General features: G+C 66.9%; 38 protein-coding genes, 1 tRNA gene and 2 pseudogenes. 13 read left to right on the forward strand and 28 right to left on the reverse strand.

The annotated features are described in order from the left end of the window. From ACOJVU_RS09080 to ACOJVU_RS09095, 4 genes and pseudogenes are all read right to left on the reverse strand, one after another. Window positions 1-1,069, reverse strand: a pseudogene (locus ACOJVU_RS09080) (mercuric reductase); the annotation flags it as partial. Beyond that, window positions 1,066-1,548, reverse strand: a complete 483-nt coding sequence (locus ACOJVU_RS09085; protein ID WP_421529470.1) for a DUF4126 domain-containing protein — start codon at window positions 1,546-1,548, stop codon at window positions 1,066-1,068. The gene ACOJVU_RS09085 and the pseudogene ACOJVU_RS09080, both read right to left, overlap by 4 nt. Window positions 1,549-1,663: 115 nt before the next feature. Beyond that, complete coding sequence (gene hisG / locus ACOJVU_RS09090) at window positions 1,664-2,518, reverse strand: ATP phosphoribosyltransferase (protein WP_421529471.1); 855 nt, start codon at window positions 2,516-2,518, stop codon at window positions 1,664-1,666. Between the two features lie 2 nt (window positions 2,519-2,520). Then, the gene (locus ACOJVU_RS09095) at window positions 2,521-2,802 is read right to left on the reverse strand and encodes a phosphoribosyl-ATP diphosphatase (RefSeq protein ID WP_421529472.1); all 282 of its coding nucleotides are present in this window, start codon (window positions 2,800-2,802) and stop codon (window positions 2,521-2,523) included. A 73-nt stretch (window positions 2,803-2,875) separates the two neighbouring features. Between ACOJVU_RS09095 and ACOJVU_RS09100 the strand changes: the two genes are divergently transcribed. Beyond that, window positions 2,876-3,676 carry an enoyl-CoA hydratase/isomerase family protein gene (locus ACOJVU_RS09100; RefSeq protein ID WP_421529473.1) on the forward strand — a complete coding sequence of 267 codons (801 nt, stop codon included), beginning with the start codon at window positions 2,876-2,878 and terminating at the stop codon, window positions 3,674-3,676. Between the two features lie 115 nt (window positions 3,677-3,791). Here ACOJVU_RS09100 and metH read toward each other — a convergent pair whose 3' ends face one another. Next, window positions 3,792-7,577 carry a methionine synthase gene (metH, locus tag ACOJVU_RS09105; protein WP_421529474.1) on the reverse strand — a complete coding sequence of 1,262 codons (3,786 nt, stop codon included), beginning with the start codon at window positions 7,575-7,577 and terminating at the stop codon, window positions 3,792-3,794. 559 nt (window positions 7,578-8,136) lie between these two features. Between metH and ACOJVU_RS09110 the strand changes: the two genes are divergently transcribed. The 3 genes from ACOJVU_RS09110 to ACOJVU_RS09120 all read left to right on the forward strand — a co-directional run bounded on the left by ACOJVU_RS09110 (window position 8,137) and on the right by ACOJVU_RS09120 (window position 10,852). Next, window positions 8,137-9,012: a PAC2 family protein gene (locus ACOJVU_RS09110; RefSeq protein WP_421529475.1), complete on the forward strand. Its 876-nt coding sequence runs from the start codon at window positions 8,137-8,139 to the stop codon at window positions 9,010-9,012. Between the two features lie 114 nt (window positions 9,013-9,126). Further along, window positions 9,127-10,635, forward strand: a complete 1,509-nt coding sequence (locus ACOJVU_RS09115; protein WP_421529476.1) for an amino acid permease — start codon at window positions 9,127-9,129, stop codon at window positions 10,633-10,635. A 76-nt stretch (window positions 10,636-10,711) separates the two neighbouring features. Further along, window positions 10,712-10,852 (forward strand): hypothetical protein, encoded by a 141-nt coding sequence (locus ACOJVU_RS09120; protein ID WP_421529477.1) that lies wholly within the window; start codon window positions 10,712-10,714, stop codon window positions 10,850-10,852. 32 nt (window positions 10,853-10,884) lie between these two features. On the opposite strand, the gene ACOJVU_RS09125 is transcribed toward ACOJVU_RS09120, so the two are convergent. The 7 genes from ACOJVU_RS09125 to ACOJVU_RS09155 form a co-directional block, all read right to left on the reverse strand. Next, window positions 10,885-11,769 carry an SDR family oxidoreductase gene (locus ACOJVU_RS09125; RefSeq protein ID WP_421529478.1) on the reverse strand — a complete coding sequence of 295 codons (885 nt, stop codon included), beginning with the start codon at window positions 11,767-11,769 and terminating at the stop codon, window positions 10,885-10,887. Between the two features lie 25 nt (window positions 11,770-11,794). After that, entirely contained in the window at window positions 11,795-13,036 is a 1,242-nt protein-coding gene (mshC, locus tag ACOJVU_RS09130; RefSeq protein ID WP_421529479.1) for a cysteine--1-D-myo-inosityl 2-amino-2-deoxy-alpha-D-glucopyranoside ligase, read from the reverse strand. Window positions 13,037-13,059: 23 nt separating this feature from the next. Further along, the gene (locus ACOJVU_RS09135; protein ID WP_421529502.1) at window positions 13,060-13,827 is read right to left on the reverse strand and encodes a 3'(2'),5'-bisphosphate nucleotidase CysQ; all 768 of its coding nucleotides are present in this window, start codon (window positions 13,825-13,827) and stop codon (window positions 13,060-13,062) included. Window positions 13,828-13,881: 54 nt separating this feature from the next. After that, window positions 13,882-14,712: an SCO1664 family protein gene (locus tag ACOJVU_RS09140; protein WP_421529480.1), complete on the reverse strand. Its 831-nt coding sequence runs from the start codon at window positions 14,710-14,712 to the stop codon at window positions 13,882-13,884. Next, complete coding sequence (locus ACOJVU_RS09145) at window positions 14,696-15,283, reverse strand: DUF3090 domain-containing protein (RefSeq protein WP_421529481.1); 588 nt, start codon at window positions 15,281-15,283, stop codon at window positions 14,696-14,698. The genes ACOJVU_RS09140 and ACOJVU_RS09145 overlap by 17 nt, the downstream gene beginning before the upstream one ends. A 73-nt stretch (window positions 15,284-15,356) precedes the next feature. Beyond that, window positions 15,357-16,094 (reverse strand): histidine phosphatase family protein, encoded by a 738-nt coding sequence (locus tag ACOJVU_RS09150; protein WP_421529482.1) that lies wholly within the window; start codon window positions 16,092-16,094, stop codon window positions 15,357-15,359. 105 nt (window positions 16,095-16,199) lie between these two features. Then, a complete protein-coding gene (locus ACOJVU_RS09155) occupies window positions 16,200-16,502 on the reverse strand; it encodes a hypothetical protein (RefSeq protein WP_421529483.1) in 303 nt (100 codons plus the stop codon). Between the two features lie 182 nt (window positions 16,503-16,684). Here ACOJVU_RS09155 and ACOJVU_RS09160 point away from each other — a divergent pair, with 182 nt between their 5' ends. From ACOJVU_RS09160 to ACOJVU_RS09170, 3 genes are read left to right on the forward strand one after another with little or no spacing between them, the layout of a single operon-like run. Beyond that, complete coding sequence (locus ACOJVU_RS09160; RefSeq protein ID WP_421529484.1) at window positions 16,685-17,701, forward strand: YncE family protein; 1,017 nt, start codon at window positions 16,685-16,687, stop codon at window positions 17,699-17,701. Continuing rightward, window positions 17,698-17,967 (forward strand): DUF5703 family protein, encoded by a 270-nt coding sequence (locus ACOJVU_RS09165; RefSeq protein WP_421529485.1) that lies wholly within the window; start codon window positions 17,698-17,700, stop codon window positions 17,965-17,967. Before ACOJVU_RS09160 ends, ACOJVU_RS09165 begins: the two co-directional genes overlap by 4 nt. Window positions 17,968-17,999: 32 nt before the next feature. Continuing rightward, complete coding sequence (locus ACOJVU_RS09170; protein WP_421529503.1) at window positions 18,000-19,097, forward strand: quinone-dependent dihydroorotate dehydrogenase; 1,098 nt, start codon at window positions 18,000-18,002, stop codon at window positions 19,095-19,097. On the opposite strand, the gene ACOJVU_RS09175 is transcribed toward ACOJVU_RS09170, so the two are convergent. The 3 genes from ACOJVU_RS09175 to ACOJVU_RS09185 are packed head-to-tail and all read right to left on the reverse strand — an operon-like array spanning window position 19,044 to window position 22,650. Beyond that, window positions 19,044-20,027 carry an SDR family oxidoreductase gene (locus ACOJVU_RS09175; RefSeq protein ID WP_421529486.1) on the reverse strand — a complete coding sequence of 328 codons (984 nt, stop codon included), beginning with the start codon at window positions 20,025-20,027 and terminating at the stop codon, window positions 19,044-19,046. The genes ACOJVU_RS09170 and ACOJVU_RS09175 overlap by 54 nt on opposite strands. Before the next feature lie 53 nt (window positions 20,028-20,080). Next, on the reverse strand, window positions 20,081-20,899 hold the full coding sequence (locus ACOJVU_RS09180; RefSeq protein WP_421529487.1) for an HAD-IIB family hydrolase: 819 nt from the start codon (window positions 20,897-20,899) through the stop codon (window positions 20,081-20,083). A 5-nt stretch (window positions 20,900-20,904) separates the two neighbouring features. Continuing rightward, entirely contained in the window at window positions 20,905-22,650 is a 1,746-nt protein-coding gene (locus ACOJVU_RS09185) for a helix-turn-helix domain-containing protein (protein ID WP_421529488.1), read from the reverse strand. A gap of 457 nt (window positions 22,651-23,107) precedes the next feature. On the opposite strand from ACOJVU_RS09185, the gene ACOJVU_RS09190 reads away from it, so the two are divergent. Then, window positions 23,108-23,458, forward strand: a complete 351-nt coding sequence (locus tag ACOJVU_RS09190; protein ID WP_421529489.1) for a hypothetical protein — start codon at window positions 23,108-23,110, stop codon at window positions 23,456-23,458. Between the two features lie 492 nt (window positions 23,459-23,950). Here the strand turns inward: ACOJVU_RS09190 and ACOJVU_RS09195 are convergent, their stop codons facing one another. The 10 genes from ACOJVU_RS09195 to ACOJVU_RS09240 all read right to left on the reverse strand — a co-directional run bounded on the left by ACOJVU_RS09195 (window position 23,951) and on the right by ACOJVU_RS09240 (window position 34,519). After that, window positions 23,951-25,822: a phosphoenolpyruvate carboxykinase (GTP) gene (locus ACOJVU_RS09195; RefSeq protein WP_421529490.1), complete on the reverse strand. Its 1,872-nt coding sequence runs from the start codon at window positions 25,820-25,822 to the stop codon at window positions 23,951-23,953. Next, window positions 25,819-26,448, reverse strand: coding sequence for a hypothetical protein (locus ACOJVU_RS09200; protein WP_421529491.1), 630 nt, complete (start codon window positions 26,446-26,448; stop codon window positions 25,819-25,821). The genes ACOJVU_RS09195 and ACOJVU_RS09200 overlap by 4 nt, the downstream gene beginning before the upstream one ends. 245 nt (window positions 26,449-26,693) lie before the next feature. After that, a complete protein-coding gene (locus ACOJVU_RS09205) occupies window positions 26,694-27,020 on the reverse strand; it encodes an ArsR/SmtB family transcription factor (RefSeq protein ID WP_421529504.1) in 327 nt (108 codons plus the stop codon). 115 nt (window positions 27,021-27,135) lie between these two features. After that, the gene (locus tag ACOJVU_RS09210) at window positions 27,136-28,614 is read right to left on the reverse strand and encodes an NADH-quinone oxidoreductase subunit C (protein WP_421529492.1); all 1,479 of its coding nucleotides are present in this window, start codon (window positions 28,612-28,614) and stop codon (window positions 27,136-27,138) included. Continuing rightward, window positions 28,611-30,083: a proton-conducting transporter membrane subunit gene (locus tag ACOJVU_RS09215; RefSeq protein WP_421529493.1), complete on the reverse strand. Its 1,473-nt coding sequence runs from the start codon at window positions 30,081-30,083 to the stop codon at window positions 28,611-28,613. The genes ACOJVU_RS09210 and ACOJVU_RS09215 overlap by 4 nt, the downstream gene beginning before the upstream one ends. Further along, window positions 30,083-30,736 carry a hypothetical protein gene (locus ACOJVU_RS09220; protein ID WP_343709111.1) on the reverse strand — a complete coding sequence of 218 codons (654 nt, stop codon included), beginning with the start codon at window positions 30,734-30,736 and terminating at the stop codon, window positions 30,083-30,085. The genes ACOJVU_RS09215 and ACOJVU_RS09220 overlap by 1 nt, the downstream gene beginning before the upstream one ends. 10 nt (window positions 30,737-30,746) lie before the next feature. After that, a complete protein-coding gene (locus ACOJVU_RS09225) occupies window positions 30,747-31,706 on the reverse strand; it encodes a respiratory chain complex I subunit 1 family protein (RefSeq protein WP_421529494.1) in 960 nt (319 codons plus the stop codon). Continuing rightward, a complete protein-coding gene (locus ACOJVU_RS09230) occupies window positions 31,703-33,601 on the reverse strand; it encodes a proton-conducting transporter membrane subunit (protein ID WP_421529505.1) in 1,899 nt (632 codons plus the stop codon). The genes ACOJVU_RS09225 and ACOJVU_RS09230 overlap by 4 nt, the downstream gene beginning before the upstream one ends. A gap of 77 nt (window positions 33,602-33,678) precedes the next feature. Beyond that, complete coding sequence (locus tag ACOJVU_RS09235) at window positions 33,679-34,158, reverse strand: NADH-quinone oxidoreductase subunit B family protein (protein ID WP_421529495.1); 480 nt, start codon at window positions 34,156-34,158, stop codon at window positions 33,679-33,681. Window positions 34,159-34,171: 13 nt separating this feature from the next. Further along, a complete protein-coding gene (locus ACOJVU_RS09240; RefSeq protein WP_421529496.1) occupies window positions 34,172-34,519 on the reverse strand; it encodes a lsr2/espR transcriptional regulator in 348 nt (115 codons plus the stop codon). A 287-nt stretch (window positions 34,520-34,806) separates the two neighbouring features. Here ACOJVU_RS09240 and ACOJVU_RS09245 point away from each other — a divergent pair. Continuing rightward, window positions 34,807-35,969, forward strand: a pseudogene (locus tag ACOJVU_RS09245) (steroid 3-ketoacyl-CoA thiolase). A 143-nt stretch (window positions 35,970-36,112) separates the two neighbouring features. Here the strand turns inward: ACOJVU_RS09245 and ACOJVU_RS09250 are convergent. Then, on the reverse strand, window positions 36,113-37,264 hold the full coding sequence (locus ACOJVU_RS09250) for an acetyl-CoA C-acetyltransferase (protein WP_421529497.1): 1,152 nt from the start codon (window positions 37,262-37,264) through the stop codon (window positions 36,113-36,115). A 281-nt stretch (window positions 37,265-37,545) separates the two neighbouring features. Here ACOJVU_RS09250 and ACOJVU_RS09255 point away from each other — a divergent pair, with 281 nt between their 5' ends. The 3 genes from ACOJVU_RS09255 to ACOJVU_RS09265 all read left to right on the forward strand — a co-directional run bounded on the left by ACOJVU_RS09255 (window position 37,546) and on the right by ACOJVU_RS09265 (window position 39,464). Next, entirely contained in the window at window positions 37,546-37,938 is a 393-nt protein-coding gene (locus tag ACOJVU_RS09255) for a DUF5313 domain-containing protein (RefSeq protein ID WP_343709115.1), read from the forward strand. 198 nt (window positions 37,939-38,136) lie between these two features. Continuing rightward, complete coding sequence (locus ACOJVU_RS09260; RefSeq protein ID WP_421529498.1) at window positions 38,137-39,282, forward strand: thiolase family protein; 1,146 nt, start codon at window positions 38,137-38,139, stop codon at window positions 39,280-39,282. Window positions 39,283-39,302: 20 nt separating this feature from the next. Further along, window positions 39,303-39,464, forward strand: coding sequence for a hypothetical protein (locus ACOJVU_RS09265; RefSeq protein ID WP_421529499.1), 162 nt, complete (start codon window positions 39,303-39,305; stop codon window positions 39,462-39,464). Between the two features lie 343 nt (window positions 39,465-39,807). On the opposite strand, the gene ACOJVU_RS09270 is transcribed toward ACOJVU_RS09265, so the two are convergent. Next, on the reverse strand, window positions 39,808-40,335 hold the full coding sequence (locus ACOJVU_RS09270; RefSeq protein ID WP_421529500.1) for a YbhB/YbcL family Raf kinase inhibitor-like protein: 528 nt from the start codon (window positions 40,333-40,335) through the stop codon (window positions 39,808-39,810). A gap of 32 nt (window positions 40,336-40,367) precedes the next feature. Then, window positions 40,368-41,723, reverse strand: coding sequence for a M20/M25/M40 family metallo-hydrolase (locus ACOJVU_RS09275; RefSeq protein WP_421529501.1), 1,356 nt, complete (start codon window positions 41,721-41,723; stop codon window positions 40,368-40,370). Window positions 41,724-41,831: 108 nt separating this feature from the next. Between ACOJVU_RS09275 and ACOJVU_RS09280 the strand changes: the two genes are divergently transcribed. Continuing rightward, a tRNA-Leu gene (locus tag ACOJVU_RS09280) sits at window positions 41,832-41,917 on the forward strand. The last annotated feature ends 79 nt before the right edge of the window (window positions 41,918-41,996 follow it).

Below are 41,996 nucleotides of genomic sequence, written 5' to 3' on the forward strand. Positions count from 1 at the left end.
ACGGTCATGCCGGCCCGCCCCAGCGGCGGGTCGATGTAGAGCGCGTAGGCGGTGATGCGGTCGCTGACGTGCCGCGTATCACCGTCGAGCAGGTTGGCGGCCACGATCTCGAAGTCGTTGTACGAGGTGTGGGTGAACGCACCCCGGCCGTTGCAATCGCCCATCGCCCAGATGTGATCGACGCTCGTCTTGAGCCCGTCGTCGACGACGATGTAGCCGCGGCCGTCGGTCTGCACACCCGCCGCCGGTAGACCCAGGTCGTCGGTGTTGGGCCGTCGCCCCACCACCAGCAGCAGATGGCTGCCTGCGACCGGCGCGACACCGAGGCCAGGTGTGAGCTCGAACCCGTTGGTGTTGTTGGTGATTCGCACGTCGTCAGCGCCAAGGACGACGTGGATCCCTTCGTTCTCCAAGATGTCCTTGATGGCTCCCGACACATCGTCGTCTTCGCGGGACGCAAGCCTGCGACCCCGCTCGACGACGGTGACCCGGGACCCGAACCTCCGGTACATCTGCGCGAACTCCAGCGCGATGTAGCTGCCGCCCACAATGACCAGATGCGTTGGCAGCATGTCCAATTCGAGGATCGACAGGTTGGTCAGGTAGTCGACGCCGCCGAGTCCAGGAATGTCGGGCACCACCGCACGGCCACCGACGTTGAGGAAGATCCGCTCGGCGCTCAGCAGGTTGTCCCCGACCCGCAGGGTGTGCGGGTCCCCGAAACGCGCATGGCCGCGAACGACGGTGCATCCGTCCATACCGGCCAACCAACTTTCGACACCCTCTCGGTCCTTGAGCATGATCTCGTCTTTGCGCGCCTTGACTCTCGCCATGTCCACGCTGATCGGCCCGATTCCGATGTCGTAGTCCGCGCCGCGCCGGGCCAGATACGCGGCGTGGGCGCTGGCCACCAGGGTTTTGGTGGGAATGCATCCGGTGTTGACGCAGGTGCCTCCGATGAGCTTGCGTTCGACGACGGCGACGCGCTGCCCGGCGGCCGTCAGCCGGCCGGCCAGCGGCGGTCCCGCTGGCCGGCACCGACGATGATCGCATCGAAACGATTTGTCACAGGCCGGCCGTCAGCGCCAGGATCGCGAACCCACCCAGGATCGCGACCGCGTCCTCGAGCAACGCGATCGGCAGGTCCTGCCCGCCGCGGGCTTCCACCAGCCGCCGGCGCGCCTGATAGCCGCCCATGGTGCCCAACACCGCGCCGATCACACCGCAACCCAGCGCGGAAAAGGTGAAATGCCACGCAGCGCCGAGCACCGCGCCGGCGAATGCCCCCATCGTGATCCGTGCGGCGAACGGCGGTGGCGCGGTACGCGGCGGCGCCTTCGGGAGCTTGTCGGTGCCGAGTTCGGCGATCGCCAGGACGGTGACGATCGCGACCGTGATCCCATTGCCCATCCAGGATGCCCAGGTTTCCTGTAAGTCGATCCACCCGAGCATGGCGGCCCACGCGACGACAGCGGGGGCCGTCAGGGTACGCAGCCCGGCGACGACGCCGATCAACAAGGCCATCAGCAAAACAAGCGCATGTAACACGCAGGTCCTCCCGGCAACGAGCGGTCCGGCGACCGTCGGGGTAACAGCCCATGGAGACGACGCGGATGACGGCCTTAGGCGGACGTTAACACAGCCGTGCGCGTCGCACCCACTGTCAGAACCGGCAAAACCTGATGTCCGAAGCGAGAATCGCCTTCGCGCCGATCGCGGCGAGCTCGTCCATGACCTCGTTGACGCCCCGTCGGGGCACCAGTGCGCGGATGGCGACCCAGTCCGGGTCGGCGAGCGGCGCGATCGTCGGCGACTCCAGCCCCGGCGTGATCGCGGTAGCCCGGTCCAGCACCGAGCGCGGGCAGTCGTAGTCGAGCATCAGGTACTGCTGGCCGAAAACCACACCCTGGATCCGCGCCACCAGCTGGTCGCGCGCAGCCCTGGCCTGCTCGGCCTCGTAGTCCATGCTCTCGATCAGCACGGCCTCCGAATCGCACAGCGGCTCGCCGAAGGCGACGAGGTGATGCAGGCTCAGTGTCCGTCCGGACCCCACCACGTCGGCGATCGCGTCGGCGACCCCGAGTTGCACCGAGATCTCCACCGCACCGTCGAGCCCGATGACGGTCGCCTCAATACCCCGCTCGGCCAAGTCTTTCCGGACCAGGTTCGGGTAGGCGGTCGCGATGCGTTTGCCGGCCAGGTCGGCCGTCGTCCACTTGTGCCCGGCCGGGCCGGCGTAGCGGAAGCTGGACGACCCGAAGCCGAGCGCCAGGCACTCGCGCACCGCCGCGCCCGAATCGCACACCAGATCGCGTCCGGTGATCCCGAAATCGAGTTCTCCCGAACCGACATAGATCGCAATGTCTTTAGGGCGCAGGAAGAAGAACTCGACTTGGTTGACTGGGTCGAGGACTGTCAAGTCCTTGGGATCGGTTCGGCGACGGTAGCCGGCCTCCGCGAGGATTTCGGAGGCCGGCTCGCTCAGCGAGCCCTTGTTGGGAACCGCGACCCGCAACATGCTCACAGCTTCCGGTAGATGTCGTCGAGGGACAGTCCGCGCGCGATCATCAGCACCTGCGTCCAGTAGAGCAATTGGCTGATCTCCTCGGCGAGCGCGTCGTCGGCTTCGTGCTCGGCGGCCAGCCACACCTCGCCGGCCTCCTCGAGGATCTTCTTGCCCAGCCGATGCACCCCGCCGTCCAGCGCGGCGACCGTGGCGCTGCCGGCGGGTCGGGTGCGGGCGCGGTCGCCCAGTTCGGCGAACAGATCCTCGAAGGTCTTCACGGCCAGCGATTGTGTCATGCGGGGGAAGACACAGTCACGGCGGTTTCGCCCCGCGTCGCCAAGACCGGCCGCTCGCGGCATACGGTAGGGCATGGATTTCTCCGAGATCGTCGTCACCGTTGCGGGACCCCGGGGCGACATCACCTTGAACCGCCCGGAGAAGCTGAACCCTCTGAGCACGACGACGCTCAACGAATTGGTCTTGGCCGCGCGATATCTCGATACCCTGCCCACCGTCAAGGTGGTCGTCGTGGCCGGCAACGGACGGGCCTTCAGCGCCGGCGCGGACCTCGCGTCGTTCGCGACGCGGCGCGATCGCGGCGGCCCGGCAACTGTGGGCGCGACGCGCGAGGCGGCCGACGCCGGACGGCGGATGGCCGATGCGATCGAGGCAATGAATGCGGTGACGGTCGCGCGCCTGCACGGCCACTGCGTCGGGGGTGGCGTCGTTCTGGCGGGGGCCTGCGACCTGCGTGTCGCGGCCGACGACACCCGCTTCGTGATTCCGGAAGTCGACCTGGGCATTCCGCTGGCCTGGGGTGGTGTCCCCCGGTTGGTGCGCGAAATCGGTCCCGCCAGGACGAAGGAACTTGTCATGACCTGCCGCCCGTTCGACGCGACCGAAGCGCTTGCTGTGGGCTTCGTGAACCGGATGGTGCCCGCGGCCGGGCTCAGCGCCGCCGTCGACGAACTCGTCGGCCGGCTGGCCGCGAAGTCCGCGCTGACGCTGACCGCCACCAAACGCCACGCCAACGCGGTGACCGAGTCGATGGTCGGGACAACGCGGGCCTGGAATGACGCCGATTCGCTGGTCACCGCGCTGCGCGACCCCGAATCGCGGGCGGCGGGAACGGCTTACCTGAAGCGCTTGGGCCGGGACTACACGGGTTGAGCGCGAACGAGGCCGACCTAATTCACCGAACCTGTAGATCTGTAGCGAAAGCGCGAGTGGTGATCTGCAGAATTACAGGCTCGGCGGCGCCGCCAGCCAGTCCCCGCCGAGCCGTTCAGTCCTCCGGGTTGTAGCCGAGGTTGGGGCCGAGCCAGCGCTCGGCTTCGGCCAGCGTCCATCCCTTGCGCTTCGCGTAGTCGGCTACCTGGTCCTGGGCCATCCGGCCCACCACGAAGTACTGCGACTGGGGGTGCGAGAAATACCAGCCGCTGACGGCAGCACCGGGCCACATCGCCATCGACTCGGTCAATTCGATACCGGTCCGCTCCTTGACGTCCATCAACTTCCAGAGCGTCGCCTTCTCGGTGTGCTCCGGGCAGGCCGGGTAACCGGGGGCAGGGCGGATTCCCCTGTACTTCTCATCGATGAGCGCCGCGTTGTCCAGCTGCTCGTCGGGCTCGAATCCCCAGAACTCCCTGCGGACCCGTTGGTGCATCCGCTCGGCGAACGCCTCGGCCAGCCGGTCGGCGATCGACTCCAGCAGGATCGCACTGTAATCGTCGACGGCTGCCTTGAACTCCGCGATCTTGTCACCGCCGCCGAGCCCCGCGGTGACGGCGAACGCGCCGATGTAATCGGCCAGACCGGTGTCCTTGGGCGCGATGTAGTCGCCGAGGCACCGGTTCGGGATGCCGTCCCGGTGCTCACCCTGCTGCCGGAGGTTGTGCAGCGTGGTCAACACCTCGGTGCGGGTGTCGTCGGTGTAGACCTCGATGTCGTCGAAACCGGGGCCGACCGCGTTCGCCGGGAAGAATCCGATGACCCCGTTGGCGGTCAGCCACTTTTCCTTGATCAGGGTGTCGAGCATCTCCTGGGCGTCGTCGTACAGCTTGCGGGCAGCCTCGCCGGTGGCCGGGTTGTTGAGGATGTCGGGGAAGCGGCCCTTCATCTCCCAGGCGTTGAAGAACGGCTGCCAGTCGATGTATTCGCGCAGTTCGGCGAGGTCGTAGTCGTGAAACTCCCGCACGCCCAGCCCCTGGGCGGGCACCGGCGGCGTGTAGCCGTCCCAGTCGATCGGCGTCCGGTTGGCGCGGGCCTTCTGGAGCGTCAGCATCGGCCGCTCGTTCTTCTGGGAGTGCCGTTCACGAAGGGATGCGTAGTCGGCCTCGGTGGCCTCCAGCAGGGCCGGACGCTGCTTGTCGTCGAGGAGGGCCGCGGCGACCGGCACCGAGCGGGACGCGTCCTTGACCCAGACCACCGGGCCGCTACGGCGCGGCGCCACCTTCACGGCCGTGTGGGCGCGCGAAGTGGTCGCGCCACCGATCAGCAGCGGAATCTTCAGCCCCTCGCGTTCCATCTCGACGGCGAAGTTGACCATCTCGTCCAGCGAGGGGGTGATCAGCCCCGACAGCCCGATGATGTCGGCGTCGTGCTCCTTCGCCGCGTCCAGGATCTTGCTCGCAGGCACCATCACACCGAGATCGATCACTTCGAAGTTGTTGCACTGCAGGACGACCCCGACGATGTTCTTGCCGATGTCGTGGACGTCGCCCTTCACGGTCGCCATGATGATCGTGCCGTTGGTGTCTTTCCCAGCTGCGGCGCCGGATTCTTCCTTCTCCGCCTCGATGTACGGCAGCAGATACGCAACGGCCTTCTTCATCACCCGGGCCGACTTGACGACTTGGGGCAGGAACATCTTGCCCGAGCCGAAGAGGTCGCCGACCACGTTCATGCCGTCCATCAGCGGGCCCTCGATCACCTCGATCGGGCGACCACCCGCGGCGGCGATCTCGGCCCGCAGCTCCTCGGTGTCGGCGTCGACGTGGGCATCGATGCCTTTGACCAACGCGTGAGTGATCCGTTCGCGGACCGGGAGACTGCGCCACTCGGCCGCGACCGGGTCGTCAGCCTTCTCCGTGCTGTTGAACCGCTCGGCGATCTCCAGGAGCCGTTCGGCCGCATCCTCGCGGCGGTTCAGGACGACGTCCTCGATGCGGTCGCGCAGCTCGGGGTCGATCGAGTCATACGGCACCAGCGCGCCGGCGTTGACGATGCCCATGTCCAGGCCCGCCTTGATGGCGTGGAACAAAAACACGGCGTGGATCGCCTCGCGGACGGGATTGTTGCCCCGGAACGAGAACGACACGTTCGAGATACCGCCGGAGATGTGCACCCTGGGCAGATTCTCCTTGATCCAGGCGCAGGCCTCGATGAAGTCGATCCCGTAGGTGGCGTGCTCCTCGATACCGGTCGCCAGCGCGAAGCAGTTCGGGTCGAAGATGATGTCCTCGGCCGGGAAACCGACCTCGTCGGTCAGGATCCGGTAGGCGCGCCCGCAGATCTGTTTGCGGCGCTCCAGGTTGTCGGCCTGGCCCTGCTCGTCGAAGGCCATCACGACCACAGCGGCACCGTACTTGCGGCACAGCCGTGCCTCGCGGACGAACTTCTCCTCGCCCTCCTTCATGGAGATCGAGTTGACGATCGGCTTGCCCTGCACGTTTTTCAGGCCCGCCTCGATGACCTCCCACTTGGAGGAGTCGATCATCACCGGGACGCGGCTGATGTCCGGCTCGGCCGCGATCAGCTTGGTGAACCGGTCCATCGCGGCGACGCCGTCGATCATGCCCTCGTCCATGTTGATGTCGATGACCTGCGCACCGACCTCGACCTGTTGCAGGGCGACCGACAGCGCGGTGTCGTAGTCCTCGGCCTTGATCAGGTTGCGGAACCGGGCGGAGCCGGTGATGTTGGTGCGCTCACCGATGTTGACGAACAGCGAGTCGTCGGTGATGTTGAGCGGCTCCAGTCCGGCCAGGCGAGTGGCCGCTTGATTTTCTGGGATCTCCGGCACCTCGCGCGGCGGCTTGCCCTCGACGACCTTGGCGATCTCGGCGATGTGCGGCGGCGCCGTCCCGCAGCAACCACCGACGATGTTCACCAGGCCCGCCTCGGCGAAGTCTGCGATGTAGCTCGCCTGGCGCTCGGGGGACTCGTCGTACTCGCCAAAGGCGTTGGGCAGCCCGGCGTTCGGATAGCAGGAGACGAAGGTGTCCGCGATCCGCGACACTTCGGCGATGTAAGGCCTCATCTCCGGCGCGCCCAGGGCGCAGTTGAGGCCGACCGCGAGTGGCTTCGCGTGCCTGATCGAGTTCCAGAATGCTTCGGTGACCTGACCGGACAACGTCCGCCCGGAAGCGTCGGTGATGGTGCCCGAGATGATGACGGGCCAGCGGCGTCCGCGCTGCTCGAACAGAGTCTCGACGGCGAACACGGCCGCCTTGGCGTTCAGCGAGTCGAAGATCGTCTCGATGATGAGGAGATCGGCACCACCGTCGACCAGGCCGTTGGCTGATTCGAGGTAGGCCGCGACCAGTTGGTCGTAGGAGACGTTGCGGGCCCCGGGGTCGTTGACGTCCGGCGAGATCGACGCGGTGCGCGTGGTCGGACCGATGGCGCCGGCGACGTAGCGGGGCTTGTCCGGGGTGCTGAACTCGTCGGCGGCCGCCCGCGCCAGAGCGGCACCGGCGTAGTTCAACTCGTAGCTCAGCTCGGCCATCTCGTAGTCGGAGAGCGAAATCGCGTTCGCGTTGAAGGTGTTGGTCTCCAGGATGTCGGCGCCCGCCTCGAGGTACTCGCGGTGGATCCCGGCGATGATCTGTGGCTGCGTCAGGCTGAGCAGGTCGTTGTTGCCCTGAAGCGCGGTCGGCCATTCGGTGAACCGATCGCCGCGGTAACCGGCCTCGTCGGGCCGGTCGCGCTGGATCGCCGTACCCATCGCGCCGTCGATCACCATGATCCGCTGGCGCAGAGCCGCCGTCAGTTCGTCGGTGCAGTCTGGGCGGATGTTCGGCGCGAAGGTCTGAGACGCCGAGGCGTTTACGGTGGCGTTCACGTGCATTCCTTCCGTTACGGAAGGCGTCCTTGACTCTGCCGAGCGTGGCGGATACCGGCAGGACCCGGATCCGTTGCAACGCCTCTCGACCAGGAAAGTCTACGTTGTCACCCGACGTCTGGACGCCCAGCTCGACCCGACCCGCTCAAGCGTCGCGGAGCCCTCCAGCGCCGGCTTGCGAATCGTGTCGGCAATCTCGTCGTTACCAACTCTAACCAGATGGCAGTCGAACATATTTCGTCTCGACCGCGGCGACCGCCGGCTGCCGAAGTCATCGAGGCCCAGGTCAGCCGCCTGCGGCCGGGTACCCGTCACGCCGTCGCCGACCACCGCACGTCGCGCCAATGCATCGAGGACGCCAATGTCGTAGCGGGGTTGGCTTGCGACAGTCACTCGCTTAAGGATAGTCGGCCTGTGAAATCGTTCGGCTGACGGCGTTCGGACCTGCCACCCCGGGGTTTGCCGCGCGGCCCGCATCGTCGGCGGGCCACACCTCACGGCCCACCTCCTCAACGGCCCACCGCGCGGCCCGCATCGTCGGCGGGCCACACCGTACCCTGACGTTGTGACTCCGCCCGCCGGTAGCGCCGCGCTGCCCGAACTGCACAACACCGTCGTCGTGGCGGCGTTCGAGGGCTGGAACGACGCGGGTGACGCAGCCAGCGACGCGCTCGAGCACATCGAGGCCATCTGGGAAGCGGAGCCCATCGTCGAGATCGACGACGAGGCGTACTACGACTACCAAGTGAATCGTCCCGTCATCCGCCAGATCGATGGGGTTACCCGCGAACTGGTGTGGCCCGCGATGCGCATCTCGCACTGCCGCCCGCCGGGCAGTGACCGCGACGTGGTGCTCATGCACGGGGTGGAGCCCAACATGCGCTGGCGCACCTTCTGCGCCGAATTGCTGGCCATCGCCGACAAGCTCAACGTCGACACCGTCGTCATCCTCGGCGCGCTGCTGGCCGACACCCCGCACACGCGGCCGGTTCCGGTCTCCGGCGCGGCCTACTCGCCGGAATCGGCGAAGCTGTTCGGTCTGGAGGAAACCCGCTACGAAGGACCGACCGGGATCGCCGGCGTCTTCCAGGACGCGTGCGTGGCTGCCGGGATCCCGGCGGTGACGTTCTGGGCGGCGGTGCCGCACTACGTATCGAGCCCGCCCAACCCGAAGGCGACGGTGGCGCTGCTGCGGCGCGTCGAAGAGGTACTCGACATCGAGGTGCCGCTGGGCGACCTCCCCGCGCTCGCCGAGGAGTGGGAACAAGCGATCAGCGATGTGGCCGCCGAGGACGAGGACCTGGGCGAATACGTGGAGTCGCTGGAGCAGCGCGACGCCGAGGTCGACATGAGCGAAGTCCTGGGCAAGATCGACGGCGACACGCTGGCCGCCGATTTCGAACGATATCTGCGCCGCCGCCGCCCCGGACACGGGCGCTGAGTCCGGCCACTGACGGAATCGCCACGATTTGCCGTCGTCGGCGGCGATGCGAAAACATCGGCAATTCGGGGGCGAGCCCGGCCGGACGGCGCAAGCGACGACGAGAGGAGCCGCATGGCCGCATGGCCCGATCCCGACAACCCTCGGTTGACCGCCGACCAGGTCGATCCGGTCCCGGACCGCCTTGGCGAAGAGGCCGGCTACCACAAGGGGCTCAAACCGCGGCAGCTGCAGATGATCGGCATCGGGGGTGCGATCGGCACCGGGCTTTTTCTCGGTGCCGGCGGCCGGCTGGCCAAGGCCGGGCCGGGGCTGTTCCTCATCTACGCGCTGTGCGGCTTCTTCGTCTTCCTGATCCTGCGGGCGCTCGGAGAGTTGGTGTTGCATCGTCCGTCATCAGGCTCGTTCGTGTCCTACGCGCGCGAATTCTTCGGCGAGAAGGCCGCGTACGTCGTCGGGTGGATGTACTTCCTGAACTGGGCGATGACCTCGATCGTGGACACCACCGCGATCGCCACCTATCTGCACCGGTGGAGTTTGTTCGCCCCCGTCCCCCAGTGGCTTTTGGCCCTGATCGCTCTGGCGGCCGTCCTGGGTATGAACCTGATCTCGGTGGAATGGTTCGGCGAGCTGGAGTTCTGGGCCGCGCTGATCAAGGTGTTCGCGCTGATGGCCTTCCTGGTCGTGGGGACCGTCTTTCTTGCCGGGCGCTACTCCATCGACGGCCGCAGCACCGGATTGAGTTTGTGGACGGGCCACGGCGGCTTCTTCCCAACCGGTCTGGCGCCTCTGCTGGTGGTCGCCTCGGGCGTCGTGTTCGCCTACGCCGCGGTCGAACTGGTGGGCACCGCGGCCGGGGAGACCGCGGAGCCGGAGAAGATCATGCCGCGGGCCATCAACTCCGTGATCGCGCGCATAGCCGTCTTCTACGTCGGGTCGGTTGCACTGCTGGCGCTGCTGCTGCCCTACACCGCCTACAAGTCCGGGGAGAGCCCGTTCGTCACCTTCTTCTCCAAGGTCGGCTTCTACGGGGCCGGCGACCTGATGAACATCGTGGTCCTCACCGCGGCGCTGTCGAGCCTGAACGCCGGCCTTTATTCGACCGGCCGCGTCATGCACTCGATAGCCATGAGCGGCAGCGGCCCGAGGTTCGCCAAGCGGATGTCGCGCAACGGCGTGCCCTACGGCGGCATCGCGATGACGGCCGTCATCTGCCTTCTCGGTATTGCGCTGAATGCCTTCAACCCCGGTGAGGCGTTCGAGATCGTACTCAACGTCGCCGCACTGGGCATCATCGCGTCATGGGCCACGATCGTGCTCTGCCAGCTTCAGCTCTACCGGGTGGCGCGCGCGGAGCTGCTGCAGCGCCCGCGGTTTCGCATGCCGCTGTCACCGTACAGCGGGTACGCGACCCTGGCGTTCTTGGTCGCGATCCTGGTGCTGATGGGCTTCGATGCACCGATCGGCACCTGGACCGTCGCATCGCTGGTGGTGATCGTCCCGGCCCTGGTCGTGGGATGGTACGTGGTGCGCCACCGTGTCATGGCCGTCGCGGGTCGGCGTACCGGCCTCACGGAGCCGCGTCCGCCGATTGCCAACCCGCCGATGCAACCGTCAGACTGATGCCCGTCGCCAGACCCCCTGCAGGAGAGAAACGATCATTCGCAACCGCTACGCCGCCACGCCACCGCTGTACGGGATGGCCATGATCTTCCTGGCCATCGCCGTGGTCGCGGTCACCGCGTATCTGCACGCGGGCTGGTGGTCGGCGATCGGGTACGGCGCGGCCGCACTCATCGCCGTGGTCGGCTTCGCGCTCGTCTTCCGCGACCTGTCCTGACGCGACCTGTCCTGACGCCCGGCGCGGAAGGGTCAGGCCCCGGGCTTCTGCAAATCCTCGTTGTACGCGCTCGTGGAGCGGCCGAGCGCGGCAACCTCGGCGTCCATCCGCGGCAACAACTCGGCGGTCGTCCTGCGGATGGGAAACGCCCCGACCCGGGTGGACAGCACCGGCTTGAGCCAGCGGAACGCGCCGACCCACGGCGGACAGTAGACGTGGTCCCGACGGCCCTCGATGCCCTTCACCAGGGCGTCGGCGCACTTGTCGACGGTGGTCGTCGTGTTCAGCGGCCACGGCAGCTTGGCGAGCAACTCGCCGAACGAGGGCAGGTCGGTCTTGGTGTCGCGGACCAGCGCGGTGTCGATCCAGGACATGTGCGAGGAACCCACGCCGACCCCCCGGTGGGCCAGCTCCAACCGCAATGCGTCGGCCAGGATTTCGACGCCGGCCTTCGACGCGTTGTAGGGTGCCAGTCCCGGGGCCGCGGCGTAGGCCGCCAGCGACGAGACGACCAGCACGTAGCCCCGGCGGTCGATCACCGACGCCAGCGTGGCCCGCACGGTGTGGAAGACACCCAGCACGTTGACGTCCAGCACCCGCTTGAAGGCCTCGGGATCGACCTGCAGCACCGACCCGTAGCTGGCGATGCCGGCGTTGGCCACGACGACGTCGATGCCGCCGAAGCGTTCGACGGCCTGCGCAGCCGCCGCCTCCATGGCGGGCAGATCGCGCACGTCGGCGACCGCGGTCAGCACGCAGTCCTCGCCGAGTTCGGCGGCCCGCGCGTCGAGTTCGGCCTTGTCCAGGTCCGTCAGCACGAGTTGGGCGCCCCGGTCCCGCAGGCGGCGGGCGATCTCGGCTCCGATCCCCCGGGCGCCACCGGTGATGAACACGACCTTGCCCTGCAGCGATGTCATGGCCGACAAGGTACCGTCGCGCCGGTCACAGGTCCACCCCGAGCAGCGCATCGGCCGCGGTCGCGACCAGCCGCGGCGCGGCGGTGTCATGGCCGCCGTATTCGAGCGCGTCGGTAACCCAACCATCAAGGGCAGCAATGGCTTTGGGGGTATCTAGATCGTCGGCCAGGTAACGCCGCACCCGGGCTACGACGTCGGCGGCGTCCGGCCCCGACGGCAACGCCGCCGCGGTGCGCCAGCGCTGCAGCCGGGCTGTGGCCTCGTCGAGCACCTGCTCGCTCCAGGACCGGTCCGTGCGGTAGTGCCCGGCGAGCAGTCCGAGCCGGATGGCCGTCGGCTCGACGCCCCGGGCGCGCAGCGCCGAGACCAGCACCAGGTTGCCGCGGCTCTTGGACATCTTGTGCCCGTCCCAGCCGATCATCCCGGCGTGCACGTAGTGCCGCGCGAAACGCCGCTCCCCGCCGACGCATTCGGCATGGGCGGCGGTGAACTCGTGATGCGGGAAGATCAGGTCGCTGCCACCGCCCTGGATGTCCACGCCGCTGCCGAGGCGGCTGAGCGCGATCGCCGCGCATTCGACGTGCCAACCGGGCCGGCCGGCGCCGAACGGCGACGTCCAGCTGGGCTCGCCGGGCCGCGCGGCCCGCCACAGCACGGCGTCGAGGGCGTCGGACTTGCCGGGGCGCTCCGGGTCGCCACCGCGCTCGGCGAACAGCCGCAGCATGGTCTCGCGGTCGTAGCCGGACTCGTAGCCGAACTGCAGGGTGGCATCCGCACGGTAGTAGACGTCGGGGTATTCCCCGTCGACGACGTACGCCGCGCCGGCGGCGACCATCTTCTCGACGAGCTCGACAACCTCGGCGATCGCTTCGGTGGCACCGACGTAGTCGTGCGGCGGCAGGACGCGCAGCGCGGCCATGTCGTCGCGGAACAGCGCGACCTCGCGGTCGCCGAGCGCACGCCAGTCGATGCCGTCGCGATCGGCACGCTCGAACAGCGGGTCGTCGACGTCGGTGACGTTCTGCACGTAGCGCACGTCGTGACCGGCGTCCAGCCAGTGCCGATACACCAGGTCGAACGCCAGATAGGTGGCCGCGTGGCCCAGGTGGGTCGCGTCATACGGCGTGATCCCGCAGACGTACATGCCGGCGACCGCGCCCGGCCCGATCCCGACCGGACGGACCTGACGGTCGGAGGTGTCGTAGAGACGCAGCTCCGGGCCGCGTCCCGACAACGCCGGCACGCCGGGCGAACTCCACGACTGCATCCCTCGACTCTAAACGCGGCCGCTCAGCGGTAGGCGTCGCGTATCGCTGCAAGCAGAATGGGCGCCAGCTCGGCGCGGCACATCACGAAGTCGGGTAGGTACGGGTCGAACTGGTTGTAGCGCAGCGGGGAGCCGTCGAGGCGCGACGCGTGCATGCCGGCGGCCATCAACACCCCGGCCGGCGCCGCCGAGTCCCATTCCCACTGCCCGCCCGCGTGCAGGTAGGCGTCGACCTCGCCGTCGATCACGGCCATCGCCTTGGCGCCCGCCGAGCCGATGGCCACCGGCTGGATGGGCAGCATCTGGTGAATGCGGTAGAGCACTGCGGGAGGCCTGCTGGCGCTGACCGCGATCCGGATGGTGCCGCCCACGCCGACGCGCGCGGCATCGGCGGTCACCGTGTCGCTGCGGTACACGATGTTGCCGCGGGCCGGCAATGCCACCGCGGCGTCGGTGATCTCGCGCTGCCCGTCGGTGGGCCGCTGCCACAACGCGATGTGGACCGCCCAGTCGTCACGGCCGGGGGTGGAGAACTCGCGCGTGCCGTCGAGCGGGTCGACGATCCATACCCGGTCGCGCTTCAGCCGGACCAGGTCGTCGTCAGCTTCCTCGCTGAGTACCGCGTCCCCGGGCCGTTCGGCCCGCAGCCGTCTCAGCAGCAGGTCGTTGGCCAGCCTGTCGCCCGCGTCGCCGAGCATCCCCGGATGGCCGAAACCGATCTCCGCGCGCACCGTGAGAAGCAGCTCCCCGGCGTCGGCGGCGAGATCGGCGGCAAGTGCGGCATCGGTCATCTCATCCGCGTCGGGGCTCACCGTCTCAGTATCACCGACGCCCCGAAGCCCGCGTCAGAACGCCGGCCACGGGATGGGACGGTGCCGACTGGGTTCGGGCATCACCGGCTTGTCCAGCAGGGCCTGGGCGCGCCCGCGCAGGGCCATGATCTCCGCCGGGGTCATGTGCCCGGCCAATTCGTCGCACAGCGAGTCGCCTAGCGCATCGACGAGGCCGGCGACCGCCTCGCACGTCTGGTCGTCGATCGGCGTGCCGGCCCAGCCCCACAACACCGTGCGCAGTTTGTCCTCGACGTGCAGACACACACCGTGATCGACCCCGTACACCCGACCGTCGATGCCCAGCAGGACGTGACCACCCTTGCGGTCGGCGTTGTTGACCAGGATGTCGAAGACCGCGATCCGGCGTAGCCGAAGGTCGTCGGCGTGCATCAGGACGACCTCGTCGCCGGCATAGTCGTAGGCCCGCAGCACCGGCAGGTAGCCCGGCTGAGGCCTGCCGGCCGGAAAGAGGTCGATGAGGTCCGGTCCCGGGCGGGGCTCGGAGTCCACCGCGTCGCCGGGTTGCTGCACCCACAGCTGCACCATGCCCGGACCCGCCGGTCCGTCGCGAATCAACGTGTAGGGAACGATATTCCAACCCAATCGCGCCGACACCAGATAAGCGCCGAGCTCCCGGCCGGCCAGCGTCCCGTCCGGGAAGTCCCACAGCGGTTGTTCCCCGGAGACGGGTTTGTACACGCAGTGCACCGTGCGCGCGCCCGAACCCGACCCGCCCAGGGCCGCCTCGCACAGGAAGGTGGCGTTGCTGGCAGAGCGGATCCGCCCGAGGATCGTCATCTCGCCGTCGCGCAGCACCTCACGCCGGTCATTCGTCGACGTCATCGCCGGGCCCCAGCAGCGCGCCGCGTCTGTAGCCGTTCGTGCGCGCACAGATGTGGCCGTCGGGATCCAGCGGTTCCTCGCACAACGGGCAGGGCGGCCGTCCCGCGGAGATGACACGGTTGGAGCGGGTGGCGAACTGCCGCGCCGACTCCGGCGTCAGGAACACCCGTACGGCGTCGGGGCCGTCGTCGGTGTCGTCGAGCACCACCGAGGCGTCGAACTCGGCGTCGGTGGCCGCCAGCAACTCGACCACCACGGTCTGGGCCTCCGAGTCCCAGCCCAACCCCATCGTGCCGACCCGGAACTCCGCGTCGACGGGCGTCACCAACGGGCTGACGTCGTCGATCTCGGAAGGCTCCGGCGGCACGGGCGTACCGAATCTGCGGTTCACCTCGAGCAGCAGCGCACCGATGCGTTCCGCCAGCACCGCAACCTGCTGCTTCTCCAAAACGACGGACACCACCCGCGAATCGTGCACCGCCTGGATGTAGAACGTGCGATTGCCGGGATAGCCGACAGCCCCGGCCACGAATCGGTCGGGGGTGCGGAAGACATGAATTGCGCGGGCCATGGCACTTCCAAAATACCGGCTCGTGCCGTCGCCGCGCGATCCGACAGTGCCCGATCATCGGGCCGCAGCGAAATCAGTCGGTCGAGCCGCCGACCACCGCGTCGCTGGACGATATCGTCGCGGCCGGTTTTTCCTGCGCCCGCCGCGACTCCTCCCGGGCATCGTCCCTGGGCGGGGTTGCCGCCCGCAACGCGGCCGACAGGCGCGCGCCGGTGTGGTTGACGTGCAGCACGAACGGCCGCAGCTCGGTGTAGCGGATGACGCTGAGCGAAATCGGGTCGGCGGTGACGCGCTGGAAGCCGTCGAGGTGGATGCCGTAGGCATCGGCGATCACCGACTTGATGACGTCACCGTGGGTGCACGCCACCCACAACGCGTCGCCCCCGTGGTGCTCGGCCAGCCGGCGGTCGTGTTCGCGTACGGCGGCCACCGCCCTGGCCTGCACCTGCGCCAGTCCTTCGCCACCGGGGAACACGGCCGCGCTCGGATGGGCCTGGACCACCTTCCACAGCGGCTCGCCCGCCAGGTCGCCCAGCTTGCGACCCGTCCATGCCCCGTAGTCGACTTCGGCGAGCCGGTCGTCGACCAGCGGCTCCAGGCACAGGGACTCCGCGAGCGGTTCGACGGTACGAAGGCAGCGCAGCAGCGGAGAGCAGATCACCGCGCGGATCGGCAGGTCGCCGATCCGGTCGATCAGGCCGGCTGCCTGCTCACGGCCCCTGTCGTCGAGATCGACACCTTCGGACCGGCCCGCGAGGACGCCCGCGGTGTTCGCGGCGGACCGGCCGTGCCGCAGCAACATCACGGTCATGCCGCTGCATCCGCAGGCGGGACGACGTCCGGGAGCCGAGTCATCGACGCAGCCGCAGTCACGGAGCCGACGGTACCTGGTGCGAAGGGCCGCCGACCGACCTGACTAGCGTGTGACGGGCGCTGCGTGCGCGACCGAGTCGCGCACCGCCGCGGTCAGGCTGCGCTCGTCGGTGAGGTCGATGTCGACCAGGCCGCGGACCGCGGTGGCGACCACGTCTTCGGCCTGTGGAACCGGGCCGGCCAGGTACGGCCGGTACACCTCGACGATGAGGGATCGATGCTCGATGCGGAAGGAGAAACTACGTCCGTCTCCGACCTGCCCGTAGCCACTCGCAAAAATCCCCGTCAACATGTCTTCGACCACGAACTGGTCGCCCGTAACATGCCGGTCAACGATGACGGTCATGTCGCGACCATACCTCCGCGGTACGGCCCGGTGTAGCCGACATGGCCGAATTGGATGCGAAACCGTTCCCTAAAATTCGACGGTTCCGTCACCTGAGCCGAGGTAACCCATTGCTGTCGCGACAGAGATCCGCTGAACACGCCTCCCAGAGCTGCAGGTCGGCAAAACTCACGTTGCTGCTGATGGCGCTGCTGCTGTCCGTGCCGGGAGCTGCGTGCTCCTCCAATCCGCTCCAGGCTCCCCCGCCCACGATCGAACCTGGCCGGCCTGCCGCGTCACCGCCGGTGTCGCAGGATCCGGCGGGTTCGGTACGGCCCCTGGCGGGACACGCCGCGGCGGCGGCGTTCGACGGGGCGACCCACACGTTGGTGGTCCTGACACCCGGGGCCGATCCGGCGGCCTCCGCCGGGCTCACCGTGTTCGGCGATCCCCGGGGCGCGCCTCGCGTCGTCACGCTGCCCGGCCCTGCACCGGCGCTGACCGACGACGGCCGCGGCACGGTCTACCTGGCCACCGACGGCGGCTACTTCGTGGTTGAGGTGTCCACCGGCCACAACGCCCGGGTGACCGTCGCCGGCGCCGAGCAGACCCGGTTCACCGCGATCGCTCAACGCGCCGACGGCAAGTTGGTGCTCGGCAGTGCCGACGGCGCCGTCTACATCCTCGCCTCCCCGAATCCGGACCGCGAGGGCACCGCGGCCGTCAGCAGCCGCAGCAAGATCTTCGCCCGCGTGGATGCCATTGTGGCCCAAGGGGACACGACGGTGGTGCTGGACCGGGGACAGACGTCGGTGACGGCGATCGGCGCCGACGGCCGCGCGCAGCAGGCGCTGCGCGCCGGCGAGGGCACGACCACCCTGGCCTCCGACCCGCTGGGCATGGTGCTGGCCGCCGACACCCGCGGCGGCCAGCTACTGGTGTACAGCGTCGACCCGCTGATCCTGCACCAGGCCTATCCGGTGCGTCAGTCCCCCTACGGTCTGGCCGGATCCCGCATGTTGGCCTGGGTATCCCAGACCGCGTCCAATAGGGTGATCGGTTACGATCTGTCCACCGGAATTCCCGTCGAAAAGGTGCATTACCCCACCGTGCAGCAACCGAACTCGCTGGCCTTTGACGAAGCGTCAGACACCTTGTACGTGGTGTCGGGGTGCGGTGCGGGGGTCCAGGTCATCGAACACGCGGCGGGCGCGCGTTGACCGCGCCGCGCCGGACCGGGTTGCCCGCGGGCTGGGATACCGAGATGTCCGACGAATATGAGTGGGCGCCGCTGCGCCTGCCCCCGGATGTGACCCGGATCAGCGCATCCATCCGGCTGTCGATCGAGGCCGAATATCGCGGCTGGGAGCTGACGCGGGTACGGCTCTACACCGACGGCAGCCGAAGGGTGTTGTTGCGACGCAAGAAAACTCGCGTGGACAGAGCCAACTCCGCCGGGCGTTGGCCCGAACGGCCCGGACTGTGACGGCCCTCGAAAGGCGCGAATCGACCCGTCGCCTGTACGGTCTGGTGCGACGGCTGTTGTTCCTCGTTGCGCCCGAACGGATCCACACGCTGGTCTTCGCGACCCTTCGCGGCGCCACGGCCCTCGTCCCGGTGCGACGGGCACTGCACCGGTTGTTGGCGCCGTCGGATCCGGTGCTGGCCGGCACGGTGTTCGGGGTGCGGTTCGCGGGCCCGCTGGGGCTCGCCGCAGGTTTCGACAAGGACGGCACGGGCCTGCACACGTGGGGTGCGCTCGGGTTCGGCTATGCCGAAGTCGGCACCGTCACCGCGCGCCCGCAGCCCGGCAACCCGGCACCCCGCATGTTCCGGCTGCCCGCCGACCGGGCCCTGCTGAACCGGATGGGCTTCAACAACCGCGGCGCGGGCGCGCTCGCGATCCGGCTCGCCCGGAACCGGCCCGATGTGCCGATCGGGGTGAACATCGGCAAAACGAAGACGGCCCCGGCCGCCCAGGCCACAGACGACTACCGCACGAGCGCTCGCCTGGTCGGCCCGCTCGCGTCATACCTGGTGGTCAACGTCAGTTCGCCGAACACCCCCGGGCTGCGCGACCTGCAGGCCGTCGACTCGCTGCGACCGATCCTGGCGGCCGTGCTTGCCGAAGTTTCGGGACCCCCCGGGCCGCAGACCCCGGTGCTGGTCAAGATCGCACCGGACCTGTCCGATTCCGACGTCGACGACATCGCGGACCTGGCCGCGGAGTTGGGCCTGGCAGGAATCGTCGCCACCAACACCACCGTGTCGCGCACCGGACTGAGTACCCCCGACGTCGACCGGCTGGGCCCGGGCGGCATCTCCGGACCACCGGTGGCGCCCCGCGCCACCGAGGTGCTGCGCCGGCTCTACGCACGCGTCGGTGATCAGCTGGTGCTGATCAGCGCCGGGGGCATCGAGACGGCCGACGACGCGTGGGAACGCATCACCGCGGGGGCGTCGCTGCTGCAGGGCTACACCGGTTTCATCTACGGCGGCCCCTTGTGGGCCAAGCATATTCACGACGGCATCGCCCGCCGGCTACACGAAGGAGGGTTCGCCTCACTCGGCGACGCCGTCGGCTCGGCGGCCGGGCCGGGACATGCGCCGCCGTGACGCGGGCGCTGCATGCCCCGGCGCCGATGGTTCGCAGGGGGAGCCCGCGTTCGCGATCGGGTGAGCGGGATCGAGTCGCGCTTGAAGTTCAGCGACTCTCGCGCGGGTGGCCGACCATACCGTTCCGGCCGGAGCGCGCATGTCGGGATGACGCGTGGACAGCACGACATCGACCGGTCGCGGTGCACATGACCTGTCGGCTACCGCGGCCACCGCAGGGGCGGGCTTTGCGAGCAGCCCGGCGATGTATCCTGCCCACTCCAATTTCGTCACTCCATCGACGCCCACGGCGTGATAGACACCTCGCCGGGCATTCGTCGCCATGGTCATGGCGGTCACCCGCACGACATGCTCCAACGGAATCGGATAGCGTCTCCGGCCGTCGCAGCGAAGCGGTGCACCCTGTCGTATCGCGTTGAACGCTTCGGCAACAAAGTCTCTGCTCCCGAACAACAACGGGAGACGTATCACCACGTTGTCGCCGTCGCCGAGCAGCAGCTGTTCGGCCTCGGACTTGTGACGGCCATACACCTGCAGAGGCGCCACCTGAGCGTCCTCGAAGTAATTCCCGGGGGCCCCGAAGACGTAGTCGGACGAGTAATAGACGACACGACTCCCGATACCTGCCGCCGCCGCTGCCACCTGGCGTAACCCGCGAACGTTGACATCGTAGGAGACCGACGGATTCCGCTCGCACCGATCTGGATCGGACAGAGCCGCAGCGTAAATCACGACGCGAGGTCGGACAGCTTCGATGCATTCGACCACGTCACTGCCGGATCGGACGTCAACCCCGCGGGTGTTTAACGCAGTCGGGTTTCGCGAAGCGCTGCTGATCGACACTCCGTATCCGGGTAGCAGCCGGCTCAATGCTTCCCCGACGCGACCGCCCGCACCGAAGATCAGGACGTCAGTGCGCGAAACAGCCATCGGACCAGGGCTTGGACATCATCGCGACCACTATCGCATTTTTCGTTCTCACATCAGTCCGACATCGCGATTCTGTCCACCCACAGGGCCAGGGCATTCGAACCTGGACCATCGATGTGCTCGCGCGCCGCCAACTTCGCACGGTCAGTCGCCGCACCCACGGCCACACCGTAGCCGGCCATGTGCAGCATCGGCGCATCCGAGTCGCTGTCGCCAAAGGCCACGACGTCGTGCATGCCTACGCCGAGGGCCTGGCACAGCACCCGCATTGCCTGCGCCTTCCCTACGCCCTTGGTCTGAATGTCACAGCAATCGCGCCCGCTGGCCACGGCGTCCAAGCTCGAATATGTTTTCATATCGCGGAGCAATTGTTTGCAGGCCGCTTCCTCGCCCCGACACATGACTTTCAACACAGAGATCCCGGCTAGATTCGGCAGCGCATCCGAGGTAAGTCGCTCGTCAGCGGTCAAACCAGTCGCTCGTTCTTCCACGTCCATGAATTCGGCGGGTCCGAACGCCAACCAGCGGAGTCCCTCACACAGGTAAAAGTTCACCGCACCGCCAGCGATGGAAAACCGGCGGAGAACCTCGGTCAATTCCCCATTTATCACAAAACCCTCGGCGATCAACTGCCGGCCGGACGCACTCCTGGCCAGCGCGCCGTTGTAAGCGATCAAGTGCGCGTCCACCCCGATCGCCCGCGCAAGCAACACCAAGGATGCGATCGGCCTGGAGCTGACGAAAACTATCTCAAGCCCTCGCGTCTGCAGTTCTCGGAGGGATGCCGCCGTGGCGGTGGCAACCGGGTTGTCCAAGTCCAACAACGTACCGTCGATATCGAATGCGACGAGTCGCGCGTGGACATCGTGCATATCGCCTACCCCTCGAGTCGCCATTCATCGTGATCGATATCGCTCATACGACTCAACCCGCTGCGATGCGATTCACTCGAGAACGGCAGTTCAATTGACAGTTTCCGCAGCACATCCGCAAGCAGCAAAGCACCCGTCGCATAGATAGCTACCGCCACGTTCGGCGATGCCTCTGGGTGGATATGAAACGGCATGTCGGAACAAAAATGCATGGCCTCGTTGAAGTTGATCCTGAGGTCCATTTCTTCGGTATCCGCGCGCAGCACGTCTGCAACGACCTTCTGCATGGAATTCTTCAATTGCCGATATATCCCGACCAGATGCGGCGACCTGAAGCCGAATTCGACAACTGCCGCATCGGCCTCGAGACGGTGTCTTATCTCGTGACGGCCCTCATGCAACAAGTCGTAGAGACCGTTGTAGCTGTGCGCCAACTTCCCGATGTCATAGTAGATATCACAGGCGGGATACCCGCGCGGATCGACCAGCCAAAACTTGTCCGATTCCTGATCGTACAAGATGTTCTCCAAGTGCAGGTCACCGTGAATATAGGGCGATACCCCGGGCGGCGCCAATTCTGTCGACGCACGACTGCTGCGTTCTAATTCGAGCAACATCGCGGGGATGTTCGGCATTACTCTCCCATTGACCTGTAAGCAACGACTCTCTACCAGCAGAGATAATTCCGCGTCGAGATCGATCGAAACTCCGAGACGGTTCCAGACGCGGCTGAAATGGTAGTCCTGCACGTAGGTGGACGGCGGCTCGGCCAGATACGGAAGGTATGCCTTATGGTACTCGTAGTCAAGCACTTGCTTCAGTACAGAAGCGGCTTGATCGGGCGTGATGCGAAGATTGAGCAGTAAGTCACGGAGGTTTGGCTGGCCGACATAGTCAAGCCCGAGGCAGACAGCATCACCTTCCTCGTGGGAAAACAACAATTTCGGGTAGTAAGGGCTGAGCGCGGCCGGAAGACCGGCATAGAAACGCTTCTCATCACCCAACTTCACCGAACCGCGGCCGTCGGCTTGTTTATGGAAATATTTGCGTATGCCCGACTTGGCGAAAGACCCTCCAACGCGAACCGCATCATCGGCGACGAGTTCTTCGACGGTGTAGCGGTGCAAGCCCCTCGTGTCGCTCAATTTGCGCAGTTCAGAATCGAAGGCACACGGGTCGGTACAATTTATCCTCAATAAATCTGCGCACTCGAGACGGGCCGCCACGATCTGACCGCTGTCGCTGGGATCCCACACGATGAAATGCGCAGGCAGGCGCACCGACCTCAATGTCAAGAGGCGTACCACCGGAGGTATCAACTCCCGGCCCGAACGAATGACGATCACGTCATCGTCGGGAGGACAGTTGTCCATCAGCTCACCGAGGTCATCGTTGGCGTAGAGCGTTATCACATCGTTCACGCCGTAGCGTTGGAGCTGATACTGGATGGATTCGTGCAGAGCGTCCGGCTCTGCATCGGAATAGCTTCGTTGCGATTCGTCCACGATTATTCCGTGTACGCGTGCGCTGCGGCCGAGCGCTGCCTGGATGAACTCGCTGAGCGGAGCACCCAAAATCTTCGCCAACCTGTCGAGCACGGTGACATCGGTCAGGACGCGTTCGCCTCGTTCAACCTCAGACACCCAGCTGACAGCTTTGTCCATCTCGTAGGCCAGCCGCTCACGCGACAAACCGGCTAAGCGGCGATGTTGGTGGACGAGGTCGGCGACGGTGGATTCAGGCTCAGCCACGATGCCCCATGAGCGGTGATCGCTCGGCCGCACCGTTCGCGGATCGGGGCCACCGTGGTCTGGGCCTACGGGCGAAGCTCTCGCTCAGGCAACCGGATTGTGACTGTGCCGACGATCGTAGATCCCCAGGCCAGTGCAGTGCAACGAGGTGCGGTTGCACGCCGGGCAGGGCGCGGGTGGCCGAAACGCGGGCGTCGACACCCCGTGTGTCCGGACCCGGTGTCGGGCGGTCACACATCTCCAACTCGCTGACGAGTGCGCACATCAATGCCTTTCTGGGCTCATCGCGACGTGGTTGAGGCACCGACAACGTGAGTGTCAGCCAGTATCGAGGCTACCGAATCCCCAGCCGAGGGTGCCGCCCCAGGGTGTATGATCTAAACCGACAGCACCGCTGAGACCGTCGCCACACACCACACCACACCACGCACACCGCTGACCGGTCGAGACCGCGATCGTGGCGGCCAAGCAACTCCTGGGCATCGGCCAGGCCCGTAACCGCCTCCGGCACTCGGTCGAACGCACCGTGCCCTGCCAGTTCTACGTCTACGTCCGCGTCACCATCTGGTACGCACTGCGCGGCCACCACCCCGAGGACCTCGCCGGACGCCGCCAAAGTCAACACTGGAACGCGCACAAGACCGAACCCGCCTTCGAGGACATACTCGCCAAGCTCCGCGGAACGCTTGTCGTAGAACGAATTACGGGCGCTCTCGCGCTGCGACCTGCCCCTCACGAATACCGCGACTACGAACTGGCCTGCGCGGCAGCCGCCGAATACTCTCACTGCGAAACTCATAGAGAATGATGCTCGGCACTACGCCGCGAGATAGCCTGCGGCGCCACAGGCCGTATTCATCCTGGGCGATTTCGGTTTCCGGGCCGAACAAGGCGCGGTGCGCTTCCTCGATCGGGCAGTTGATCTTCCCGGTGAACTCCAGGCCCCAACCGGCAGCGGTAACGTAGTCGGTGATCGACCGAACCTACGGGGTCGGTAGCTCGTTGCAGAATGCGCGCGGCAAGGCGTCACTGGTCTTGATCGCATTGATCCGACAGCGCCGCCACAAGCCGACCAGCGATTCGCCGACCACCAGCGGCTACCGAGCCACGCATGCCCGCCGCGCGCACCTGCGACCAGCTCTTGATGAAAACCGTTTTCTGGCAACTTGTTCGGCAAATCGGACGCGGCGGTGAGGTTAGCCTACCGCAAGCACGCCCGTGGTCTCGTCCACATTGACCTCGAGGTACGCGTGATGGCCGTCTGGGAACCTACGACCAAAACAGCGACGATCCGACAACTTCATTGAGAAGCTTCTTGTCCGGTGAGGTTGCCGGTGGCGCGTCCTGCGGCCGTGAAGCGTTCTCTGAGGTTACCGAGCTGTTGGCGCAGGACATCGGGAAGTTTGTTGCCACCGATGCAGGCATACCATTCATCAATCAATTCGATTTCGCGTTTCCACTCGGTCGGATCCACCTTCAGTGCAGCAAGGACTGCCGTGTCGTCGTATGCGCGGTCAAGGCCGGTGAGATCGAGATCCTCAAGGCGCGGGATGTCGCCGATCGGCGTCCGTAGCGCGTCGAGGCTGCCCTCCACGCGCTGCAGCGCCCATTTGAGGACGCGCGAATTGTCGCCGAATCCCGGCCACAGGAACGAGCCGTCATCGTCGCGGCGGAACCAGTTGACGTAAAAAATCTTCGGCAATAGATCCTGGTTTGCGTTCGCGCCGATGTCGAGCCAGTGCGCAAAGTAGTCGCCGACATGGTAGCCCAGGAACGGCAGCATCGCCATCGGGTCGCGGCGCACGACGCCGACTGTGCCGGTGGCGGCGGCGGTGGTTTCCGAGGACAGGGTGGAGGCCAGGAACACCCCGTGCTGCCAGTCAAATGCCTGGGTAACCAGCGGGATGGTACTGGCGCGCCGCCCACCGAAGAAGATCGCCGAGATGGGCACGCCGGCTGGGTCGTCCCATTCGTCGGCGACAGTGGGGCATTGCGCGATGGGCGTACAATAGCGCGAGTTAGGATGCGCCGCAGGCTCTTCCGACTGCGGCGTCCAATCGCGGCGCTTCCAGTCGATAAGGTGCGCGGGCGGCTCGGCGGTCATGCCTTCCCACCAGACATCTCCGTCGTCGGTGAGGGCAACGTTGGTGAAGATGGAGTTGCCGCGCTCGATGGTCGCCATCGCGTGGGGGTTGGTGTGAGCGCCGGTACCGGGGGCGACGCCGAAGAAGCCGGCCTCGGGGTTGACCGCGTAGAGGCGGCCGTCCTCACCGAATCGCATCCAGGCGATGTCGTCGCCGATGGTCTCGGCCTTCCACCCCTCAAGCGTCGGGGAGAGCATGGCCAGGTTGGTTTTGCCGCACGAGGAAGGGAAGGCGGCGGCGATGTAGTACACCCGCCCCTCGGGGGAGGTCAGTTTGAGGATCAGCATGTGCTCGGCGAGCCAGCCTTCGTCGTGGGCCATCTTGGAGGCGATGCGCAGCGCGTAGCACTTCTTACCCAGCAAGGCGTTGCCGCCGTATCCGGAGCCATAGCTCCAGATCGTGCGTTCCTCGGGGAAATGACTGATGTATTTGGTGTGGTCACACGGCCACGCCACGTCGTCCTGACCGGGGTGCAGGGGTGCGCCGACCGAGTGCAGGCATCGGACGAACTCAGCGCCGGTGTCAAGCTTGTGCCACACCGGTGTTCCCGAGCGGGTCATGATCTGCATGGAGACTGCGACGTATTCGGAGTCGGTGATCTGCACACCAAGCTTGGGTTCGGCGGCATCCAGCGGCCCCATGCAAAACGCGATCACGTACATGGTGCGCCCGGCCATCGCCCCGCGATACTCCTCGGTCATCACCGTTTTCATGTCGACGGGATCCATCCAGTTATTGGTGGGCCCGGCATCGGAGGAATGCTGAGAGCAGATGAAGGTCCGGTCCTCCACGCGAGCGACATCCTCGGGGTCTGACGCGCACCAGAAGGAGTTGGGCTTTTTCGACAGCGCGACGAAGGCGCCTTTGTCCACGAGAAGTGTTGTCAGCCTGTGCCATTCGGCCTGAGAGCCATCGCACCACACGACCGCGTCGGGGCTGGTCAGATCGGCCACGCTGTTAACCCAGTCCACGATCGCGGTCGCGGTGGTCGGCGCAGTGTCGAGGCCGGTGATGGCGACGGTGCTCATGATGATCCTCCTATGGGATGTTGGTGCAGGGTGACTGGCTGCTGCGGTGGGGCGTCGGCGTGGCGCGGCGTGGCGGACGATGCGGCGAAGCGATGCTCGCCCGGGGCCCGGTCCACCTCTACGTTCACCGTGGGTACCAGTGACGGTTCGGTGAGCGCAGGCACGATCTGGTCGGGCGGGCTGATCACCGCCAGCGCCCGGGCACACACCACGAGGACGTCAGTCGTCAACCTCACGCCGTTGCGGCCGCCCAGGGCCGTCGGCAGGCCGGGCAGCACCAGTGCGCCGTAGTCGAATCGCTCGCGCGGCAGCCTCAGCGTGCGCCCAGGCGCGGCGGTGTCGGGCACGCTGCCGGCGAGGTCGATCGACAGGTCTTCGTGCGCCATGACGGTGCGCGGCGGACAACCCTCCGCGTCGCGCTGGTTGCAGGTCGTCAGCATTCCGGTACCCGCCTTGAGCGGCAGCGGCCGGATTCGCGGCGCGACCTCTGGGTTGACCCGCGACGACAATCGTGCGATCCGCGCGGCCACGGTGTCGGCGCCCGCACAGGCCAGGGACAGGCATCCGGCGCGGATGGGCGTGCGCTCGCGCGGACCAGGGCTGCGTAATCCTCCCTCACCGTCCACGCGGGCGGGTCCGTATCTTGTGCGCAGGTTCCGCACACATAACGTCGTGATCTGGGCGCTCTGACCCCGACTACGCCGACGTCAATTCCCATGACATCCGGGCTGGCTACCACGGACACGCCTCCACTCCCGGTGAGATTGTTTGTCGTCATTGACGTTCCGTCCCACGAACCGATACCTATAAGATATGCATGTTAGAAAATCTGCAAGTAACAGGAAAGGGTGCCCTCCTTTCCGTCATCCGTTCAGCCCGCCCGCTCGGCCACCAGTGATCCAGAAGAGTCTTCAAGGGTTTCGGCCTGACCCGCGACCACCCTGCTGAGGATCGACCGGGCGACGCTCAACAGCTCGGCCACCTGGGGTGAGGTCAGCTCGTAGCACACCGACAGCCCCTCCCGGCGAGCGGTGACCAGACCGGCGCGACGCAGGATGGACAGCTGCTGTGACAGGTTGGCCGGCTCGATGCCGACCTCAGGCAACATCTCGGATACCGCGTGCTCGCGGGCGCTCAGCACCTCGAGGATCCGGATGCGGGCCGGATGGCCCAGTGTCTTAAAAAACTCCGCCTTCATCCGGTACAGCGGCTGGTGTGCGTCCGTCACGATGCCCCTCCCAACCCAACAACATATTTGTTAATTGCGAAGTTTAGCAAAGTGCTGCAATAGGGGGAAGGGCGCCGGTGCGCGCTCATAGGTCGTTGCCGGCGTAGGACAGATTGAAGCTCTTGTTGGTCAGCGGGAAGTCGGGGACGATCGTGTCGGCCATGGCGACCGGCAGCGCGGGCCAGTTGAACCAGGACGGGTCGACGATCTTGGCGCGGGTAATGCGCGAATCGGCGTCGATCTCGACGCGGTGCACGATGGTGCCGCGCCAGCCTTCCGTGATGCCGACTCCGCTGCGCGGGCTTCCCAGCACTGGCATGGGTGTCCTGTATTCGATGGGGCCACTGTGTGATTCGACCAGATAGCCGGCCAACACGGCGGAGGCCGCGAATTCGTCGCGCCGGACCGCGTAGCGCGCCAGGACATCGCCGGCCGACTGGCTGATCTCGGTGATGGGCAGCGTGGTAACGGGATGCCCGAGCCGGGCGTCGGTGCGGATACCGCTGGCGCGTGCGACATAGCCCAGGCAGCCCATGGCGCGGGCGTCGTCGGCGGCGAGCACGGCGGTGCCGGCGAAGCGGTCGTAGACGACGCTGTTACCCAGCGTCAGCTCGGCGACCTCGGCGAGGTCGGCGGCGAGGCGGAGCAGCTGCCCGGGATCGGGCAGCTGGTGCAAGGTCACCCCGCCCGGGCGGATGGCCCCGCGCAGCAGCCGGTGCCCGGTGACGGCGGCGTTGATGCGAAGTAGTTGTTCGCGGATGCGTTGTGCGTGCCCGTTGGCCAGCGCGAATCCGACGTCGTTGGCGAGCGCACCGAGATCGGCGGCGTGATTGTAGAGCCGTTCCAGTTCCACGATCAGGGCCCGCAGCCGGTGGGCGTGGTCGGGCAACGCTATCCCGAGGGCGTCTTCGACGGCGAGGCTGTGCGCGAGGGCGTGCGCTGCAGAAGTGTCGCCACTGACCCGTTCGGCGAGGTCCCCCGCATCACCGGCGATGCGGCCGTGGAAGAGTTGCTCAAGGCCGCGGTGCACGAACCACAACCGCGCTTTCAGCCGCAGCACGGTTTCGCCGACGACAGAGAACCGGAAGTGACCGGGCTCAATAATCCCGGCGTGCACCGGGCCGACCGGGATCTCATAGACCCCGGCGCCGTTGACCGTGAGGAACGGGAAGTGGCCGCTCGACGCGAACTGCGGCGCCGGGCCTGCGTCGACACGCATCGGGTACCAACCTTCGGGCCAGTGCGCGTGTCGAACCAGCCGGCGGGGGCGGGGATGCCCCTTCGGCCGGATACCGTACAAGTCGAGCATTTCGCGTTCGAAGCGGCCCGCCGGGAAAGACAGATACGCCAGCGACTGCACCGACGGACTATCAACGGGGACGATGCATTCGAGCTCGACACGACGGTCGGGCCAGCCGGCGAGGAACAGGTAGATGACCCGCAGCCGGTCGCCGTCGTCGTGGGCGGCAACCAGCGCCAGCCGGAAACCGCTTGCCAGGAGTTCTTCGGCCTTGTCGGTCAGCCCGTCGTCGGACACCCGGTACCGCAACCACGTCGGGCTCACCGAACTACTCCCAGGTGGCTGGCCGCGGTCATGAACAGCTGAGCCAGCGGCCCGGCGGTGACACCCAGCACGCACGAGGCGGCGACGCCGACGAGCAGGGCCCCCGCGACGGTGGCAGGCACGGGGATGGGGGGCGCGGCGCCATCGGCCGCAGCGCCGAGCAGCATGCGGCCCGCATTGCGCACCAGCGCGGCGAAGGCGATGGCGATCAGCAGCATCGCGGCGCCGAGGACCCACGCCAGCCGGGCATCGGCCAGCGAGCGGGCGATGGCCAGCTCGCTGGCGAACATGGCGAACGGCGGCAGGCCGAGCAAGACGATCAGCCCGACGGCGAACGACCCACCGATCAGCCGCGAGCGTTGCACCACCGCGGTGATATCGGCGATGGCGGTGGAGCCGTGTGCAGCCTGCAGTTGTCCGCTGGCGAGGAACAACACCGTCTTGCCGATACCGTGGGCCAGGACGTGCAGCAGCAGCGCGGCGATCGCCACTGCGGTCCCGGCGGCCGCGGCGATCGCGATCAACCCCATGTTTTCCATCGACGAGTACGCCAGCATTCGCTTGACATCACCTGTCACGGTCAGCATCAGCGCAGCGATCACCAATGTGGCCAGCCCGGCCGTGAGTAAACCTTCGCGCAAAAACGCCGGACCGGCGGCGGCGTCGACGATCGGTTTGATCCGCAGCAGCACCGAAATCGCGACCGAGAGCAACACCCCGCTCATCAACGCCGACACCGGGGCCGGTGCCTGGCTGTGCGCATCGGCCAGCCAGGTGTGAAATGGCGCCAGACCGACCTTGGCGCCGTAGCCGATCAGTAGCAGACCGCCGGCGAGTCGGGTGACCGCCGGATCCAGGGTGTGTGCCCGCGCGGTCAGGATGTCGAGGTTCAGTGCGGCAGTGACCGGCGCGCCGGCGTGACAGGCGGCGAAGTACAGCAGCACGGTACCGAGGAAGGCGATCGCGATACCGACCGAGCAAATGATGACGTATTTCCAGGTCGCTTCCAGTGCGGTGCGGGTGCGGCGGTGCCCGACCAAAAAGGCGGTGACAACGGTGGTGGCCTCGACGGCCACCCAGATCACGCCGATGTTGTTGGCGCATACCGCAACGACCATCGCAGCGAGGAAGGCGGGCGTGAGCGCCCCGTACAGGCGGGCCCCGCCGGCGTCGGTGTGGCCGTGGGCGCGTTCGGCGTCGATGTAACCGATGCTGGCCCAGGTGGCCAGGGTGCCGACAACTCCGATGACGATCAGCATGGTGACTGACAAAGCGTCCACGCGCAGCAGGCCACCGAGCGCCAGATTTTGACGCGAACCGACACCGAACCCGAGCATCGCACCGCAGCCCAGTACCGTGGCCGCCGAGAGAACTGTCAACGATGCGGTGAGGCGGCGCCAACCGAGCGCCACCGCGGCGCCCGAGGCAGCCAGCGGTGCGAGTATCGCGGCCAATAGCAGGCTTGTCATCAGTCGCGCAGCTCCCGTAGTTGGTCGAGGTCGGCGCCGCCGAAGGTGCGGCGCAGGCGGCCGGTAAGCACTCCGATGACGATCACGGCGAACAGCACGTCCAGTGAGGCGCCGAGTTCCACGATCAGCGGCACACCGGCGGTCAGCAGGAACGCGGTCGCAGCGATCCCGTTGTCCAGCATCAGAAATCCTGCGGCCTGAGACAAGGCGTGCACCCGGGTCGTCATCACGAACAGGGCGATCAGAATCACGCCGAACGCGGCCGGGACCGCATTGGTCGTGGCGCTCGGTTCCAGGTTGGCCATCGGCCGGGTGACCGCGAACGCGACAACGGTCAGCGCCGCGGCGATCAGCAAGGAGGTCGCCGTGTTGATCAAGGGGGTCGCCTCGCGGTGGTCGCGTTGCTCGGCGCCCACTGCGCGGGCCAGCAGCCACGGCAAAACCAAGGCGCGCAACAGTAGTACCGCGACGCCCACGGCGATCAGCGCTGGGTCGTTGTCATGCGCTCCCCGCACGATGGGAATGGTGGCCAGCGCAACACCTTGCCAGGCCAGCAGGCGCCCGATGGCGCGCACGTCGCGGCGCCACACGATCAATACCGCCGCTAGCAGGAGACCACCCGCGGCGAAATCGGTCATGATCGCGAAGTTCATTGCTGCCTCTCTAGCCCCGGGTGGTGAAGAAGTCGGCCGCCGTCACCGCGAGCAGGGCAAGCAGAAAAGAACCGGACAGCAGCTCGGGCACCCGGAACAGGCGCAGCTTGGCGATGAATACTTCGGCGGCCGCGAGCAGCACCGCCAGCACAGCGATTTTGACCGCGATCGCCGCGAGTCCGATCACGACGTCGAGCGGGCGCGGGTGCCCGCCGGCGATTCCCCACGGCAAGAACAGATTGGCCAGCAGCGCCAGCAATACGGTGAGCCGCATCCCGGAGGCCCATTCGATCAGCGCCAACTTCGGACCCGCGTACTCGAGAACCATCGCCTCGTGCACCATCGTCAATTCCAGGTGCGTGGCCGGGTTGTCGACCGGCAGCCGCCCGGTCTCGGCGATGATCACGATCACCAGCGCGACGAACGCCAGCACTCCGGTCAGTGACGCCACCTGTCCGGGATGGCTGAGGGTGTTGGCTACCAGGGCACCGAGATTCGCCGATCCGGCGGGAATGGAAAGCGCGAACACGGCGAGCAGAATCGTCGGTTCCACCAGTGCGGCGATGGTGATCTCGCGGCTGGCGCCCATGCCGCCGAACGACGTGCCGGTGTCGATGCCCGCGAGAGTCAACGCGACGGTGCCGACGAACAGCAGACCGACAACGGCGAACAGGTCGGCGGCAACATCCAGCGGGGACCCGATCGCGACGATCGGTGCGATCGCGGCGATGAGCAGCGTCGTCCCGGCGACGATCGCCGGCGCGGCAGCGAATACCACCGTGGTGCCCTGCGGGGTGATTTGCTGTTTGCCCAACTGTTTGCGCAGATCCCGCCAGGGCTGCAGCACCCCGCCGCCGGCACGCCCCTCCAGCCGCGCCCGCACCTGCCGCATGACGCCGATCACCACCGGCGTGCCGAACATGACCGCACCGATCTGGGCGGCGCCCGCGACGTAGGAAAAGACGTTCATCGGGCGATCACCAGCACCACCAGCACACCGAGCATGCCGTAGGCCAGGTAGAGGTGGACGCTGCCGGTGTGTGCCCGCCGGACCAACTCGGCGGCCGCGGCCACCGCCCCGATGATCGGGTTGTAGAACCGCTCCTCGATCGCATCGGCGATCCGGGCCCGGTAGGTGACGGCCTCCGCCAGGTACCGCGACTCGGTCAGATGGGTGATCTCGATGTCGGTGTCGGGGCGCAGCACGTCGTCGAACACCCGCTGCAAGGGCTCCGCGAACGACGTGGCGGTGTATTGCATCCGTGGACTGAGTTCTTCTGCACCACAGGCCCACAACGGCAGCGTCACCGAAGCGGGACGCCGCCGCGAGCGCCAACTCGCCGCGCCAACCGCTACCAGCACAGCGACAGTCAACGCCGCGGCGATCCCGCCCGGCGCGATCGACCCGTTCACGCCCGGCAGCCGCAGCACGGCGCCGAAGTCGGTGAACGCAACGTCGTGGGAAGCGCACAGCCCAGTAAGCACGCGCCGCAATGTGGACCCGACAACCAACGGCGCCACCGCCACCACGACGCATACGGTTGCGGCGAGCGCCATTCCGGCGAGCATGCTGAGGGGCGCCTCACCCGCGTCGGCAGCGGGCTGCGAGCGTGGGCGGGCCAAAAAGCCGATGCCGAATGCTTTCACCATCGCCGCCACCCCGAGCCCGGTCGTGAGCGCGACCGCCCCGACCGCCAGGGGCGCCGCCAACGCCAGGGCCGTGTGGTGCTGCGGCGTGGCGTGAATCAAGGACTGGACCAGCAGCCACTCGCTGACAAAACCGGCGCCCAGCGGTAATCCGGATGCACCCAGGGCGGCAACACCGAACAGGACCGTCGTCGCAGGCATCCGCCGGGCCAGGCCGCCGAGCCGGTCCAGGTCGCGCAGCCCGGTCGCGGCCAGCACCGATCCGGCCGCGAGAAACCCCAAACACTTGAACGCCGCGTGCCCAACCAGGTGCAGCATCGCCGCGGCCATCGCGATCGTGGCCGCCGAGTGCGCGCCCGAATCCGCGAACAACGTCGCTGCACCCAAGGCGAGGGTGATCAGGCCCATGTTTTCGGTCGTCGAATAGGCAAGCAGCCGTTTGAGATCGGTCGCTACCGACGCCTGCAACACCCCATAGAGCGCGGATAGGGCGCCGACGACCAACAGGGTCAGTCCCCACCAGCGCGGACCCGGGCCCAACAACTGCAGATCGAAGCGCACGATGCCGTATACCCCCAGGTTGACCATCGCCGCACTCATCAGCGCCGACACCGGGCTGGGGGCCTCGGGATGGGCCCGCGGTAGCCACGCATGCAGCGGCAACAGACCCGCCTTGGACCCGAACCCGGCCACCGTCAGGACGAACACAGCGGTCCGTGCACCCTCGCTCACCCCCGTCAGGTCCGCGAACCGGTCGGCGCCGCCCGATGCCGACAACACCATCAGCCCTACCAGGACGGCGACGAACCCGAGCTGGGTCATCACCGCGTAGAACAGTCCCGCCGAACGGACCTCCGGCCGGGTGTGTTCAGCCAGCACGAGCAGCAGCGAAGCGATCGCCATCAACTCCCACGCCAAGAGAAAGGTGCTAATCGAGCCGGCGGCCGGCACGAGCAGCATCGCCGCGACGAACAGCGGCACCACCGCCAGCGGGACCCGGCCCGAAAGGTGGTGGTAGCCGATCAGGTAAACGCCCACCGCGACCGCGACCGCTCCTGTCACCGCCATGAAAAACCCGCCCGTTGGGTCGAGGTCCAACCACACCCCCGAAAGCGGAAGCAGCCAGCCGATGTGCACCGGCCGCGTCGACCCGAAAACCCCCAGCAGACCCAGCCACACCCCCAACCCGCCGACACAGCTCGTCAGGACTCCCGACAACGCGCGCCGGAAGCCGTCCCCGGCCGACAACTTCGGCGCGGCCGCCGCGGCCGCCGCAGCCGGCGTCAACGTCACGGTCACCTGCCGGTCACCGATCGCAGGGCCGCGACGATGTCGCTCGGAGTCGGCGGACACCCCGGAATCTCGACGTCGACGGGCACCACCTCACCCACCGCACCGACGACGCCGTAGGCATCTCTGAACACCCCCCGGTTGAGGGCACAGTCCCCGCATGCGATCACCACCCGCGGCCGCGGAGTCGCTGCCACGGTGTTTTGCAGCGGCTCGGCCATGTTGCGCGTCACCACACCGGTCACCAGCAGCGCATCAGCGTGCCGCGGGGAAGCCACCAGCCGCGCGCCGAACCGCTCCGCGTCGTAAACCGGGCCGAAGGCGCCCGAGATCTCCACCTCGCACCCATTGCAGGACCCGGCATCGACGTGGCGGATCTGCAACGAACCCTTCACGCCAGCAGGCGATTCCATCACCACGGCCGGTGCTGGCTCGGCAGGCTCTACGACGCGGCCAACCCGAACGATCTTACCGATCCACCCCATCCGGGCCACCCCGCTACCGGACGTCCGACAGGCCGTCGGCGCGCAAGTCCTCCAGCACCGCAACCCGGTCGCTCAGCATCCCGGTCAACACTTTGCGCGCCACCGCGAGCAGTTCGGCGATATCGCGCGAAGCGATCGAGTAGATCACCGTGTTGCCGTCCTTGCGCGCATCGACCACCCCGGCCCGCCGCAACACCCCCAGCTGCTGAGACAGGTTGGATGACTCCAATCCCACCTCGGGCAACAATTCGCCCACCGAACGGTCCTCCACCGCGAGCAGCTCCAGAATCCTGATGCGTGCCGGATGCCCAAGCGTCTTGAACAACTCACCCTTGAGCCTGTACAGCGGCTCCGACATCACCGGTCTCCTGAAGACTTCCGATTTCTTATCTTCGATTGATTGAAGAACTTATCATATAGCCGACAGTCGGGATGAGGGGTGCCTGCGTCGGCCACCAGCGCATCGCTGGTCGGCGGCCGCACCGGGGCGGCGACCACGGATCTGCGGCGACGCCCGTGACTCGCGGGATGTCGAAGTCGTTCTAGTTTTACGTCGGCTACATTCGCAACAGCCCTGCTCCTTCGAATGCCCAGGCCGCAGCGCATAATAGGAACCTGTTCTAGGAACTAGGTGATGGAGGAGTCGGCATGGGTGCACCAGTAATCGTCGAGGCGGTCCGCACGCCGATTGGCAAGCGGGGGGATGGCTCTCGGGAATGCACGCGGCGGAGATCCTCGGCGCCGCCCAGATCGGGCTGATCGACCGTGCAGGCATCGACGCGGCCCTCGTTGAGCAGGTTATCGGCGGCTGCGTCACCCAGGCCGGCGCCCAGTCCAACAATGTCACCCGCACCGCCTGGCTGGCCGCCGGGCTGCCGTGGCAGGTCGGCGCCACCACCGTCGACTGCCAATGCGGCTCCGCCCAGCAGGCAAACCACCTGATCGCCGCCCTGATCGCCACCGGAGCAATCGACATCGGCGTCGCGTGCGGCATCGAGGCGATGAGCCAGGTCCCCCTCGGCGCCAACGTCGGTACCGAGGCGGGACCGCGTCACCCGCCGACCTGGAACATCGACATGCCCAACCAGTTCGAGGCAGCCGAGCGCATCGCCGAGCGGCGCGGCCTGACGCGCGAAGACATCGAAGTGCTCGGAGTGCGCTCCCAAGCCCTGGCCAAGCAGGCCTGGGCGCAGGGCCGCTTCGACCGCGAGGTCCTCCCACTGAAGGCCCCAGTCGTCGACGCGGAGGGCAACAAGACCGGCGAAACGCAAATCGTTTCTCGTGACCAGGGCCTACGCGACACCACCGAAGAGTCCCTGGCCAAGCTCGAGCCGATCATCGAGGGTGGCATCCACACCGCCGGCACCTCCTCCCAGATCTCCGACGGCGCCGCCGCGGTGTTGTTGATGGACGCCGAGCGCGCCCAGTCACTCGGACTGCGGCCGCGCGCACGGATCGTCGCCCAAGCACTCGTCGGCGCCGAACCTCGGTTCCACCTCGACGGCCCTGTGCAAGCCACCACCCGGGTGCTGCAGAAGGCCGGCATGAAGATCGGCGACCTGGACCTGTTCGAGGTCAACGAGGCCTTCGCGTCGGTAGCGCTGTCGTGGGCGCAGGTGCATCAGCCCGACATGGACAAAGTCAACGTCAACGGCGGCGCCATCGCGCTGGGCCATCCGGTGGGCTCCTCAGGCTCACGATTGATCACCACCGCCCTATACGAGCTCGAGCGCCGAGACGAGTCGACCGCTTTGATCACGATGTGCAACGGTGGCGCGCTAGCCACCGGCACCATCATCGAACGGGTCTAGTGTCCTGCGCGATTCGCGTCACCTTCATCTCTTTTGTGCGGCCCTCTTTCCCGTGCGGCACATCGTGAGCCGAGAATTCTGCTACGTCGCGCTCGACACCGGCGGGCACGACTGCACTGCGACAAACGGCAGCCGCCGCAGCATCAGTCGAGTCGTTCGATGATGGTGACGTTGGCAGTGCCACCGCCCTCGCAGATGGTTTGCAGGCCGTAGCGCCCGCCGCTGCGTTCCAGCTCGTTGAGCAACGTGGCGAACAACTTGGTGCCCGTCGCGCCCAGTGGGTGCCCCAGGGCGATGGCGCCGCCATTGCGGTTGACCCTCGCCGGATCGGCGCCGGTCTCTTTGATCCAGGACAGCACGACAGGCACGAACGCCTCGTTGATCTCCACCACATCGATGTCGTTCATCGTCAAACCGGTTCGTTGCAGCGCGTACTCGGTGGCCGGGATAGGCGCGGTGAGCATCAAGATCGGGTCGGCGCCACGGGCACTCAGGTGGTGTATGCGGGCACGGGGCCTGAGCCCGTGTGCCTTCACCGCGGCTTGCGACGCCACCAGGGTGGCGCTGGCGCCGTCGCAGATCTGACTGGCCAGCGCCGCCGTCAGACGGCCACCCTCCACGAGGCAGTTCAGGCTCGCCATCTTCTCCAGGCTGGTCTCGCGCGGGCACTCATCCACCACGAAGCCACCGACCGGCACGATCTCGTCGTCGAAGCGGCCATCGCCGATCGCGGCGCGGGCGCGCTGGTGACTTTGCAGGGCCCAGCGCTGCATCTCTTCGCGGCCGATGTCCCACTTCTCAGCAATCAGTTCGGCGGCGCGGAACTGCGAAATCTCCTCGTCGCTGTAACGGCGCTCCCAGCCGACCGAACCCTCGAACGGGGTCTGGAACCCGAACTGCTGGCCGACGGCCATCGCGGCGGCGATCGGGATCATGCTCATGTTCTGCACACCACCGGCAACCATGAGCTCGGCGGTGCCACTCATCACCGCTTGCGCGGCGAAGTGCAGCGCCTGCTGGCTCGAGCCGCACTGGCGATCGACGGTGACACCAGGGACGTGCTCGGGGAAACCGGCGGCGAGCCATGCCGTGCGCGCAATATTGCCCGCCTGCGGTCCGATCGCATCGACGCAGCCGAAGACCACGTCGTCGATCGCTGCCGGATCGACCTGATTGCGCTCCAGGAGATGGGTGATCACCAGGGCACCGAGATCGGCGGGATGCACCCGGCACAACGTGCCGCCCTTCTTGCCGACCGCGGTGCGGACGGCGTCCACGATGTATGCCTCACACATCCAAATCCTTCCCGGCGGGCCCAAGCTTTCCAAACCGCGCGCAACAGAATCGAATTCATCGGTGGCTCCTGAAGCGGAATCGCCCGCACCCTAACCAAGCAAGTGCTTGGTCGACGCTAGCACGTGCGGAACCTCGAGCAAACTGTGAGCAACGTCGCGGTTGCCCGCCTATGCGAACCCGGTATCTTTTAGCTTGCTAATATTCGAAACTGATTGAATAACGCCGCGGCCCGATCGGCCGAGACCTCGACCGGCAGTGGCGCGTCGCAGCCAGGAGTCCGATGAGTAACGACCCACGACGGCGTCGACCGACCGCCCTGCAATACCTCGCGTACTGCTACGGAGCGGTCCTGCCCGCCTCGATGCACGACTGGGTGCGCAACGACCTGACCGGCAAAGGCGCCGCACGGCGGACCATGATCCGGGCCGTCATTCCTGCCTTTCTGGTACTCGCCCCGTTCTGGCTGATCCCGACAACGCTGTACGTCCACGCCAGCATGACCCTGCCGATTTTCCTTCCGTTTATCTTGTTCACGCATGCGCTCAACAAGGTGTGGCGCCGCCACCGACTGGCCCAGCATGGTTTCGATCCCGACATCGTCGACGACTACATACGCAAGCGCGACGCCCACGTGCACCGCGCCTACATCGAGCGCTACGGCCCCCGGCCATAGCCAGCCAGAACCCCCGACCGCGCACCGACCTGAGTCGGGCGCAACGCTGCTCAGCCGGAACGAAAGTAGTGACCAGCCGTGTTCGGTGATGACGAATCAGCAGTGGATTGATCCGGCAAAACCGATGTCCTTCGTTCACTGATATATCCCTCACCTACCTCGTTGGCAAAGGCCAACACCTCTGCGAAGGAGAAGTTCATGGCCGAAGCGGTCATCGTCGAAGCGGTGCGATCACCGATCGGTAAGCGCAACGGCGGTCTGTCCGGTGTACACCCCGCCGAACTGTCGGCTCAGATACTCAACGGCTTGGTGCAGCGCGCCGGTGTGGATCCGGTCCTCGTTGACGACGTCATCTGGGGATGTGTGATGCAGGCCGGTGAGCAGGCCCTGGATGTCGCCCGTACCGCGGTGCTCACCGCCGGCTGGCCCGACACCGTCCCGGGTGTAACCGTGGACCGTCAGTGCGGGTCGAGCCAGCAGTCGGTGCACTTTGCCGCCGCCGGCGTGGTGGCCGGCCACTACGACATCGTCGTTGCCGGCGGTGTCGAGTCGATGTCGCGAACCCCGATGGGCTCGTCGCTGGCCAATGGTGGGCACCCCTACCCGGAGGCATTCCGTGCCCGCTACACCCAGACCCCCAACCAGGGCATCGGCGCGGAGATGGTCGCACAGCAGTGGGGCTTCGACCGCACCTCACTGGACCAGTTTTCCCTGGACTCTCACGAAAAAGCCGACACAGCACAGGATTCCGGTGCCTTCGATGACGAGATCGTGACGATCAAGGACCAGGACGGAAACCCGGTGAGCACCGACGAGGGTATCCGCCGTGGCACCACGCTGGAGAAGATGGCTCAACTCAAGGCCGCGTTCACCGAGGAAGGTGTGATCCACGCCGGTAACTCGAGTCAGATTTGCGATGGCTCCGCAGCGCTGCTGTTCATGTCGGCCGAGAGGGCAAAAGCCCTGGGGCTCAAACCACTTGCGCGCGTGCACACCGCGGTGCTGGCCGCTGCCGACCCGGTGATCATGCTCAGCGCACCCATCCCGGCGACCCAGAAGGCACTGCAGCGGTCCGGTCTGGGCGTCGACGATATCGGCGTGTTCGAGGTCAACGAAGCGTTCGCTCCGGTGCCGATGGCCTGGCTGAAAGACATCGGCGCCGACGAGAAGCGTCTCAACCCCAATGGTGGCGCCATCGCGCTGGGCCACCCTCTCGGTGGGTCGGGGGCGCGCATCATGACCACGATGCTGTATCACATGCGGGACAAAGGGATTCGGTTCGGCCTACAGACCATGTGCGAGGGTGGCGGTCAGGCCAACGCGACCATCGTCGAGCTGCTGTAGCGCGATGCAGAGTGCCCTCGATGTCCGCCCGCCGCGCTGGGCAGCAGCGCTCGGGCTACGTCGCGATCATCACCACGAGCCGGCCCGAGGTCGGCAACACCATCGATGCCCCAATAACCATCGGCGGTGACGCCGCAGCGGAAATCAGCGCTGTGCTGCCAGTCACCCCTCAGACGCCTTAAACCATAACGACGTCCACGGCCTCAATAATTTCGGCAAAGGTGATCAAATCGGTGCGGAAGACGGCGGCCGGGAATGCTCGGCGGCCGACGTCACCGACCGGGCCCACGCGTATCGCGGCAGCCGGCTGCCGGCCGCCGGCCGCCGGCTGCGCAACCATCGCATCCCAGACGTCAGTCCCTCACTGCGCACACTCCCCTGAGTCGCGGCAAACGCAGAACGAACAACCCGCCAACCGCAACGCCGTCGACTCCGGTGTCTACCCGCGGGCGTAGCAGGCTTCGGAAGTAGGTTCGATTCCAGTCGGGCCGGCCGAGAAGTCGAGGCACGAAGCCCGGCGCCGCCCTACCGCTGCTCGTAGGTGCCGTAGATGTAGGCGCGCGCGATCGCGTGCTGGAAGAGGTTGAACCCCAGGAAGGCCGGGCTGGCGTCCTCGGTGAGGTCCAGCTTGTCGACGTCGACGGCGTGCACCGCGACGTAGTATCGGTGCACGCCGTGGCCGGCAGGCGGCGCGGCGCCGATGTAGCGGCGCATGCCGGCGTCGTTGACGAGGGTCACCGCGCCTCCCGGTAGCTCAGCGCCGTTGCCGGCGTCCGAGGGCAACTCGGTGACGTCAGCCGGCAGGTTGGCCACCGCCCAGTGCCAGAATCCCGACAGCGTCGGGGCGTCGGGGTCGTAGACGGTGACTGCGAAACTGCGGGTCTGCGCCGGGAATCCCGACCAGCTCAGCTGCGGGCTGACGTCTTCGCCGCCCGCACCCATGATTCCGCTGATCTGCGGTGTGGCCAGCGGCTCGCCGTCGGTGATCGAGTTGGACGTCAACGCGAAGGTCGGCAGCGTGGGCAGCGCGTCGTACGGGTCGGGCGAGCTCATGAAGGATCCTTTCGTGGCGTGATGTTGCTCGGTCAGCAATCGGTCAGGAAGCGCCCCAGCACCTCGGTGCCGAACCGCAGCGACTCGACGGGTACCCGCTCGTCCACGCCGTGGAACAAAGCGGTGAAATCAAGATCGGGCGGCAACCGCAGCGGACTGAACCCGAAGCACCGGATGCCCAGGCGCGCAAAGGCTTTCGCGTCAGTACCGCCGGAAAGCATGTACGGCACCGTCCGGCCGTCCGGATCGAGCGCCAACACCGCGGCGTTCATCGCGTCGACCAGGTCACCGTCGAAGGTGGTCTCATAGGACGGCAGGTCCCTGATCCATTCCCGCGTCACATCCGGGCCGATCAGCTCGTCGACCTCGGCCTCGAACGCCGCTTTGCGGCCCGGCAGGATGCGGCAGTCCACCACCGCCTCCGCGGTCGCGGGGATGACGTTGGCCTTGTAGCCGGCCCTGAGCATGGTCGGGTTAACGGTGTCGCGCAGCACCGCGTTCAGCATGCGGGCCATCGGGCCCAGCTTCTCGATCGTCCCCTCCAAATCGGGGGACTCAATGTCGAACGCGATGCCGGTCTCCTCCCCCACGGCGGCCAGGAACTGAGCGACCGCGTCGGTCATCACCAGCGGGAAGCGGTGGCGGCCCAATCGGGCCACCGCCTCGGCGACGGCGGTGACCGCGTTCTGCTGGTGCACCATGGAGCCGTGCCCCGCCGGGCCCCGGGCGGTCAGCCTCATCCACGACAGACCCTTCTCGGCCGTCTCGACGAGGTAGAGCCGACGTTCGCCGCCGTCGCGGCGCGGCACGGTCAGCGAGAAGCCGCCCACCTCGCCGACGGCCTCGGTGACGCCGTCGAACAGGTCGGGCCGGTGCTCGACCAGCCAGTGCGCGCCATAGCGACCGCCGTGCTCCTCGTCGGCGACGAAGGCGAACACCAGATCGCGTGGCGGCACGACGCCCGCGCGCTTCAACTGCCGGGCCACCACGATCATCATGCCGACCATGTCCTTCATGTCGACCGCGCCGCGGCCCCAGACGTAGCCGCCATCGACGGCGCCGGAAAACGGGTGCACGCTCCATTCGGACGGCTCGGCGGGCACCACGTCGAGATGCCCGTGGATCAGCAGCGCTCCGCGCCCGTTGTCGGCGCCCTCGAGGCGGGCGAACACGTTGCCCCGGCCTGGAGCGCCCGACTCGACGTATTCGGTCTGGTAGCCGACCTGTTCGAGCTGCTCGGCGACCCACCGCGCGCACTCGGCCTCGCCCTGCGTCGTCTCCGGTTCGCCGGTGTTGGTGGTGTCGAACCGGATCAACCTGCTGACGACCTCGACGACGTCGTCGCCCGGGTTGTCGGGAACCTCGGTCTGCCCACGGTCAACGGTCACAACCCAAATTCCTACCACCGCCGGGGATCGCGGGCCTTCCCAGCAGCTGGGTTGGGCCGGGACCGGTGAATCCGATAGCCTTAGCTGCCGACCCGAACGGTTGGCCTTGTCCGAGTGGCGGAATGGCAGACGCGCTAGCTTGAGGTGCTAGTGCCCTACTAATGGGCGTGGGGGTTCAAGTCCCCCCTCGGACACAACTTGTTCGTTAAAAACATAGAAAACTCACTCTGAGCTCGATCAGAGCCGACCTTTTGCGTTTGCTGATATCGACAG

This window comes from Mycobacterium sp. THU-M104, from assembly GCF_049197365.1.
In the GTDB taxonomy this organism is placed as follows: Bacteria; Actinomycetota; Actinomycetes; order Mycobacteriales; family Mycobacteriaceae; genus Mycobacterium.

Bases quoted from the DNA above. Each gene is read 5' to 3' on its own strand.
- hisG (WP_421529471.1), bottom strand. From the start codon at position 2,518: ATGTTGCGGGTCGCGGTTCCCAACAAGGGCTCGCTGAGCGAGCCGGCC.
- ACOJVU_RS09095 (WP_421529472.1), bottom strand. From the start codon at position 2,802: ATGACACAATCGCTGGCCGTGAAGACCTTCGAGGATCTGTTCGCCGAA.
- ACOJVU_RS09100 (WP_421529473.1), top strand. From the start codon at position 2,876: ATGGATTTCTCCGAGATCGTCGTCACCGTTGCGGGACCCCGGGGCGAC.
- metH (WP_421529474.1), bottom strand. From the start codon at position 7,577: ATGCACGTGAACGCCACCGTAAACGCCTCGGCGTCTCAGACCTTCGCG.
- ACOJVU_RS09115 (WP_421529476.1), top strand. From the start codon at position 9,127: ATGGCCGCATGGCCCGATCCCGACAACCCTCGGTTGACCGCCGACCAG.
- ACOJVU_RS09120 (WP_421529477.1), top strand. From the start codon at position 10,712: ATGGCCATGATCTTCCTGGCCATCGCCGTGGTCGCGGTCACCGCGTAT.
- ACOJVU_RS09125 (WP_421529478.1), bottom strand. From the start codon at position 11,769: ATGACATCGCTGCAGGGCAAGGTCGTGTTCATCACCGGTGGCGCCCGG.
- mshC (WP_421529479.1), bottom strand. From the start codon at position 13,036: ATGCAGTCGTGGAGTTCGCCCGGCGTGCCGGCGTTGTCGGGACGCGGC.
- ACOJVU_RS09135 (WP_421529502.1), bottom strand. From the start codon at position 13,827: ATGACCGATGCCGCACTTGCCGCCGATCTCGCCGCCGACGCCGGGGAG.
- ACOJVU_RS09140 (WP_421529480.1), bottom strand. From the start codon at position 14,712: ATGACGTCGACGAATGACCGGCGTGAGGTGCTGCGCGACGGCGAGATG.
- ACOJVU_RS09145 (WP_421529481.1), bottom strand. From the start codon at position 15,283: ATGGCCCGCGCAATTCATGTCTTCCGCACCCCCGACCGATTCGTGGCC.
- ACOJVU_RS09150 (WP_421529482.1), bottom strand. From the start codon at position 16,094: ATGACCGTGATGTTGCTGCGGCACGGCCGGTCCGCCGCGAACACCGCG.
- ACOJVU_RS09155 (WP_421529483.1), bottom strand. From the start codon at position 16,502: ATGACCGTCATCGTTGACCGGCATGTTACGGGCGACCAGTTCGTGGTC.
- ACOJVU_RS09160 (WP_421529484.1), top strand. From the start codon at position 16,685: ATGGCGCTGCTGCTGTCCGTGCCGGGAGCTGCGTGCTCCTCCAATCCG.
- ACOJVU_RS09175 (WP_421529486.1), bottom strand. From the start codon at position 20,027: ATGGCTGTTTCGCGCACTGACGTCCTGATCTTCGGTGCGGGCGGTCGC.
- ACOJVU_RS09180 (WP_421529487.1), bottom strand. From the start codon at position 20,899: ATGCACGATGTCCACGCGCGACTCGTCGCATTCGATATCGACGGTACG.
- ACOJVU_RS09195 (WP_421529490.1), bottom strand. From the start codon at position 25,822: ATGAGCACCGTCGCCATCACCGGCCTCGACACTGCGCCGACCACCGCG.
- ACOJVU_RS09205 (WP_421529504.1), bottom strand. From the start codon at position 27,020: ATGAAGGCGGAGTTTTTTAAGACACTGGGCCATCCGGCCCGCATCCGG.
- ACOJVU_RS09215 (WP_421529493.1), bottom strand. From the start codon at position 30,083: ATGACAAGCCTGCTATTGGCCGCGATACTCGCACCGCTGGCTGCCTCG.
- ACOJVU_RS09220 (WP_343709111.1), bottom strand. From the start codon at position 30,736: ATGAACTTCGCGATCATGACCGATTTCGCCGCGGGTGGTCTCCTGCTA.
- ACOJVU_RS09225 (WP_421529494.1), bottom strand. From the start codon at position 31,706: ATGAACGTCTTTTCCTACGTCGCGGGCGCCGCCCAGATCGGTGCGGTC.
- ACOJVU_RS09235 (WP_421529495.1), bottom strand. From the start codon at position 34,158: ATGGGGTGGATCGGTAAGATCGTTCGGGTTGGCCGCGTCGTAGAGCCT.
- ACOJVU_RS09250 (WP_421529497.1), bottom strand. From the start codon at position 37,264: ATGTGTGAGGCATACATCGTGGACGCCGTCCGCACCGCGGTCGGCAAG.
- ACOJVU_RS09255 (WP_343709115.1), top strand. From the start codon at position 37,546: ATGAGTAACGACCCACGACGGCGTCGACCGACCGCCCTGCAATACCTC.
- ACOJVU_RS09260 (WP_421529498.1), top strand. From the start codon at position 38,137: ATGGCCGAAGCGGTCATCGTCGAAGCGGTGCGATCACCGATCGGTAAG.
- ACOJVU_RS09265 (WP_421529499.1), top strand. From the start codon at position 39,303: ATGTCCGCCCGCCGCGCTGGGCAGCAGCGCTCGGGCTACGTCGCGATC.
- ACOJVU_RS09270 (WP_421529500.1), bottom strand. From the start codon at position 40,335: ATGAGCTCGCCCGACCCGTACGACGCGCTGCCCACGCTGCCGACCTTC.